The organism is Paenirhizobium selenitireducens ATCC BAA-1503 (assembly GCF_900492185.1).
Taxonomy (GTDB): domain Bacteria; phylum Pseudomonadota; class Alphaproteobacteria; order Rhizobiales; family Rhizobiaceae; genus Allorhizobium; species Allorhizobium selenitireducens_A.
This window is the reverse complement of the sequence record NZ_UEYP01000019.1, coordinates 1-55372: the sequence shown is the minus strand read 5'-3', so window position 1 is coordinate 55372 and position 55372 is coordinate 1. Positions and strand designations below refer to the sequence as shown.

At 63.1% G+C, this 55372-nt stretch carries 55 protein-coding genes, 1 tRNA gene and 3 pseudogenes; 31 read left to right on the top strand and 28 right to left on the bottom strand.

Annotated elements, in window-relative coordinates; translation table 11 throughout:
- Positions 1–95: 95 nt before the first annotated feature.
- Positions 96–1265 (bottom strand): YbfB/YjiJ family MFS transporter, encoded by a 1170-nt coding sequence (locus RHIZ70P_RS20755; protein WP_115672385.1) that lies wholly within the window; start codon positions 1263–1265, stop codon positions 96–98.
- A 180-nt stretch (positions 1266–1445) separates the two neighbouring features.
- On the opposite strand from RHIZ70P_RS20755, the gene RHIZ70P_RS20750 reads away from it, so the two are divergent.
- Positions 1446–1676 (top strand): hypothetical protein, encoded by a 231-nt coding sequence (locus RHIZ70P_RS20750; protein ID WP_115672384.1) that lies wholly within the window; start codon positions 1446–1448, stop codon positions 1674–1676.
- A 32-nt stretch (positions 1677–1708) separates the two neighbouring features.
- Here the strand turns inward: RHIZ70P_RS20750 and map are convergent, their stop codons facing one another.
- Both map and RHIZ70P_RS20740 read right to left on the bottom strand, forming a co-directional pair.
- A complete protein-coding gene (map, locus tag RHIZ70P_RS20745) occupies positions 1709–2458 on the bottom strand; it encodes a type I methionyl aminopeptidase (RefSeq protein ID WP_115672383.1) in 750 nt (249 codons plus the stop codon).
- A gap of 54 nt (positions 2459–2512) precedes the next feature.
- Positions 2513–3559, bottom strand: a pseudogene (locus tag RHIZ70P_RS20740) (LLM class flavin-dependent oxidoreductase).
- 214 nt (positions 3560–3773) lie between these two features.
- On the opposite strand from RHIZ70P_RS20740, the gene RHIZ70P_RS20735 reads away from it, so the two are divergent.
- From RHIZ70P_RS20735 to xdhC, 4 genes are all read left to right on the top strand, one after another.
- Positions 3774–4547: a 3-hydroxybutyrate dehydrogenase gene (locus RHIZ70P_RS20735; protein WP_115672381.1), complete on the top strand. Its 774-nt coding sequence runs from the start codon at positions 3774–3776 to the stop codon at positions 4545–4547.
- A gap of 32 nt (positions 4548–4579) precedes the next feature.
- Positions 4580–6049, top strand: a complete 1470-nt coding sequence (gene xdhA / locus RHIZ70P_RS20730) for a xanthine dehydrogenase small subunit (protein ID WP_115672379.1) — start codon at positions 4580–4582, stop codon at positions 6047–6049.
- Between the two features lie 674 nt (positions 6050–6723).
- Complete coding sequence (gene xdhB / locus RHIZ70P_RS20720) at positions 6724–9060, top strand: xanthine dehydrogenase molybdopterin binding subunit (RefSeq protein ID WP_115672375.1); 2337 nt, start codon at positions 6724–6726, stop codon at positions 9058–9060.
- Between the two features lie 343 nt (positions 9061–9403).
- Positions 9404–10201, top strand: a complete 798-nt coding sequence (gene xdhC / locus RHIZ70P_RS20715; RefSeq protein ID WP_115672374.1) for a xanthine dehydrogenase accessory protein XdhC — start codon at positions 9404–9406, stop codon at positions 10199–10201.
- Positions 10202–10296: 95 nt separating this feature from the next.
- On the opposite strand, the gene RHIZ70P_RS22850 is transcribed toward xdhC, so the two are convergent.
- On the bottom strand, positions 10297–10539 hold the full coding sequence (locus RHIZ70P_RS22850) for a hypothetical protein (protein WP_147294037.1): 243 nt from the start codon (positions 10537–10539) through the stop codon (positions 10297–10299).
- Between the two features lie 109 nt (positions 10540–10648).
- On the opposite strand from RHIZ70P_RS22850, the gene RHIZ70P_RS20705 reads away from it, so the two are divergent.
- The 5 genes from RHIZ70P_RS20705 (at position 10649) to RHIZ70P_RS20685 (ending at position 15926) form a co-directional block, all read left to right on the top strand.
- Positions 10649–11563: a LysR substrate-binding domain-containing protein gene (locus tag RHIZ70P_RS20705; protein ID WP_115672371.1), complete on the top strand. Its 915-nt coding sequence runs from the start codon at positions 10649–10651 to the stop codon at positions 11561–11563.
- Positions 11564–11725: 162 nt separating this feature from the next.
- The gene (gene puuD, locus RHIZ70P_RS20700) at positions 11726–12961 is read left to right on the top strand and encodes a urate hydroxylase PuuD (protein WP_115672369.1); all 1236 of its coding nucleotides are present in this window, start codon (positions 11726–11728) and stop codon (positions 12959–12961) included.
- A complete protein-coding gene (gene guaD / locus RHIZ70P_RS20695; protein WP_115672367.1) occupies positions 12958–14265 on the top strand; it encodes a guanine deaminase in 1308 nt (435 codons plus the stop codon). Before puuD ends, guaD begins: the two co-directional genes overlap by 4 nt.
- Positions 14266–14294: 29 nt before the next feature.
- Positions 14295–14735 (top strand): potassium channel family protein, encoded by a 441-nt coding sequence (locus RHIZ70P_RS20690; protein ID WP_235842301.1) that lies wholly within the window; start codon positions 14295–14297, stop codon positions 14733–14735.
- A gap of 39 nt (positions 14736–14774) precedes the next feature.
- Entirely contained in the window at positions 14775–15926 is a 1152-nt protein-coding gene (locus tag RHIZ70P_RS20685; protein WP_115672365.1) for an alpha-hydroxy acid oxidase, read from the top strand.
- A 274-nt stretch (positions 15927–16200) separates the two neighbouring features.
- Here RHIZ70P_RS20685 and RHIZ70P_RS20680 read toward each other — a convergent pair whose 3' ends face one another.
- From RHIZ70P_RS20680 to RHIZ70P_RS20655, 6 genes are all read right to left on the bottom strand, one after another.
- Positions 16201–16941 (bottom strand): metallophosphoesterase family protein, encoded by a 741-nt coding sequence (locus RHIZ70P_RS20680; protein ID WP_115672363.1) that lies wholly within the window; start codon positions 16939–16941, stop codon positions 16201–16203.
- Complete coding sequence (gene uraH, locus RHIZ70P_RS20675; protein ID WP_115672361.1) at positions 16941–17297, bottom strand: hydroxyisourate hydrolase; 357 nt, start codon at positions 17295–17297, stop codon at positions 16941–16943. Before uraH ends, RHIZ70P_RS20680 begins: the two co-directional genes overlap by 1 nt.
- Positions 17294–17794 carry an ureidoglycolate lyase gene (locus RHIZ70P_RS20670; protein WP_115672360.1) on the bottom strand — a complete coding sequence of 167 codons (501 nt, stop codon included), beginning with the start codon at positions 17792–17794 and terminating at the stop codon, positions 17294–17296. The genes uraH and RHIZ70P_RS20670 overlap by 4 nt, the downstream gene beginning before the upstream one ends.
- A 6-nt stretch (positions 17795–17800) precedes the next feature.
- Complete coding sequence (locus RHIZ70P_RS20665; RefSeq protein ID WP_115672359.1) at positions 17801–18166, bottom strand: DUF86 domain-containing protein; 366 nt, start codon at positions 18164–18166, stop codon at positions 17801–17803.
- Complete coding sequence (locus tag RHIZ70P_RS20660) at positions 18163–18453, bottom strand: nucleotidyltransferase family protein (protein ID WP_115672358.1); 291 nt, start codon at positions 18451–18453, stop codon at positions 18163–18165. Before RHIZ70P_RS20660 ends, RHIZ70P_RS20665 begins: the two co-directional genes overlap by 4 nt.
- 141 nt (positions 18454–18594) lie before the next feature.
- Positions 18595–19635 (bottom strand): glutamine synthetase beta-grasp domain-containing protein, encoded by a 1041-nt coding sequence (locus RHIZ70P_RS20655; RefSeq protein ID WP_115672357.1) that lies wholly within the window; start codon positions 19633–19635, stop codon positions 18595–18597.
- A gap of 428 nt (positions 19636–20063) precedes the next feature.
- Here RHIZ70P_RS20655 and RHIZ70P_RS20650 point away from each other — a divergent pair, with 428 nt between their 5' ends.
- Entirely contained in the window at positions 20064–20216 is a 153-nt protein-coding gene (locus tag RHIZ70P_RS20650) for a DUF2735 domain-containing protein (protein WP_235842300.1), read from the top strand.
- A gap of 36 nt (positions 20217–20252) precedes the next feature.
- Here RHIZ70P_RS20650 and alc read toward each other — a convergent pair whose 3' ends face one another.
- The 7 genes from alc to RHIZ70P_RS20615 form a co-directional block, all read right to left on the bottom strand.
- The gene (alc, locus tag RHIZ70P_RS20645) at positions 20253–21275 is read right to left on the bottom strand and encodes an allantoicase (protein ID WP_115672355.1); all 1023 of its coding nucleotides are present in this window, start codon (positions 21273–21275) and stop codon (positions 20253–20255) included.
- A 1-nt stretch (position 21276) separates the two neighbouring features.
- Complete coding sequence (gene uraD, locus RHIZ70P_RS20640) at positions 21277–21774, bottom strand: 2-oxo-4-hydroxy-4-carboxy-5-ureidoimidazoline decarboxylase (protein ID WP_115672354.1); 498 nt, start codon at positions 21772–21774, stop codon at positions 21277–21279.
- A 138-nt stretch (positions 21775–21912) separates the two neighbouring features.
- Complete coding sequence (locus tag RHIZ70P_RS20635) at positions 21913–22191, bottom strand: helix-turn-helix domain-containing protein (protein WP_115672352.1); 279 nt, start codon at positions 22189–22191, stop codon at positions 21913–21915.
- Positions 22188–22499: a type II toxin-antitoxin system RelE/ParE family toxin gene (locus RHIZ70P_RS20630; RefSeq protein WP_328588201.1), complete on the bottom strand. Its 312-nt coding sequence runs from the start codon at positions 22497–22499 to the stop codon at positions 22188–22190. The genes RHIZ70P_RS20635 and RHIZ70P_RS20630 overlap by 4 nt, the downstream gene beginning before the upstream one ends.
- A gap of 70 nt (positions 22500–22569) precedes the next feature.
- The gene (gene puuE, locus RHIZ70P_RS20625) at positions 22570–23487 is read right to left on the bottom strand and encodes an allantoinase PuuE (RefSeq protein ID WP_115672349.1); all 918 of its coding nucleotides are present in this window, start codon (positions 23485–23487) and stop codon (positions 22570–22572) included.
- Between the two features lie 110 nt (positions 23488–23597).
- Positions 23598–24305, bottom strand: coding sequence for a DUF1045 domain-containing protein (locus RHIZ70P_RS20620; RefSeq protein ID WP_115672347.1), 708 nt, complete (start codon positions 24303–24305; stop codon positions 23598–23600).
- A gap of 104 nt (positions 24306–24409) precedes the next feature.
- A complete protein-coding gene (locus tag RHIZ70P_RS20615) occupies positions 24410–25588 on the bottom strand; it encodes an NAD(P)/FAD-dependent oxidoreductase (protein WP_115672345.1) in 1179 nt (392 codons plus the stop codon).
- Between RHIZ70P_RS20615 and mnmD the strand changes: the two genes are divergently transcribed.
- Positions 25587–26333 (top strand): tRNA (5-methylaminomethyl-2-thiouridine)(34)-methyltransferase MnmD, encoded by a 747-nt coding sequence (mnmD, locus tag RHIZ70P_RS20610; protein ID WP_115672417.1) that lies wholly within the window; start codon positions 25587–25589, stop codon positions 26331–26333. The two genes, RHIZ70P_RS20615 and mnmD, sit on opposite strands and share 2 nt — an antisense overlap.
- On the opposite strand, the gene RHIZ70P_RS20605 is transcribed toward mnmD, so the two are convergent.
- The 3 genes from RHIZ70P_RS20605 to RHIZ70P_RS20595 all read right to left on the bottom strand — a co-directional run bounded on the left by RHIZ70P_RS20605 (position 26307) and on the right by RHIZ70P_RS20595 (position 31584).
- Entirely contained in the window at positions 26307–30452 is a 4146-nt protein-coding gene (locus tag RHIZ70P_RS20605; protein WP_115672344.1) for a PAS-domain containing protein, read from the bottom strand. The two genes, mnmD and RHIZ70P_RS20605, sit on opposite strands and share 27 nt — an antisense overlap.
- Before the next feature lie 284 nt (positions 30453–30736).
- Positions 30737–31288, bottom strand: coding sequence for a cytochrome b/b6 domain-containing protein (locus tag RHIZ70P_RS20600; RefSeq protein ID WP_115672416.1), 552 nt, complete (start codon positions 31286–31288; stop codon positions 30737–30739).
- A gap of 20 nt (positions 31289–31308) precedes the next feature.
- Positions 31309–31584 carry a PepSY domain-containing protein gene (locus RHIZ70P_RS20595; RefSeq protein ID WP_115672342.1) on the bottom strand — a complete coding sequence of 92 codons (276 nt, stop codon included), beginning with the start codon at positions 31582–31584 and terminating at the stop codon, positions 31309–31311.
- Between the two features lie 134 nt (positions 31585–31718).
- Between RHIZ70P_RS20595 and RHIZ70P_RS20590 the strand changes: the two genes are divergently transcribed.
- The 5 genes from RHIZ70P_RS20590 (at position 31719) to RHIZ70P_RS20570 (ending at position 36797) form a co-directional block, all read left to right on the top strand.
- Entirely contained in the window at positions 31719–32084 is a 366-nt protein-coding gene (locus RHIZ70P_RS20590) for a PepSY domain-containing protein (RefSeq protein ID WP_181904091.1), read from the top strand.
- Complete coding sequence (locus RHIZ70P_RS20585; RefSeq protein WP_115672338.1) at positions 32084–32749, top strand: response regulator transcription factor; 666 nt, start codon at positions 32084–32086, stop codon at positions 32747–32749. The genes RHIZ70P_RS20590 and RHIZ70P_RS20585 overlap by 1 nt, the downstream gene beginning before the upstream one ends.
- Positions 32749–34092 (top strand): sensor histidine kinase, encoded by a 1344-nt coding sequence (locus tag RHIZ70P_RS20580; protein WP_235842299.1) that lies wholly within the window; start codon positions 32749–32751, stop codon positions 34090–34092. Before RHIZ70P_RS20585 ends, RHIZ70P_RS20580 begins: the two co-directional genes overlap by 1 nt.
- A gap of 77 nt (positions 34093–34169) precedes the next feature.
- Positions 34170–35090 (top strand): purple acid phosphatase family protein, encoded by a 921-nt coding sequence (locus RHIZ70P_RS20575; RefSeq protein WP_181904090.1) that lies wholly within the window; start codon positions 34170–34172, stop codon positions 35088–35090.
- Between the two features lie 324 nt (positions 35091–35414).
- A complete protein-coding gene (locus RHIZ70P_RS20570; RefSeq protein WP_115672332.1) occupies positions 35415–36797 on the top strand; it encodes a DEAD/DEAH box helicase in 1383 nt (460 codons plus the stop codon).
- A gap of 80 nt (positions 36798–36877) precedes the next feature.
- Here the strand turns inward: RHIZ70P_RS20570 and RHIZ70P_RS20565 are convergent, their stop codons facing one another.
- On the bottom strand, positions 36878–37762 hold the full coding sequence (locus RHIZ70P_RS20565; protein ID WP_115672331.1) for a DMT family transporter: 885 nt from the start codon (positions 37760–37762) through the stop codon (positions 36878–36880).
- Positions 37763–37949: 187 nt separating this feature from the next.
- On the opposite strand from RHIZ70P_RS20565, the gene RHIZ70P_RS22845 reads away from it, so the two are divergent.
- The 5 genes from RHIZ70P_RS22845 to RHIZ70P_RS20545 all read left to right on the top strand — a co-directional run bounded on the left by RHIZ70P_RS22845 (position 37950) and on the right by RHIZ70P_RS20545 (position 41929).
- On the top strand, positions 37950–38159 hold the full coding sequence (locus tag RHIZ70P_RS22845; protein WP_147294036.1) for a hypothetical protein: 210 nt from the start codon (positions 37950–37952) through the stop codon (positions 38157–38159).
- The gene (locus RHIZ70P_RS20560; protein ID WP_115672412.1) at positions 38149–39558 is read left to right on the top strand and encodes a circularly permuted type 2 ATP-grasp protein; all 1410 of its coding nucleotides are present in this window, start codon (positions 38149–38151) and stop codon (positions 39556–39558) included. The genes RHIZ70P_RS22845 and RHIZ70P_RS20560 overlap by 11 nt, the downstream gene beginning before the upstream one ends.
- A gap of 7 nt (positions 39559–39565) precedes the next feature.
- A complete protein-coding gene (locus tag RHIZ70P_RS20555) occupies positions 39566–40507 on the top strand; it encodes an alpha-E domain-containing protein (RefSeq protein WP_115672414.1) in 942 nt (313 codons plus the stop codon).
- 27 nt (positions 40508–40534) lie between these two features.
- Positions 40535–41359, top strand: a complete 825-nt coding sequence (locus RHIZ70P_RS20550) for a transglutaminase family protein (RefSeq protein ID WP_115672329.1) — start codon at positions 40535–40537, stop codon at positions 41357–41359.
- 126 nt (positions 41360–41485) lie between these two features.
- The gene (locus RHIZ70P_RS20545) at positions 41486–41929 is read left to right on the top strand and encodes a hypothetical protein (RefSeq protein WP_115672327.1); all 444 of its coding nucleotides are present in this window, start codon (positions 41486–41488) and stop codon (positions 41927–41929) included.
- A gap of 20 nt (positions 41930–41949) precedes the next feature.
- On the opposite strand, the gene RHIZ70P_RS20540 is transcribed toward RHIZ70P_RS20545, so the two are convergent.
- Complete coding sequence (locus RHIZ70P_RS20540) at positions 41950–42417, bottom strand: MarR family winged helix-turn-helix transcriptional regulator (protein ID WP_115672410.1); 468 nt, start codon at positions 42415–42417, stop codon at positions 41950–41952.
- A 358-nt stretch (positions 42418–42775) separates the two neighbouring features.
- On the opposite strand from RHIZ70P_RS20540, the gene RHIZ70P_RS20535 reads away from it, so the two are divergent.
- Positions 42776–42852, top strand: a tRNA-Arg gene (locus RHIZ70P_RS20535).
- Positions 42853–43692: 840 nt separating this feature from the next.
- On the opposite strand, the pseudogene dnaE2 reads toward RHIZ70P_RS20535, so the two are convergent.
- The 3 genes and pseudogenes from dnaE2 to RHIZ70P_RS23100 all read right to left on the bottom strand — a co-directional run.
- Positions 43693–44073, bottom strand: a pseudogene (gene dnaE2, locus RHIZ70P_RS20530) (error-prone DNA polymerase); the annotation flags it as partial.
- A 185-nt stretch (positions 44074–44258) separates the two neighbouring features.
- A complete protein-coding gene (locus RHIZ70P_RS20525; protein ID WP_115672325.1) occupies positions 44259–44573 on the bottom strand; it encodes a hypothetical protein in 315 nt (104 codons plus the stop codon).
- Between the two features lie 33 nt (positions 44574–44606).
- The gene (locus RHIZ70P_RS23100) at positions 44607–44819 is read right to left on the bottom strand and encodes a hypothetical protein (RefSeq protein WP_181904089.1); all 213 of its coding nucleotides are present in this window, start codon (positions 44817–44819) and stop codon (positions 44607–44609) included.
- A gap of 95 nt (positions 44820–44914) precedes the next feature.
- Here RHIZ70P_RS23100 and RHIZ70P_RS20515 point away from each other — a divergent pair, with 95 nt between their 5' ends.
- The 6 genes and pseudogenes from RHIZ70P_RS20515 to RHIZ70P_RS20490 all read left to right on the top strand — a co-directional run bounded on the left by RHIZ70P_RS20515 (position 44915) and on the right by RHIZ70P_RS20490 (position 49182).
- Positions 44915–46051, top strand: coding sequence for a hypothetical protein (locus tag RHIZ70P_RS20515; RefSeq protein WP_147294035.1), 1137 nt, complete (start codon positions 44915–44917; stop codon positions 46049–46051).
- A 101-nt stretch (positions 46052–46152) separates the two neighbouring features.
- Positions 46153–47220 (top strand): hypothetical protein, encoded by a 1068-nt coding sequence (locus RHIZ70P_RS20510; protein ID WP_147294034.1) that lies wholly within the window; start codon positions 46153–46155, stop codon positions 47218–47220.
- A gap of 57 nt (positions 47221–47277) precedes the next feature.
- A complete protein-coding gene (locus RHIZ70P_RS20505) occupies positions 47278–47532 on the top strand; it encodes a hypothetical protein (RefSeq protein ID WP_115672318.1) in 255 nt (84 codons plus the stop codon).
- A 62-nt stretch (positions 47533–47594) separates the two neighbouring features.
- A pseudogene (locus RHIZ70P_RS20500) lies at positions 47595–47852 on the top strand (SOS response-associated peptidase); the annotation flags it as partial.
- 17 nt (positions 47853–47869) lie between these two features.
- Complete coding sequence (locus RHIZ70P_RS20495; protein ID WP_115672316.1) at positions 47870–48496, top strand: hypothetical protein; 627 nt, start codon at positions 47870–47872, stop codon at positions 48494–48496.
- Complete coding sequence (locus RHIZ70P_RS20490) at positions 48493–49182, top strand: hypothetical protein (RefSeq protein ID WP_115672314.1); 690 nt, start codon at positions 48493–48495, stop codon at positions 49180–49182. The genes RHIZ70P_RS20495 and RHIZ70P_RS20490 overlap by 4 nt, the downstream gene beginning before the upstream one ends.
- A gap of 11 nt (positions 49183–49193) precedes the next feature.
- Here the strand turns inward: RHIZ70P_RS20490 and RHIZ70P_RS20485 are convergent, their stop codons facing one another.
- Together RHIZ70P_RS20485 and RHIZ70P_RS20480 are read right to left on the bottom strand one after the other, a co-directional pair.
- Positions 49194–51107, bottom strand: a complete 1914-nt coding sequence (locus RHIZ70P_RS20485; protein ID WP_115672312.1) for an AAA family ATPase — start codon at positions 51105–51107, stop codon at positions 49194–49196.
- Positions 51108–51161: 54 nt separating this feature from the next.
- Entirely contained in the window at positions 51162–51776 is a 615-nt protein-coding gene (locus RHIZ70P_RS20480) for a hypothetical protein (RefSeq protein WP_115672310.1), read from the bottom strand.
- A 202-nt stretch (positions 51777–51978) separates the two neighbouring features.
- Between RHIZ70P_RS20480 and RHIZ70P_RS20475 the strand changes: the two genes are divergently transcribed.
- Together RHIZ70P_RS20475 and RHIZ70P_RS20470 are read left to right on the top strand one after the other, a co-directional pair.
- Complete coding sequence (locus RHIZ70P_RS20475) at positions 51979–54276, top strand: hypothetical protein (RefSeq protein ID WP_147294033.1); 2298 nt, start codon at positions 51979–51981, stop codon at positions 54274–54276.
- Between the two features lie 131 nt (positions 54277–54407).
- Entirely contained in the window at positions 54408–54851 is a 444-nt protein-coding gene (locus tag RHIZ70P_RS20470) for a hypothetical protein (protein WP_147294032.1), read from the top strand.
- A gap of 65 nt (positions 54852–54916) precedes the next feature.
- Here the strand turns inward: RHIZ70P_RS20470 and RHIZ70P_RS20465 are convergent, their stop codons facing one another.
- Positions 54917–55258: a hypothetical protein gene (locus RHIZ70P_RS20465; RefSeq protein ID WP_115672307.1), complete on the bottom strand. Its 342-nt coding sequence runs from the start codon at positions 55256–55258 to the stop codon at positions 54917–54919.
- Between the last annotated feature and the right edge of the window lie 114 nt (positions 55259–55372).

Genomic DNA, 55372 nt, shown 5'->3' with positions numbered 1-55372 from the left:
AGAAAAAAGTGGCCAGCAATGCCATCAACCGAATGTGACGAATTTGGCCGCCGCCAATTCACAGTTTCGCACCGTCCCGCTGTACCCCTGTCATTTCAGGGTAGCCGCCGCAGCACCGGCAGGATGAGCCCTGCCGAGGCCAGAAGCACCAGCGCCGCCACCAGGCTCGGCGCGGAAAAGCTTCCCTTACGCTCCGCCAGCCAGCCGGCGACCAGCGGGCCGAGGATCTGGCCGATGCCGAAGGCGGCCGTCATGAAGGCGAGCGCCCGGCGCTGGCTTTCTGGCGAAAGCGCCCGCCCGAGCCGGAGGCCATAGGCGGTGATGATCATGAAGGTCGCGCCGAGCAGTGCCCCGCCGATCAGCGGCGCCGCCGGCTGCGGCAGCGCGACGGAGGCGAGCACTCCGATCGCCTCGATCAGCAGGCCGGCGAGATAGGCGCCGCCGAGCCCGATCCTGAGCATCACCGGCCGCCAGGCAAACAGCGAGGCTGCGGCCGCAAGGCCGGTGACGAACCAGGTGAGGAATTCCACCGTCGCGCCGGCATTGCCCATCCGCGCCATGGTGACGATGAAGGTCGCGGTCACCACATAGCCGAAACCGAACAGCCCGTAGGAGAGCGTCGTGAGCACCACGGCCGGGCTCCACACGATCGGCGGCTCGCGCGGGATCTGCGAGGCCTGGATGGGGGAGCGCGGCAGGAGCCGGGCGACGACGACGAAGACAGCGAACGCGATCGCCGCGCCCACCAGCCAGTCGGCCCGCCAGCCGAATCCCGAAAGGCCGACCAGCATGACCATCAGCGACGAGGCGGCGATGCCCAGCCCGACGCCGGAAAAATGCGCTGACTGCACCGCCTCGCTGCCGGCGCGCGCGGCGTGCCCGAGCACGATCGAGGTGATGAAGATCATGGAAAACGCGCTGGCGACGCCCGACAGGAAGCGCAGCACGACGAAGGCGGCGACCGAATGGGTCACGCCCATGCCGGCGAGGAGGACGGCGGTCGCCAACAGCGCCGCAAGCCCGATCAGCCGCTCGCGTCCGGCCGCCCAGCCATAGGCGCCGGCCACCGCACCGGCGAGATAACCGGTGAAATTGGCGGCGGCGACGATCCCGGCCTCGGTCGAGGATAAGCCCAGATCGGCGATCATGCCGGGCAGGATCGGCGTGAAGGAAAACCGCCCGAACCCCATGGCGGCCGCCATGGCAAGAGCCCCTGCAAGGGCGGTGGACACGAGATGGCGGCGGTCGGTCGAGGCTGTCGTCATGCGCACGCTTATTGCATCGCGCAAGACCCTCGACAAACCACAAATTCTGATTGCCGATTCAACGGCAAGCGATCGATTGCCCGCTGTCGCGGGACTTCGCCCGGCGCCGGTTCGCAATCCCCGGCTTGCCCCGGCCGCAAAAATCGCTAGTGGAGGGACAACCAATCCAAGGAGTGCCCCATGAGCGACCTCACCCTGAGCCAGGCTATCGACAATATCTACACCTCGATCAACAACGACAACGAGGACATCGACCTCCACATCGCCGCGCTGAAGGCGGCCATGGCCCGCGAGGGCGTCAAGGAAGCGGTGTTCGAGCCGGCCAAGCTCGCCCAGTCCAACCGCCAGGGCCGCAAGATCATGCAGTCCTACTTCAAGAAAAAGGGCGTCGCCGTCGCCTTCTCCGCCTGAGATCCAGCGGCTGGCGCTCTGCCGTCGGGGCGTCAGTCGGCGAGCGTCAGGACGATTGGGCCGTTCCGGGTGACGACGATGGTGTGCTCGAACTGCACGGTCGGCGCCTTCGGGTCGCTGTAGAGCGTCCAGGGATCGTCGCCGTCCTCGGCCCACAGGCCGCCGAGCGACAGGAAGGGTTCGATGGTGAAGACCAGGCCTTCCTCCATGATCCGCGTTTCGTCCGGATCCGGCCAGGTGGACAGTTCCTTCGGCTCCTCGTGCAGCGAATGGCCGATGCCGTGGCTCGCCAGGTTCTGGATCAGCGTGTAGCGGTTCTTTTTGGCGAAGGTGCCGATGGCATTGCCGATATTGACCATGGGCTGGCCGGTGCGCACCTGGTTGAGGCCGACCCACAGCGCCCGCTTGCCGTCGCGCAAGAGCTTTTCGATCTTCGGCTTGGCCGGCGGCACGATGAAGGACGAGCCGGTATCGCCGAACAAGCCGTTCTTCACCCCCGACACGTCGATATTGACCAGGTCGCCGGCGGCAATCTTGCGGTCGCCGGGAATGCCGTGGGCGATTTCCTCATTGACGCTGATGCAGGTGGCGCCGGGAAACTCATAGCAGAATTCCGGCGCCGACTGCGCGCCCGCATCCTCCAGCACCTTGCGGCCGATCTGGTCGAGCTCGCGGGTGGTGATGCCGGGCTCCAGCGCCGCCCCCATGATCTTCACCGCGCTCGCGCAGATCCGGCCGATGTCTTTGAGGCCGTTGAGGTCGTCTTCGCTGGAAACAATCATCGTGCGTCATCCGGGCCGAACGCCCGCTCTTTGTCATTCTGGGATGGCGGGTGCTTACGCCCCCGCTTCCGACGGGGTCAACGCCTTTCTCACCAGCGGCGCGACTTTTGTGCCGTAGAGTTCGATGCCGCGCATGATCTCGCGGTGCGGCATCGGGCCGATCGCCATCTGCAGCAGGAAGCGGTCGTTGCGGAAGATCCTGTGGTTGGCGACGATCTTTTCCGCCACCGTCTCCGGATCACCGACGAAGAGCGCCCCGCTCGGCCCCCGCGACGCGTCGAAATGCGCCCGGCTGGTCGGTCACCAGCCGCGCTCGCGGCCGATGCGGTTCATCACGACCGCCTGCGGCGCGTAGAAAATGTCGGCGGCGCTCTCGTTGCTGTCGTGGATGAAGCCGTGCACGTTGATCGAGGTCTTCAGCGCCTTTGGATCGACGCCGGCCTTGGCGCCGCTTTGACGGTAGAGGTCGAACAGCGGGGCAAAGCGGTGCGGCTCGCCGCCGATGATGGCGAGCGCCAGCGGCAGGCCGAGATAGCCGGCCCGCGCCGCCGATTGCGGGGTTCCGCCGATGGCGATCCACAGCGGCAGAGGATCCTGCAAGGGCCGCGGATAGACGCCGCGCCCGGCAATCGCCTTGCGGGTCTCGCCTTCCCAGGTGACCACCTCGTTCTCGCGGATCTCCATCAGCAATTGCAGCTTTTCGGCAAACAGCAGGTCGTAGTCCTCGAGGTCGTAGCCGAACAGCGGAAAGCTCTCGATGAAGGAGCCGCGTCCGGCCATGATCTCGACCCGGCCGTTCGACAGCAGATCGACGGTCGCATATTGCTGGAAGACCCGCACCGGATCGTCGGAGGAGAGCACGGTGACCGCGCTCGACAGCCGGATGTTCTTCGTCTTCACCGCCGCGGCGGCGAGGATGGTCGCGGGGGACGAGGCCATGTAGTCGGGACGGTGATGCTCGCCGAGACCGAAGACGTCGAGGCCCACCGCGTCGGCGAGCTGGATTTCCTCGAGCAGGTCGTCGAGGCGGCGCTTGGCCTCCGCACCCTTGTTGGCCGCGTTCGGATCGACATCCGCGAAAGTGTAAAGCCCGAGTTCCATCTGAGTGCGTCTCCTTGAATAGACGAAACAGATAGCGCCGGAACCCGTCCGGGCCAATGCCGCCGGCGAAGACGCACTGTTCGACTAAGAGCACGGACACAGGAATGCTTCTTCCGCATTTAAAAACGCAATTGCCAGCCCGCGCGATTCGGGCATAACCTTTCCTGTCTATTGCGGCGCAACAGAACGCCGAGCTGATCGGGAGAGGCTTTACATGAAGAGAACCGTCGTCGTCACCGGATCGACCAGCGGCATCGGCCTGGCCATCGCGCGCGCGTTTGCCGCCCAGGGCGACAATATCGTCATCAACGGCTTTGGCGATGCCAGCGAGATCGAGGCGATCCGTCAGAGTCTCGAAGTGACGGGCAGCCGCGCGATCTACCACGGCGCCGACATGTCGAAGCCGGAGGAAATCGAGGACCTCATGGCGACGGCCGCCCGCGAATTCGGCATGGTCGACGTTCTCGTCAACAATGCCGGCATCCAGCATGTCTCGGCCGTCGAGGATTTCCCGACCGAGAAATGGGACCAGATCCTCGCCATCAATCTGTCGAGTTCCTTCCATACCATCCGGCTTGCCGTTCCGGCGATGAAGGAAAAGAAGGCCGGCCGCATCATCAACGTCGCCTCCGCCCACGGCCTGATCGCCTCGCCCTTCAAGTCGGCCTATGTGGCCGCCAAGCATGGCATCATGGGGCTGACCAAGAGCGTGGCGCTGGAACTGGCCGAATGCGGCGTGACGGTGAACGCCATCTGCCCCGGCTATGTGCTGACACCGCTCGTCGAAAAGCAGATCCCCGACACGGCCAGGGCACGCGGCATATCCGAGGCGCAAGTGAAATCCGACGTGATGCTGAAATTCCAGCCGACCAAGGAATTCGTCGCCGTGGAGGACGTGGCGGCCGTGGCGATCTTCCTCGCCAGCGACGCGGCCAGACAGATCACCGGCACACATATCTCGATAGACGGCGGCTGGACCGCGCAATAACATCGGCCGATGGGCCCAAGAGAAGACAAAGCATGACTGATTGCATCCGTTTCATCCTGAACGGCGAGGATGTCGCCGTCTCGAACTTCGAGGCGACGGAGACGCTGCTCGACTTCCTCAGGCTGAAACGCCGGCTGACCGGCACCAAGGAAGGCTGCGCCGAGGGCGACTGCGGCGCCTGCACCGTTCTGGTCGGGCGGCTCGACGGCGGACGCCTCGCCTATGAAACGGTCAACGCCTGCATCCGCCTCCTGGGCTCCCTCAATGCCACCCATGTGGTGACGGTCGAGCATCTCGCGGCCGAGAACGGCATGCTGCACCCGGTCCAGCAGGCCATGGTGGACTGTCACGGCTCGCAATGCGGTTTCTGCACACCGGGTTTCGTCATGTCGCTCTACGGCCTGTGGCTGTCGAACGACAAGCCGTCGCGCGCCGAGATCGAGCGCGCACTGCAGGGCAATCTCTGTCGCTGCACCGGCTATGAGCCGATCGTCAAGGCGGCCGAACAGGTCGCGCGCACCCGCCCGAGCGCGCTGTTCGACCCGCTGGAGCGCGACCGCACCAACATCATGGCACGACTGTGGACCCTGCAGGGCAGCGACACGATCACCGTGGTCAAGAACGACCGCCGGCTGATCGTGCCCGGTTCGGTCGCAGCGCTCGCCGACCTGCTGGCCGAGGAGCCCGAAGCCACCATCGTTGCCGGCGCGACCGATGTCGGCTTATGGGTCACCAAGCAGATGCGCGACCTCAATCCGGTGATCTTCATCAACCACCTCACCGACCTGCAGATGATCGCGTCGGACGACCGCGCCATCACCATCGGCGCCGGCGTGAGCTATTCCCGGGCCTTCGACACGCTCAAGGCCGAGATCCCGGCGCTCGGCCGGCTGATCGAGCGGATCGGCGGCCAGCAGGTGCGCAACATGGGCACGATCGGCGGCAACATCGCCAACGGCTCGCCGATCGGCGACACGCCTCCGGCGCTAATCGCGCTCGGCGCCTCCGTCCGTCTGCGCTCGGCCTCGGGTAGCCGCGAACTACCGCTCGAGGACTATTTCATCGACTACGGCAAGCAGGACCGCCGCGCGGGAGAATTCGTCGAGAGCATCCGCGTGCCGCGCCCCGAGGCCGGCAGCCACTATGCCGTGCACAAGATCTCCAAGCGCCGCGACGAGGACATTTCCGCGCTGTGCGGAGCCTTCCACCTGGCGCTTGCCGAGGACGGCACGGTTTCCCACATCCGCATCGCCTTCGGCGGCATGGCCGCCACCCCCAAGCGCGCCCGCGCGGTGGAAGCCGCCCTTTTCGGCAAGCCGTGGAACGAGACGACGATCACGGCCGCCCGCGACGCCTTCGATCAGGACTACAAGCCGCTCACCGACTGGCGCGCGACGGCGGAGTATCGCCAACTGACTGCGAAAAACCTGCTGACGCGATTTTTCCTGGAGACGACTGGCGCGCCGCAGGAGTTGAAGCGGTTTGCAGAGGAGGAGGTGTGATGGGCATTTTCGGCCACCCCCTCGGTTTGACGTCGGGTCTGCCCTTCACTGGGGATCGGAGGTGGGGCCTGTCCCGCACGCTTAACAAGATGTCGCTACTGCTTCCCAACCCCGGCAAGAAGTCGGGGCTTCCCCCCGCTATGGGCAAAACCTGGGGTCTGCCCCTCACCCTAACCCTCTCCCCGCAGGCGGGGAGAGGGGACGTGGCCGCGGCGCTTGCCGCGGGTCTCCTTCTCCCCGCCTGCGGGGAGAAGGTGGCCGGCAGGCCGGATGAGGGGCAGCCAGCGGACGGTGAAGGCACGACAACTGCCGTTCACCGACGGCTACGCGACGTTCCCCCGCCACACAAAGCGGACCCGCGGCACCCCCCTCTGTCGGCTACGCCGACATCTCTCCCTCAAAGGGGGAGATCGCCCGCCACCGCCGGCGCCAGCTTCCACATCAATATCGGAGCTTTGGTGATCAGGAAGGGCGGACCGTTCGCTGAAAACCACAAGACGAATTCTCGACAGCAGGTTTCGGTGGGCATGCCGGCCGCGCACCGATCTCCCCCCTTGAGGGGGAGATGCCCGGCAGGGCAGAGGGGGGTGCGGCCACTCGCCCACAAACTTAAGATAGCGCGCCACCTTCTCCCCGTCGGGGAGAAGAGACGTCCGGCCGCAGGAGCCTGAGTGATGCATAAGCCGACCTTCGAGACCTACAAGCTGATCAACGGCCCGATGCACCAGTCGCTCCGGCATGATTCGGCGCACAAGCATGTCGCCGGAAGTGCCGAATATATCGACGATATTCCGGAACCAGCCGGCCTGTTGCACGGGGCGATCGGCATGGCGGACCGGGCACATGCGGAGATCCTCTCGCTCGACCTGTCCGAGGTGAAGGCCTATCCCGGCGTCGTCTCAGTGCTCACCGCCAAGGACGTGCCGGGCGTCAACGACGTCTCCTCCGGCGGCCGCCATGACGAGCCGCTGCTGGCGACGGACAAGGTGGAATTCCACGGCCAGCCGGTTTTTGCCGTCATCGCCGAAACCCGCGATGCCGCCCGCCGCGCGGCGCGCCTCGCCAGGATCGAATACCGCGACCTGCCCTTCTGGACCGATGTCGATGCCGCCCTCGAAAACGACGCCCCGCTGGTCACCCCCGGCATGGTGCTCAAGCGCGGCGAGCCGGAGGCCGAGCTCGACAAGGCCGAGCATCGCCTGAAAGGCTCGATGCGGATCGGCGGCCAGGAGCATTTCTATCTCGAGAGCCACATCGCGCTCGCCATTCCCGGCGAGGACGACGAGGTGGCGCTGTGGTCCTCGACCCAGCATCCGTCCGAGATCCAGCACATCGTCGGCCATGTGCTCGACATTCCGAGCCATGCGATCACCGTCAACGTGCGGCGCATGGGCGGCGGTTTTGGCGGCAAGGAAACCCAGGGCAACCAGTTTGCCGCGCTGGCAGCCCTCGCCGCCAAGAAGCTCAACCGCGCGATCAAGTTCCGCCCCGACCGCGACGAGGACATGGCGCTGACCGGCAAGCGCCACGACTTCCGCATGGACTTCGACGTCGCCTTCAACGGCGACGGCCGCATCCACGCGCTTACCGCCAACTTCGCGGCCCGCTGCGGCTATTCGGCCGATCTCTCCGGCCCGGTCACCGACCGCGCGCTCTTCCACGCGGATTCGAGTTACTTCTATCCGCACGTCAAGCTGACCTCGCAACCCTTGAAAACCCATACGGTTTCCAACACGGCGTTCCGCGGCTTCGGCGGCCCGCAGGGCATGCTGGGCGGCGAGCGCATCATCGAGGAGATCGCCTACCAGCTGGGCAAGGATCCGCTCGAGATCCGCAAGGCGAATTTCTATGGCGATGTCGGCTCCGGCCGCAATGTCACGCCCTATCACCAGACGGTCGAGGATAACATCATCGCCCGGGTGGTCGAGGAACTGGAGACCTCCTGCGACTACCAGGCGCGGCGCCGGGCGATCATCGAGTTCAATCGGACGAGCCCCGTCATCAAGAAGGGCATCGCGCTCACCCCGGTGAAGTTCGGCATATCCTTCACCATGACCGCCTTCAACCAGGCCGGCGCGCTTGTTCACGTCTATCAGGACGGCTCGATTCATCTCAACCACGGCGGCACCGAAATGGGCCAGGGCCTCTACACGAAGGTCGCCCAGGTCATTGCCGAATGCTTCCAGGTCGATGTCGAGCGGGTGAAGATCACCGCGACGACGACCGGCAAGGTGCCCAACACCTCGGCGACAGCCGCCTCCTCCGGCACCGATTTGAACGGCATGGCGGCCTATGATGCCGCCCGACAGATCAAGGAACGCCTCGTCGCCTTCGCCGTCGAGCATTTCCAGGTTCCGCCCGATGAAGTCGAGTTTCTCCCGAACCGGGTACGCGTCGGATCGAAGGAAATCCCCTTCCCCGACCTCGTCCGCCAGGCCTATTTCGCCCGAGTCCAGCTCTCGGCCGCCGGCTTCTACAAGACTCCGAAAATCCACTGGGACCGCGCCGCCGGCCGCGGCACGCCGTTCTACTATTTCGCCTATGGCGCGGCGTGCTCGGAAGTGTCGATCGACACGCTGACCGGTGAATATCTAATGGACCGCACCGACATCCTGCACGACGTCGGAAAGTCGCTCAATCCGGCGATCGACATCGGCCAGATCGAGGGCGGCTTCGTTCAGGGCATGGGCTGGCTGACGACGGAGGAACTGTGGTGGGACGCCAAGGGAAGGCTTCGCACCCATGCGCCGTCGACCTACAAGATCCCGCTCGCCTCCGACCGGCCAAAAATCTTCAACACGCGGCTGGCCGAATGGTCGGAAAATGCCGAGCCGACCATCGGCCGCTCCAAGGCCGTCGGCGAGCCGCCGCTGATGCTGGCGATCTCGGTGCTGGAAGCGCTTTCCATGGCCGTTGCCTCGGTCGCCGACTACCGCCATTGCCCCCACCTCGATGCCCCCGCCACGCCGGAGCGCGTGCTGATGGCCGTCGAGCGGCTGAAGGGGATGTGATGGAAAAGGTCGCGGACCTCTTCTCCTCCTCGGGGAGAAGGTGGCGCCCAGCGCCGGACGAGGCGCGCGCGAGTGGTCTTGCGCATCGCCCCTCATCCGCCTGCCGGCACCTTCTCCCCGCAGGCGGGGAGAAGGGCGATCCGCGCCGGCTGATCGCCAGGGCCATGCCTCCAGGGAAACCGATCTCCCGACCGCTCCCTCCTGCGAGCTCCTTCGCTCCCGCGACAGCGGTCGGCCAGGCACATCAAGACATCAGCGGCCAAACGCCGAGGTCTCCGGTTCGTCCCTTCTCCCCGTCCAGACGGGGAGAAGGTGCCGGCAGGCGGATGAGGGGCATGCCGCGATGAATGCGCCGTCCCTCCCCGACTTCCTTACCGCCCATCCCGACGCCGTGCTCGTCGACGTCGCCGAGGCCAGGGGCTCGACGCCGCGCGAGGCGGGCGCCTTCATGGTGGTGGCTAACGATGCGCTGTTCGGCACGATCGGCGGCGGGCAGCTCGAATTTCTCGCCATCGACCATGCCCGCACGCTGCTTGCCAGCGGCGACCAGAGCGCCGCGCTCGACGTGCCGCTCGGGCCGGAAATCGGCCAGTGCTGCGGCGGACGCGCAAGGCTCGCCTTTACCCGCCTCGACGCTGCGGCAAGAGCCGCGCTCGTCGCCCGGCAGGGCGCGATCGACAGAACCTTCCCCGACGTCTTCGTCTTCGGCGCCGGCCATGTTGGGCGCGCGCTCGCGACAGCGCTTGGCCCCCTGCCCCTCGCCGTCACGCTCATCGAAACCCGCGACGTGCCCGAAGACGGTCTCCCTCCCGGCACGACGCTGCGCCGCGTGGCCATGCCCGAGGCGGAAGTGGCGACGATCCGTCCGGGTGGTGCCGCCGTCATCCTCACCCACGACCATGCCCTCGATTTCCTGATCGCCCGGGATGCGCTCGCCCGCCCGGACCTGGCCTATGTCGGCATGATCGGCTCGGCCACCAAGCGCGCCACCTTCGCCCGTTTCCTGGCGCGCGAGGGCGCCGAGCCGCATCTGATCGACAGGCTTGTCCTGCCGATCGGTGGAACGGCCCTGCGCGACAAGCGCCCCGCCGTGATCGCCGCCCTGGTCGCCGCCGAACTGCTGACCGGGCTGCTCGGCTGAACACAGCACCGCTGGCCGCGCTGAATCAATGTATGAAGGGCCGGAATCAGCTTGTCAGCCACACCTCTCATCCCATTGTTTCCAAGGAGTAATCCTCACACCGGACCGGAGCGCATCCAGTCGCCGTGACGGCGTCGGTCGAGCCAGTAGGCGTCCGTCCGGTCACGCGGCAGTCCATCCTGGGGCAGGCCGAGATCCCTCTTCACGCTGTCAGGCAGATCGTCGTCAGGCCCGCGGCGTGGCGTGAGCAGCCGCCGGACAAAGCGGCGGAGCGGCGCAAGAGCCTGTTGCGGGGCAAGCCCGGTGAGCAGGCGATAGTGGCGGATCGCTTGGAACATGGTCGTCTCCTTTCCATCCTGCGAAGGGTTGTGATGGAGAGAGACATGCGCCCGATTGTCGCCGTCATCCAATTCGAATACGGTAAGGACTCATAAAGAGAACTTATCCATGAAACTGTCGAAACAGTTCCCGCTCAATGCCCTTCGCGTGTTCGAGGCGGCCGCCCGGCACATGAGTTTCACGCGCGCCGGCGAGGAACTGGGCATGACCCAGACGGCGGTCAGCTACCAGATCAAGCTTCTCGAGGAGAATATCGGCGAGCCGCTGTTCCTGAGGAGCCCCCGACAGATCGCGCTCACCCAGACCGGCGAACGCCTGCTGCCGAAGGTGAGCGAAGGCTTCGGCCTTCTGGCCGAGGCGGTGGCGAATGCGCGCCAGAGCGGCAATGAGGTGCTGGAGATCCACTCCGCCCCCACCTTCGCCTCGCAATGGCTGGCCCGCCATCTCGGCAGCTTCCAGCTGCAGCATCCGCAGATCGCGGTGCGGCTGGTGCGCGGCGGCAAGATGACGGACTTTGCCCGCGACGGCGCCGACATCTCGATCCGCTGGGGCAGCGGGCCCTGGCCGGGGGTCACCTGCGTTCCCCTCCTCCCCGTCGATTTTTCGCCGATGCTGAGCCCGCAGCTCGCCGAAAGCATCGGTGGGATTAGACATCCGGCCGATCTGCTGCGCCTGCCGATCATCGGCTCCAGCGATCCCTGGTGGAAGATCTGGTTTGCCGAGGCCGGCATTGACGATCCGGACCTCGAGACCCACCGCGTCAATGACTTCGGCGAGCAGGACCTCGATGCGAGCGCGGCGCTCTCCGGCCAAGGCGTCGCCATCCTGACGCCGCTTCTCTATCGCGACGAGCTGGCGAGCGGCCGGCTCATCCAGCCGTTTACGCTGCGCGCCCGAGACGGCAAGGGACAATGGCTGATTTATCCTGAGAACCGCCGCAACGTGCCGAAGATCCGCGCCTTCCGCCAGTGGATCCTCAAGGAACTGGAAAGCGAGGGCGCCCGGATCGAGGACGGGGGCTAGCATACGGCGGGCCGCCCATCTCGCCAGCGGGACCGATGCCGGCACGGGCAAGGCACCGGCACGCAATACCCCGGCAAAAGCCTTGGGACACACCGCCCGCCCCTTCCCTCGCCCGCGTTTTTTGCGCAATGTGCGGTGCAAAGACCATAAAGGGAATCCCGCATGTACGAATACGCCATTGCCTGGGAATGGCTCTCCTTTGCCGTGCGCTGGCTGCACGTCATCACCGCGATCGCCTGGATCGGCTCGTCCTTCTATTTCATCGCGCTCGACCTCGGCCTGGTGAAGCGCGCGCATCTGCCGGCCGGTGCCTATGGCGAGGAATGGCAGGTGCATGGCGGCGGTTTCTACCACATCCAGAAGTATCTCGTGGCGCCCGCGACCATGCCGGAGCACCTGACCTGGTTCAAATGGGAAAGCTACGCCACCTGGCTGTCGGGCTTTGCCATGCTCGCCGTCGTCTATTACGGCGGGGCCGACCTCTTCCTGATCGACCGGCACGTGCTCGACCTCACCCAATGGCAGGCGATCGCCCTTTCCGTCGCTTCGCTCGCGGTGGGCTGGGTGATCTACGACCAGCTCTGCAAGTCGCCGCTCGGCCGGAACATCTGGGTACTGATGGGCGTGCTCTACGTGGCGCTGATCGTCATGGCCTGGGGCTATACCCAGATCTTCACCGGCCGCGCCGCCTTCCTGCATCTCGGCGCGTTCACCGCCACCATCATGTCGGCAAACGTCTTCCTGATCATCATCCCGAACCAGAAGATCGTCGTCGCCGACCTGATCGCCGGCCGCACGCCCGACCCGAAATACGGCGTGATCGCCAAACAGCGTTCGCTGCACAACAACTACCTGACGCTCCCCGTCATCTTCTTCATGCTGTCCAACCATTATCCGCTGGCCTTCGGCACCGCCTATAACTGGGTGATCGCAGCACTTGTCTTCCTGATGGGCGTCACCATCCGTCACTGGTTCAACACCACCCATGCCCGCAAGGGCCGGCCGACCTGGACCTGGCTTGCCACCCTCCTGATCTTCATCGCCATCATCTGGCTGTCGACGGTTCAGAAGGCCCCGGTCGAGGAAGAGGTTTCGGTCGCGCCCGTCAATCTGCGCTTCGTCGAGAACGCCCATTACGAGGCTGCCCGCGACGTCGTCATGTCGCGCTGTTCGATGTGCCATGCCGCCGAGCCCGTCTGGGAGGGCATCGTGCGGCCGCCGAAGGACGTGAAGCTGGAGACGGATGCGCAGATCGCCGCCCATGCGCGCGAGATCTACATCCAGGCCGGCCGCAGCCATGCCATGCCGCCGGGCAACATCACCGAAGTCTCGTCCGAGGAGCGCGCCCTGCTGGTCGCCTGGTTCGAGAGTGCCGTGTCTGAGGTGAAGCAGCCATGAGCGCCACCCTCTATCGCGGCCGCACGCTGAGCTTCATCCGCGCGCCGGAACACATCGACGACACCGGCAGCTATCGCTACGAGAGCGAGGGCGCGCTTTTGGTCGAGGACGGCAAGATCGTCGCCATGGGCAACTTTGCCACAGTCAATGCGGCCGCGCCCGAAGCGACGGTCGTGATCGACCACCGCCCGTACCTCATCCTGCCGGGCCTGATCGATACCCATGTGCATTTCCCCCAGATGCAGGTGATCGCGTCTTATGCCGCCAACCTGCTCGAATGGCTGAACACCTATACCTTCCCCGAGGAATGCCGCTTCGTCGAACAGGCCCATGCCGAGCGCATCGCCAGGGCCTTCTTCGACGAGTTCTTCCGCAACGGCACGACCACCGCGGTCGCCTATTGCTCGGTGCACAAGGCCTCGGCCGACGCCTATTTCGCCGAGAGCCTCAGGCGCGGCAGCCTGATGATCGGCGGCAAGGTGATGATGGACCGCAACGCGCCACAGGGCCTGCTCGACACGCCGGAGACCGGCTATGACGAGACGCGCCAGGTGATTGCCGACTGGCACGGCAAGGGTCGAAACCACGTCGCCATCACCCCGCGCTTCGCCATCACCTCGACGCCTGAGCAAATGGAGCGCGTGCAGGCGCTGGCTGAGGAGTTCCCCGACCTGCACATCCAGACGCATCTGTCGGAAAACCACGACGAGATCCGCTACACCTGCGAGCTTTTTCCCGACGCCCGGGATTATACCGACATCTACGCGCATTATGGCCTATTGGGACCCAAGAGCCTGTTCGGCCATGCGATCCACCTGTCGGACCGCGAGGCGGATGCCATGAGCGAGGCAGGTGCTGTCGCCGTCCACTGCCCGACCTCCAACCTCTTCCTCGGCTCCGGCCTGTTCCCCCTGCGCAAGTACCAGCGGCGTGACAAGAAACTGCGGATCGCGGTTGCCACCGATATCGGCGGCGGCTCGAGCTATTCCATGCTGAAGACCATGGACGAGGCCTACAAGATCCAGCAATTGCTCGGCGAGCGGCTCAATCCGCTGGAAAGCTTCCACCTGATGACACTCGGCAATGCCGAGGCGCTGTCGCTCGCAGACCGGATCGGCACGCTGGAGCCCGGCACGGACGCCGATTTCGTCGTGCTCGACGCAGCCGCCACACCCGCCATGCGGCTCAGGATGGAAACGGTCAAATCCCTTGCGGAGGAACTGTTTCTGCTGCAAACCTTGGGCGACGACCGGTCGGTCGTGGAAACCTATGTCGCCGGGCGGGCCGCACGCCCGGTCTCGTGACACTCCAGCGGTGCGGACGCGAATTCATCTTGCTGCAGCTTTTCGCCAATCTCGCCCTCGGCGTCATGATGATCTCACTGACGGTCGTCATCCATACCTTCGGCCTGATCTGGATCACCCATGCCATGAGCTGGATCACCGACCGGATCCGGTTGGCCGGCCATCGGAGCCACTTGCTGGCGATGAACACGGTGGTGATCGGCGTGTTCCTCGTGCTGACGGCGGAAGTCTGGCTCTGGGCGCTGTGCTATCGCCTGCTCGGCTACATCACCGACTTCCCCACCGCGCTCTATTTCGCCACCATCACCTTTTCGACGGTCGGCTATGGCGACGTGGTGCCGGGCCACGAATGGCGCATGCTGGCCGCGCTCGAGGGAGTGAACGGCTTCGTCCTGATCGGCTGGTCGACGGCCTATCTCGTCGCCGCCGGCATGCGCGTCGGCCCCTTCCGCTCCGGAGAGCATTTCTGATGGCCCTCTGTCCTTAACGTCCAAAGAGGTAGTCCCCCCGTGTCCCCCATTCTCGAGATCGCCGACCTGAAGCGGCTGGCGAAACGCCGCGTGCCGAAACTGTTCTTCGACTATGCCGACAGCGGCGCCTATACCGAAAGCACCTACCGCGCCAACGAGAGCGATTTTTACAGGATCAAGCTGCGCCAGCGCGTGCTGGTCGACATGAGCGGCCGTTCGCTCGAAACGACGATGATCGGCGAAAAGGTGAAGATGCCGGTGGCGCTGGCCCCGACAGGCTTGACCGGCATGCAGCATGCCGACGGCGAAATGCTGGCGGCAAGGGCTGCGGAAGAGTTCGGCGTGCCCTTCACCCTGTCGACCATGAGCATATGCTCGATCGAGGACGTCGCCTCGGTCACCACGAAACCCTTCTGGTTCCAGCTCTACGTCATGCGCGACCGCGATTTCGTGCTGAACCTGATCGAGCGTGCCAAGGCGGCGAAATGCTCGGCCCTGGTGCTGACCGCCGACCTGCAGATCCTCGGTCAGCGCCACAAGGACATCCGCAACGGCCTTTCCGCCCCGCCGAAGCTGACGCCCAAGCATCTCTTTCAGATGGCGACCCGCCCGCGCTGGTGCTGGAACATGCTGAAGACCGACAAGCGCACCTTCCGCAACATCCATGGCCACGCCAAGAGCGTCACCGATCTCGCCTCGCTCAATGCCTGGACCACGGAACAGTTCGACCCGCAGCTGTCGTGGAAGGACGTCGCCTGGATCAAGGAGCGCTGGGGCGGCAAGCTGATCATCAAGGGCATTCTCGACGTCGAGGACGCGAAGATGGCGGCCGAGACCGGGGCCGACGCGATCGTCGTCTCCAATCATGGCGGCCGCCAGCTCGACGGCGCCCATTCCTCGATCGCCATGCTGCCGCGCATCGTCGATGCGGTCGGCGACCGGATCGAGGTCCATCTCGACGGCGGCATCCGCTCCGGCCAGGACGTGCTCAAAGCCGTGGCCCTTGGCGCCAAGGGCACCTTCATCGGCCGCCCCTTCCTCTACGGCCTCGGCGCCATGGGCAAGCCGGGCGTCACCAGGGCGCTGGAAATCATCGCCAAGGAGATGGATGTCACCATGGCGCTGTGCGGCAAGCGCAGGATCGCGGAGATCGACGAGAGCATCATCGCCGAGAACCCGTTCAAGGGGTGAAGCCGGAGGGCCTTTGGCAGGAGCCAAAGTCTGCGCCGGAGCCAATCCGGCAGGCCAAAAAAGCCGCCTCCTGCAAGCCGGAGTTGGCGGGAGCCGTCCTTGCTGACGAGCCAAGCGGTGTCGGTCCCTCTCCTCCCCGGCGGGGAGAAGGTGGCGCGTAGCGCCGGATGAGGGGGGCGAAGCCAATTGATGGCGGCGCACTCGGCCCCCTCATCGCCTCGCATGCGCTCGGCACTTCTCCCCGCTGGGGAGAAGAGGGAAATCCGCCGCCGCCTCAGGCCACCCAACCGGTCGACAGCGCGCTGATCCAGTCGGCCATGCCGTGCGCCTTCGCCAATTCGGCGGCAGCCGCATTGTCGTAGCGCACCTGCCGGAAGGTCGGCTGCCAGCCGCGGCCGGTCTTTTCCAGCACGGCATAGGCGGCAAACGGCGTTCCGGCCTGGGCCTTGTGGTAGAACGGCTTGTCATAGTCGAAACCGGGGCAGCCCACACTGCCCGGATTGACGATCAGCCGGCCGTCGGAAAGCTGGGCGGAGCGGGCGATATGGCTGTGGCCGCACAGGATCAGCGGCTGATCGATGCCTTCCGCCAGCGCCTCGATCTCGTCGATCGGCCTCAGGTGGAAGATGCCGGCCTCGTGCAGCGTCTCCATCCAGTAGGTGTTGTCGTCCTTGGGCGTCGCGTGGCAGAGATAGACCTCGTCGCGATAGACGGCGCTGAACGGCAGCGTGCCGATCCAGTCGAGCTGGGCTTGCGAGAGTTGCGCATGGGACGGCCGCTCCCAGTCGCCCATCTCTTCGAACGGCCGGTCGATCAGCGCCCGGTCGTGATTGCCGCGCACCGTCACGGCATTGAGCGGGATCAGCAGGTCGGCGGTCAGCCCGGCTTCGAGCGGTCCGGAAAAGCAGTCGCCGAGATTGACGATCTCGCTGATCCCCTGCCGGCGGATATCCTCGAGCACGGCTTGAAGCGCCAGGTGGTTGCCGTGCACGTCGGCGATGGCGGCAAAGATCATCAGCTGCCCCGGTAGGTCGAATAGCCATAGGGCGAAAGCAGAAGCGGCACGTGATAATGGGCGCTCGTGTCGGATATGCCGAAGCGGATCGGGATCACGTCGAGGAAGGGTGGCTCGGTCAGCGAAACACCGCTCGCCTTCAGATAGTCACCGGCATGGAACAGCAGCTCGTACTGGCCGGCCTGGAACTCGGCGTCCTGGAGCAGCGGCCCGCCGTCGATCCGGCCATCGGCGTTGGTAAAGACCGTGGTGATCAGCTCGGCCTCCTCCCCGTTCATCCGCATCAGCTGGATCTTCAGCCCTTCGGCGGGTTTACCGAGGGCGGTATCGAGGACGTGGGTGGTGAGGCCGGTCATAGATGGGGCTCCAGGATGCGGTATGGCGTTGCGAAGAAATGCTCTTCGAGATTGTTGCCCGGACCGTCGCGATCGACAACCAGAAAATCGGAGACCGCGCCGATCGCCATCAGCGGGTGATGCCAGACGTTGCGACGGTAGTTCACCCCCTGGTCGGGGCGCGCCAGGAAGACCTCAGGCCGGCCGGGCCGACCGCCCTCGTCCGGCGACACGGCCACCAGGAAGGACCGCCCAGACAGTGGCGAAAAACTCTGGCTGCCGAAGGGATGGCGCTCCATCATGCCGATCTCGTAAGGGAAGCTGCGAGGCTGGCCGCGGAAGATGCTGGCGATCACGTGGCCCCCCTCGCCCGCAGCCTCGGGCGCAAACAGCGAGTGGAACCGCTCGGTGGTGCCGCCGTTGATGAGGCGCATGGTGGACGGGTCGGCCTCGATCACCTCGCCGAAGGGGGCAAAGGCTTCGGCGGTGAGCGGCTGGATGGAAAGGAGATCGGTCAAGCGGGGTTATTCTCCCTGGATATGCGGATGGCGCAGCTGATCGAGCTGGGTGATGAGTGCCGGCATGTCGTTCTGGACGGTGTCCCAGACCAGCGGCCAATCAGGATCTCCGTATTGGCGGAGGACCACGTTGCGCAACTCCTCGATCTTCGACCAGGCGATGTCCGGGTGTTCGGACGCCACATCCGGAAAACGGCTGAGTATCCTGGATGCAGCGGCGGCGATCAGCACGAAGGTCATGGCGACCGCGCGCTGGGTCAGGATATCCCGCTCGAATGTCTCCAGTGTCGACCCGCTGATGAAGCTGATCGCCTCCGAGGCTGCCTCCTGCATGTCGAGAAGATTGTCGAGAAGCCGCTGCTCCGGGGTCATATGGCCGCCGCCTCGGCCAGGATCCGCTCTCGCATCCGGGGCTTTAGCCCGCCCGATGTCAGCACATCCACCTTACATGGCAGCAGTTGCTCCATCTCGGACTGCAAACCGCCTAAGTCGAACAATGTCATCCCCGGCAAGGCATCGACCAGTATGTCGAGATCGCTGTCGATCCGGTCCTCGCCACGCGCCACCGAGCCGAAGACGCGAGGGTTCGCCGCGTTGAAGCGCTTCGTCGCCTCGCGGATCGCCTGACGGTTCTTTTCCAACACTTCGGATGGTTTCATCGGCGCTCTCCTCAGTGGCTAATATAGGCGAGCCGCCGCGCCGAGGGAAGCGCGGCGGAGCGCAAGGGGCATAGCCTCCAAACACAGACGACGCCGGCTTTCGCCGGCGTCGCTGGGATTGTCTTGGGAATGCAAATCCGATCAGGCGGCGCTGCGGCCGTAGTCGGCGGTGGCCACTTCCGAGATCGTCTTCAGCACCTGGGAAGCGATCTGGTAGGGGCAGCCCTGGGAGTTCGGACGACGGTCTTCAAGATAGCCCTTGTAGCCGTTGTTGACGAAGGAATGCGGAACGCGGATCGAGGCGCCGCGGTCGGCCACGCCGTAAGAGAACTTGTCCCACGGAGCGGTCTCGTGCTTGCCGGTCAGGCGCATGTGGTTGTCCGGACCGTAGACATCGATGTGCTCTTTCCAGTTCTTGGCGAAAGCGGCCATCAGGGCTTCGAAATATTCCTTTCCGCCGACTTCGCGCATGTACTTGGTCGAGAAGTTGCAGTGCATGCCCGAGCCGTTCCAGTCGGTGTCGCCGAGCGGCTTGCAATGGAACTCGATGTCGATGCCGTAACCTTCGCACAGACGCAGCAGCAGGTAGCGGGCGATCCAGATCTGGTCGGCGGCCTTCTTGGAGCCCTTGCCGAACACCTGGAATTCCCACTGGCCCTTGGCCACTTCGGCATTGATGCCTTCGTGGTTGATGCCGGCTTCGAGGCAGAGGTCGAGATGTTCCTCGACGATCTGGCGGGCGACGTCACCGACATTCTTGTAGCCGACGCCGGTGTAGTACGGGCCCTGCGGCGCAGGGAAACCGTGTTCCGGGAAGCCGAGCGGGCGGCCGTCCTTGTAGAAGAAATATTCCTGCTCGAAACCGAACCAGGCATCCTCGTCGTCGAGGATCGTGGCGCGGGCGTTCGACGGATGCGGGGTGACGCCATCCGGCATCATGACTTCGCACATGACCAGCGCACCGTTGGTGCGGGCCGGATCGGGATAAATGGCGACCGGCTTCAGCACGCAATCGGAGCTGCGACCTTCGGCCTGCAGGGTCGAGGAACCGTCGAAACCCCAGAGCGGAAGCTGGTCCAGCGTCGGGAAGGAATCAAACTCCTTGATCTGCGTCTTGCCGCGAAGGTTCGGAACCGGCGTGTAGCCGTCGAGCCAGATGTACTCGAGCTTAAACTTGGTCATTCTTCGTCTCTCTTCAGTCAGGCGCTCGCCCAAGAGCGCAACAGAGGGCTGATTCTCCGGCACGCCGGCGAGTCCCGATTAAGAAAGCATGAAGCGTGCCAACTTCGCTGAAAGCTGCGCCAATTGCCCGATTTTTTGACGCCCACCCCAGAACAGAGGCGGCCGAGCGGCCGGCAACCGTGAGCATTCTGCCTATTTTGTGGGAACCTCCGCGGCCCTGGCGTGTTTTTCGCCGGCATGGTCGCGCAATCCGAAGTGATGCAATTGCGACCACCGATGAGATGGCCGCATATATGCCTATAGATTAGGCATTTTGCACTTTCCATGTGCATTCAATCGGAAGCTCTGATAGAATTGTTTTAATGAACTGTTCGCGACGAACGTAAAGAGGCAGTGGCATGACAACGAACATGGTTCGGGACTCTGCAATGATCTTGCAGTTCCCGGTTCGCAACCTTCAGAAGCTGAAGGAGATGCAGGAGCGCGAGAGCCGCTCGCGTCCGCCCATCATGGAGAGCGGCTGCGGCGGTTGGTATCACCAGGAGGCCATCCGCGAAGCCGAAGAGGCGCGCAAGCAATAGGCGCGCCCCAGTCTTCAGATCTGGCCTCTGTTCGCGTCAGGCCTTGATGCCGAACAGACGCAGGCGCATGACGCCGCCGTCCGGATGCATGGCGAAACGAACGTGGGTGACGGGCCCGATATCGGCGATGGCCGGGCCGGCAAATTCGTGCTTGCGGTCCATTTCCAGCTTTTGCCGACCGAGAATCGGCTTCCAGCCTTCCGAGGCGGCGATTTCCGCCTCGCTCCAGCTGTCGCCGGCCTCCGGCAGATAGGCACCAAGCAATTCGCAGGTGTCGGGATAATTGCCCTTGAAGAAATGCGTGTCGACGATGACGCGCCGGATCAGGCCGGCATGGCCAAGCCGGATGATCGCCCAGTCGTGTCCGGGCCCGCGCCGGCGCTTGGTCTCCCATCCGTCGCCCATGTTGAGGCCCCGGCCGGGCCCGAGCATCTTGTCGGGATGGCCATAATGGGCGTCCGACCAGGCGAGCGCCTTGGCGCCGTGGAAGACATAAGCCAGGTCGAGTTCCTGCTCCTCGCCGACCGCCGACCAGTCGAAATGCGCCGCCCCATAGACCCGCAGCCGCGCCACGCCGCCATCCGGATAGATGTGCAGCCTCAGATGCGTCCAAACCCTGTCGCGGTCGGCATTCTCGAAGAAATGCTGGGCGCTGGGCCCGAGCGGCGACTTCGGCAGGAGTTCGCTCCACTCGGTCGCCTCCGTCGGATCACCCTCGGCGACGAAAGCCGCCTCGATCGAGCAATGCGGCGGGTAGTTGCCGGTGAAGAAGCGGGTATCGACGTCGAAGCCGAAGATGCGGCCCGGCATGGCGAGCCGAATCACCGACCAGTCGTGGCCGGGCACCCGCTTGCGCCGGCTTTCCCAGCCGTCCATGTACTTGCCGTTGTCGTCGTAGAGATCCGGATCGAATTCGGCCGGCGCGTCGTTCAGCATGCGCGACAGCGGCGCAAAGAACTCGTCGGTCGAGAAGATCCCTTTCGCGCCGAGGCGGGCCGAAGCGAGGTTCACGGCGCCTGCGGCAAAGTCGGGCAGGACCACGGTCGAGATTTCGGGCATGTCAGCTGTTCTCCGGAATGAGGCTTTCGAGGCGAAGCCGGGCAATCTTCTCGACCTGCGCGCAGGCCGTGTCCAATTCCGTCTCGCGACTGTTGTCGATCCGCCTCTCGAAGGCGGCCAGAATGTCGTCCTTGGCCAGCCCCTTCACGGCAATGATGAAGGGAAAGCCGAATTTGGTGGTGTAGGCATCATTGAGCGCGGTGAAGCGGGCATGTTCCTCGGGCGAAAGCCGGTCGAGCCCGGCGCCGGCCTGCTCCTTACGGCTGTCCTCGGTCAATCCGCCGGCAATCGCCAGCTTACCGGCCAGATCCGGATGGGCGCGCAGCACGCCGAGCCGTTCGTCCTGGGAGGCGCTCCGGAATTTTTCGGTGAGCGCCGCATGCACCCCGGATGCCGAAAGCGGCTCGACGACCAGACCGGCGTCATAGGCCCGCTCGGCGATGAACGGCGAGTGTTCGAACGCGCCGCCGAAGCGGGAAATGAAGTCCGCCTTGTCCATGAAGTCTCCCGGCACGCGAAGCAGTTGATTGGAACCGAGGCCAAGGAGTAGCGAAGCCCGGAGGGCTTGTCGAGGCGCCGGCCCGGTCCAATGGGGCTCAAGGTAAGAACAGCCTCCGGCGCTCCGCCACGGAAGGCATCAGGTCTCGACGAGATTGATTTCCAGCCTTGCACCCGTCGCCTCGGCATAGCGCCTAAGCGTCGCAAGCGACGGCGAGACGCCGCCGCCTTCCAGTCGGGCGATCGCCGATTGGGTCGTCCCGATCCGGCGTGCCAGTTCCGCCTGCGACAGCTTGGCCCGGGTGCGCGCGAGCACCAGCGACTCGATCAACCGGAACTCCTCGTCCGCTTTTTGATATTCGGCCCGGAACTCCGGGTTCTCCATCAGCTTCTTCTTGAGATCGGCGATCCTGGTCATGCTTTCACCTCTTTCAGGCGCGCCCGCGCCAACTCCAGCGCCCCTTTCGGGGTCTTCTGCGATTTCTTGACGAAGACATGCAGCACGACAACGCGCCGCCCCGTCACGGTGACATAGATGCCCCGCGCGATACCCTCCGATGCCTTGGCGCGCAGTTCCCAGAGTTTGCCGTCGAGATGCTTGACATGCGGCTCGTGCAACTGCTCGAGCCCGACAGCCTCTATCGTTTCGAGGAGGCGGATCAGACGCGCCTGCAGCCCCGGCGGAAGCGCCAGGATCTCGGCATCAACGGCATCGTGGGTTTCCACAGTCCATCGCATATACGCTATATAGCGTATCCGCTATGATGCTGCAAGATTGAAGTCGGGAACCTCAGCCTCACACCGGCTTGTGGTTCCTGTGCCAGTGCTCGGCGATCTCGATGCGTTTCGGGATCCACACCTTTTCGTGGCTCGTCACGTAGTCGATGAAGCGGGCAAGGGCCGCGGCGCGGCCGGGGCGGCCGACGAGGCGGCAGTGGAGGCCGACCGACATCATCTTGGCGCTGCCCGCCTTGCCTTCCGCGTAGAGCACGTCGAACGTGTCCTTGAGATAGGCGAAGAACTGGTCGCCCGAGTTGAAGCCCTGCGGTGTGGCGAAACGCATGTCGTTGGTTTCAAGCGTATAGGGGATGATGAGGAAGGGCTTGCCGTCCACGCCATTCACCCAATAGGGCAGATCGTCGGCATAACTGTCGGAGGAATAGAGGAAACCGCCCTCCTCCATCACCAGCTTCAGCGTGTTGTTCGACGGCTTGCCCTGGTACATGCCAAGCGGATGGGAACCGGTCAGTTCCTTGTGCAGGCGCACCGCTTCGAGAATGTGCTGACGCTCGACCGCTTCGGGGAAATCCTTGTATTCGAGCCAGCGATAGCCGTGGCTGGCGATCTCCCAGCCGGCCTCCTTCATCGCAGCAACGGCCTCCGGATTGCGCGCCATGGCGAGCGTCACGCCGTAGACGGTGACGGGCACCCGGCGTTCGGTGAACATCCGCCAGAGCCGCCAGAAGCCGGCGCGGGAACCATATTCGTAGATCGATTCCATGTTGAGGTTGCGCTGGCCGGGCCAGGGCTGCGCGCCGACGATCTCCGACAGCAGGTTTTCGGAGGCCGGGTCGCCGTCGAGGATCGAGCTTTCGCCGCCCTCCTCATAGTTGACGACAAACTGCACGGCGATGCGGGCATCGCCCGGCCAGCGCGGATCGGGAGGATTGCGACCATAGCCGACAAGGTCGCGGGGATAGTTGGCGTCGTGCATCAAATCACCCTGAAATCGGACGCCAGACGGTAAGCAGGCCGGCGTCCGATGTCGAGATGAAAACGGCGGCCATCACCCCAGGCGTCCGGCCCCCGGTCGCCCGCTCCGCCTCAGGCGATCTTGCGGGCCGCGACCCGGCCCATCGGGTGCAGGGAATGCACCACGAAGGGCGCGCCCGGTTCCTTCTCGACGAACAGAGCGAGGTTGGCAATCTCCACCGGATCGCCGAGCAAGGGTTCGAAATAGCCGGCCAGAGCGCTTTCCATCCGGCCGAAATCGCGGTGAAGCAACGGCCCGGTCAGCGTCATGTGGAAGCGGAACTCGTCCATGACGTAAGGATGGCCCCAGCGATGCAGGTTGGAAAACTGCGAGGCCGACAGTCCGTCCGGATTGCGCCGCTCGATCTCCGCCTCGCTGAGCGGGGCGCGATAGACGTCGAACTGCTGCACCACGGCGGCGGCCAGATAGTCGAGCGCGGCACAGGGAGCCTCCGGCACGAGACCGTAGAAATCCCCGAGGCGGCCAACCACCAGTCGGGGAATCTCGAACGGTTCGAGCGTCCCGGCAAAACGCATCAATTCGCGCAGCAGGGTGGCCTCCGTGCAGTCGCCACGCAGGTGGAACGGCGCCTTGAGCGTCGCGTGGAAACCATAACGGCGCGGCAGCGCGGTGTGAAAAGCGATCTCGTGCAGGCCGAGCCCGCGCACGGCCGGATGCTCGACGGGATCGCCCGAATAGACGCTGCGCCCGAGCCAGCTGGCCGCCGCAAGCGTCAGCGCGTCGCTCGAAGGCGGGGTAAAGTAAATGGCATACCGCATGCGACACCTCGCTTCCGGGGGACGTCCATTTTAGCAATCGACGTTATAACGGAGGAGTTAGGTGATTTGCGTGACAGTATGACGACGGGAAACGCGCAAGCGCCTCACGCGACGCGTGCAGCGACCGCGATGTGGTTGCTGAGATGGAACCCCTCGGGAATTGCCGGAGGCTGGCCGACAATGGTGGAAAGGGCTGCATCGGCGAGCCGGTGCGCCATGCCGAAGCTGACCTTGAAGCCACCGGTCAGGGCCACCACACGCGGCGCGTCCGGATGCGGCCCCACCATCGGATCGCGATCGATCGCCTTTGGTCGCAGGCCCGCCCAGCGCTCGACCACCTCGGCGGAGTGCAGGACCGGCGCAAGGTAACGCGCACGCGCGATCAGCGCCTCCAGTTGCTCGTCCGTCGTAAAGGGCGAAGCGAAATGGTCCTCGCTGGTACTGCCGATCGCGGCGATGCCGCCCTCGTGCGGTACGATGTAGAGCCCGTCGAGATAGAGCAATGGCAGATCGGGGTCGATGTCGCCCTTGAGCAGGGCCGCCTGTCCCTTGACCGGCTGCCCGAGCGGGCGGGCGAGCGGGGGCCCGAGCGTTTCGAGCAGGGGAAAAGCCTTGTATCCCGCCGCGAGGATGCAATGGCCGAAGGTAACCGTGGTGCCATCCGTCAGACGTGCCGATGCGGCGTCGATCGCCGCTACTCCGCAGCCCTCGATGATCCGCACATGCCGCGACGCGCGCAGCCGTTCGACCAGCATGCCGGTCAGCCCGCGCGGCGAAACCCGCGCCGAAAACGTGTCGTGGACAAGCCCGGCATGGCTGGCATCGGGCGCGGGCCAACCGGGACCGAACGGCGAGGCATCGACGGCATGCCAGTGGAAGGCGCGCTCTCCGGCCCGCCAGTTGTCCTTGGCCTGGCCCTCATGGCGACCGGCAATCGTCCTTAAGTGTGGCTTCGCCAGAGGGATCAGCCGGCCGGAACGACGATATCCGGCGAAGAGGCCCGTTTCCCCCTCGAGGCGCCGCACCTCCTCTTCCAGCGACAGCAGCGCGTCGAACTGGAACTTTTTCTTGTCGTTCCACTTGTCCGGCATGTGCGGCATCAGCGCGCCCAATAGCCCACCGCTCGCGCCTTGCGCGAGCGGTCCTTCGTCGACGATGAGCGTATCGATGCCCAGCCGGTCGGCCTTCAGCGCCGCCCACAGGCCCATGATGCCGCCGCCGACGATCAGCAGGTCGACAGGCGATTGACCGGCAAGCCCGCTGGCATTATCCGCTATGCTCATGGCCCATTCCACCTCGACATCACCGACCGCCCCAGCCGGCCAGGAACTCACCTGGCGCGACGGCGATATGCCCTATTCGACCGCCTTTGACGATCATTTTTATTGCCAGACCGATGGCAGGCTCGAATGCGGTCACGTCTTCCTCGCCGGAAACGGCCTGCCGGAACGCTGGGTCCGGCCCGGCAACTTCCGCATCGGCGAACTGGGTTTCGGCACGGGGCTCAACGCCTGCGAGACCTGGCGGCAATGGAAATCAACGCGACCGGACGGGGCCCACCTGCATTTCGTCTCGTTCGAGCTCTATCCGATGCGCGCCGAGGAACTGTCGCGGGCGCTGACGCGCTGGCCGGAAATCGATGTCGAGCGGGAGGCGCTCGTGGCGCGCTGGCCGGAGCATCCCGCAGGTGAAGTGGATATTGCGCTCGATGAATGGACGCGGCTGACCGTGCTGTGCGGCGACGCGCTGGAAAGCCTCGGCACCTGCCCGCTCGCCTTCGACGCCTGGTATCTGGACGGCTTCGCGCCCTCTCGCAACGCCGCCATGTGGTCGCCCGAACTGATGCGCGCGGTCTTCGACCACACGGTGCCGGGGGGCAGCTTCGCCACCTATGCGGCCGCCGGTTTCGTCCGCCGCAACCTGATCGCCGCGGGCTATGCCCTGGAGCGTCGCAAGGGATTTGCCGGAAAGCGGGAAATGCTGTGCGGCGTCAAGCCCCGATCAATGGCCCAGATCGAGGAGGCCTGATCCGTCGCGCAGCGAATGGCCGAGCCAACGCTCGATTTTCGCCTCGAGCTGCTCGGGACTGACCGGCTTCGACAGATAATCGTCCATGCCGGCGGCGAGGCACGCCTCCCGGTCGCTGTCGAGCGCATGCGCGGTCACGCCGATGATCGGCACATGGCGCCCCTCACCCTCCGCCTTCTCCGCCTCGCGAATGGTGCGCGCCGCCTGGTGCCCGTTCAGCACCGGCATCGAGACGTCCATGATGATCAGCCGCGGATGAAGGGCGCGCCAGGCATCGATGGCCTCGCGCCCGTTGGTCACGACGTTGTGGGAAAGGCCGACCGCCTGGAGGATTTGGCGGAAAACGATCTGGTTCACCTCGTTGTCCTCGGCGACCAGCACGTCGCATTCCGTCCGGGCGTTGCTTGCCGTGCGGACGGGCCCGGCGGCTCCTGCCGCCCCGTCCCGATCGGTCTGAAGCGCAGGCGGTGCAGGCTGCCTCGCGGAACCGATATCCGCCGCGGGCAGGCTTCGCCGGCTGTTTGGATGCGAAGCGACCAGACGCGCCACGTGCTCCGCGCGCTGACGTCCGCCGGCCGCGCTTCCGAGCCGTGCGGCGCGCACAACCTCGACAATCGCATTGCGCAGCAGATTGGCGCGGGCCGGCTTCATCAGGTGCGCCTGGACATTCAACTGCTGGAAGATCCGCTCGTCGCCGACCATGTCCATCGAGGTCAGGAAGACCATGGCGATCGCCTCGAAGCGCTTGTCCGCGCGGATCATCCGGGCCACGTCGATCCCGTTCATCACCGGCATCTGGTAGTCGATGACCAGCGCGTCGATCGTCACGCCGAGGCGATGGGCCTCCTCGAGAACGGCCATCGCCGCGGACCCGCTCTCGACGGCGACACCGTCGAAACCCCAGAGGGCCAGCTGCTCGGTGAGGATGCGGCGATTGATGTCGTTGTCGTCGATCACCAGGACGCGGGCGCCGTCGACATTGACCGGCAGCGGCTGCAGCTTGTGGCGTTCGTGGGCCATCGTGAACGGTATGCGGACGGTGAAGACGGAGCCTTCGCCGACAGTGCTCTCAACGTCGATGGATCCGCCGAACAGGTCGACCAGGCCGGCGGTGATCGCAAGACCCAGCCCTGTCCCTTCATGACGCCGCGTCGACGACGTGTCGACCTGAGAGAATTTTTCGAAGATCGAGGCCCGCTTGTCTTCGGGAATGCCGATGCCGGTATCTTCGATGCGCATCGTCAGCATCGACTGCGATGCGTCGCAGGGTGCGCTGGACAGCTCGATCAGCACATGCCCCTTTTCGGTGAACTTGATGGCGTTGCCGACCAGATTGGTGACGATCTGGCGGAAACGGCCGGGATCGCCGGACACCATGTGGCGCACGGTGGCGTCGCCGCGGACGATCAGTTCGATATCCTTGTCCGCCGCCGATGCCGAAAGAAGCGTCGCCACGTCCTCGATCGCTTCGACGGGATCGAACGGCACCTTGCGCAGCTTCAACTGCCCGGCGTCGATCTTGGAAAAGTCGAGGATGTCGTTGATGATGGTCAGCAGCGCATTGCCGGACTTGACGATGATGTCGACGAAGGTTTTCTGGCGGGTGTCGAGAACCGACCGCGCCAGAAGTTCGGCCATGCCGAGGACACCGTTCATCGGCGTGCGGATCTCGTGGCTCATATTGGCGAGGAATTCGGACTTGGCCTTGTCGGCCGCCTCGCTGCGGGCAAGCAGCACGGTCAGTTCCGCCTCGCGGGTCTTGAGCTCGGTGATGTCGGTGCACACGACCATCCAGTGGCCGCGCCCGCTCGCCGTCGCCTCCATCTGGATCCAGGTCTTGCCGTTGCTGAGGAAGGTCGCCGAAAAACCGTTCTCCGAGTGAACCTTTTCCTGCCAGTCCTTGAGCACCGCCATCGGCTCCGGGCCGAAATCGCCGCGTCGGGCGCAATAGGCAAAGCCGGCATGCCAGCTCTGGCCGGGATCGAGCAGCGCCTGCGGCACGGCGAGCATGCGCACCAGCGACTCATTGCTCTGGATGATGACCCCATCCTCGATGACGGCCAGGCCCTGCGCCATGACGCGGGTCGCGTCCGTCATGAACTGCCCGAGCCGTTCGAGCTGTTCGCGCGCCTCGCTGAACTCCCTCTCCTGGCGGCGAAGCTCGGTGAAGTCGGAATAGGTGACAAGGAACTTGCGGTCGGCGAGTGATGTGGTGGTGATGAGCACCTGCTTGCCATCGGGATAGACCAGCTCACGCTGGATCGTGCCGTCGAGCGTACGCAGTTCGGCGACGCGATCCACAAGCCCGGACTCGAAGTCCTTGCCCCCTTCCCAGACCCAGCCGCGATCCTGGTTGGTCTTGGCATAGTCGCGGAACGTCGTTCCCTCCAGCACGCGGTCGGCAGGCCATTCCCAAATCTCGCGGCTCTTGGAATTGGCGAACTCGATGACGAGGTCCTCGTTGAGGATGATGACGCCGACCGGCATGATCCGCAGGATGTTGACGATGTCGCCATAGAGCTTTTCGGCCCGTGCCTGCGCCTGCATGAGCTCTCGCTCGCGGGCCTTGAGGTCCGACACATCGGTGATCGAGCCGACGAGATAGCGCCGCTGGTCGGGCGTGGTGATGCGATTGAGGCGCGTGATGACGGAGTGGATGCGCCCCTCGGCCAGCGGCAGGTCCTGCGCGCGCTCGATCGGCTCGCCGTTCTCCAGAAGGTGCAGGTTCTCCTCGCGCAATTGCTGTCCCAGTCGCGGGAACATCTCCTCTTCGTTGAGGCCGTAGAACTTGTCCTGCTGCTCTCCCTGCAAGGCCGCATAGGCGGAATTGGCGAAGATCAGCCGGCGTTCGCCATCGCGAATGAAGACCGGAACCGGCAATTGCTCGATCGCTGTGCGGTAGAGAACACTCTCCTGCTCGCGTTGATGCAGCGCGGTGATATCGGAATAGGTAATGAGGATCTTGCCACTGGCGAGCCGCTTGCTGCGGATGGCCAGGATCCGGCCGCTCAGCGTCTCCGCGCGCGACGTCGTGGTGTTCTCCGGATCGTTGAACTGCACCAAACGCCTATTGAAGATCCGCTCGACATCGTCGTCGACATTCGTCGATCCGACCCGGCGGACGGTGTAGGCGATGAAATCCCGATAGTGCCATCCCGCCATGTCGACCGGGGCATCCGTCTCCAGCATGTCGTAGAAGGCGTCGTTGGCATAGTCGATGGCATGGTCGGCCGAAAGGATCAGCACCCCCACCGGCATGGACCGGAGAAGGCTTTCGACGTGGCGGTGCAACCCTTCGGCCTCGTCCTGCGCCTCGACCAACTGAGTTTCGCGGCTCTTCAAGGCCGATATGTCGGTGACCGAACCGACCATATAGCGTGCCCCGTTCGGCATGGTGATCCGGCTCGCGCGCGATATGACCGGAACGACGATGCCGTCCTTGCGCACGAAGCAGTCTTCGACCTCCATCGTCTCCCCGTCTTCCAGGATGCGGCAGTTCTCGGCATGGTAGCGGTCGCCGCGCTCGGGAAAGGCCTCCTGTTCGGTCTTGCCGATCAACTGCTGCAGGGGCTGGCCGACAATCTCGAGAAAGGCACGATTGGCAAACACCATGCGATGCAGTTCATCGCGGACATAGGTCGCAACGGGAAGATCTTCGAGCGTGGCGCGGAACAGGGTATCGGCGCACCCACCGCACGCCTCGGCGCGGGCTGCAGCGCCGGCGGCCTGCCCCGTTTTCGATGGACCGGCACGCTTTGACTTCGACACTCTCGGCGGCGCCTCCTCGAACATGCCGAATACGTAGATGGAATCGTCGTCGCCGAAAAACCGTTCGACACGTAGCGGATAGCGGTCATGGGCAAACGGATCGAAGACCAGCGTCGTCTGCTCGTCGCCGAATACCACGACCTGGCGCTCGCGGTCGTCGCGCACGCCATCCTCGAGCCGGCCGAACAGTTCGCGGTCGGTCTTGCCGGCGAAAGCTTCCGGCGCCTCGCGGAAGAAGCGCGCATAGGCCTCGTTGACGACCACATAGCGCAGTTCGCTGTCCTTGATGAAGGCGGGCACCTCCAGTTCGGCGATCTTCTCGCAGGCCAAGTTGAGCAAATCGCCACCCATGTTCAAGTACAGTACTTCTGCCCAGAAAATGCTCTCGAATGGTAAATGCGAGGTAACCAGGCAGCGGTGGTCACCTTCCCCGGACGCGCAAGGGCTTGGTCCGGTGGTCGATAGTGACGACCCTGGCTTGCCCGAGCCTTTCAGCCGGGCGCCCCTTCGGATCACGGCGGCCGCTTGAGCAGTGGCCGTCCACGAACGGAAAAGACCCCGGACAGGGCCGATCCCGTCCGGGGTCCTTCTTCTCGGCCGCGTTCATCGGGCGGCGGTTCTCCCGGCCTTGAAGGTCAGCGGCGGCGCTTCCAGCCGTTCAGCATGGCGCGCACGAGGTTTTCGCGGTGTTCGAGGCTGGCAAGGGCGACGCCGGCGACGTGCAGCGCAATGAGACCGAGCGTGACATTGACCAGCACCTCATGCGTTTCCCCGACCCACTTGATGCCCCAGAAGGCATCGGTGGTCATCATGTAGCCGGTGGACACTATGCCCGTGATCGCCAGCAGAAGGGCGATCACCATGGCACCGCCCGCCGGGTTGTGGCCGAGATAGCGCTTCGCCCGCAACCGAGCCGTGTCGGCGAGAAAGGCGAGGATCGTCACCGGACTATGAATGAAGTTCGCGAACCGCGCATGCTCGGTGCCGATCAGTCCCCACACGACGCGAAGGGCCAAGAGTGCGGCGATCAGATAGCCCGAGACGATATGGGCCGACTTCCATTCGTCGCCCGTCAGGTAGGAAAAGGCAAAGAGCCCGACCAGCGACCAGTGGAAGATCCGCACGAACGGATCCCAGACCTTGATCCATTCCGTCCGCGTGGAGCGGACGGAATGGGCGCCTTGCATGTCCTGCGCAGCGTCGGACATCAATCGTCTCCCTCGCTGCCGACCTGCACGCCGGTTTCCGGGTTGAACAGGGCCTCGACCTTCTTGCCGTCCTTGATGCCGTAGACCTCGTAGCAACCCTTCTCCATCTTGATCTGGCGCACTTCGAAGCCCATGCTGACGGCCTTGGCTTTCATTGCGTCCTCGGTCATCCACTTTTCCTTCGGCGCATTGCCGCAGGAGGTTTCGCTCTCCGCGAAGGCGGCCGAACCGAAAGCGGTGGTGACGAGAAGCGCGGCGAAAATGGTCTTCTTCATGGGGTTTGTCCTTCGTCCTGGGGCCGGGCACCATTGCCCTCGACCAATGACGCAGACCCTAAACCGTCAGGGCTGAGCGATAACTGACAGGCCCTGTCAGCGAAAAATCAGTTTCGGCATGCTAAGGAACGATGATGAACGTTCGGGCCAGGCACATCTATCGGCAAATGATGACAGCGGCGTGCATGCTGCTGCTGCCGGCACTCTCCGTGCCGGCGATCGCCGACGGCACCGAAGATCGGCCCGGCTTCCCGAGCGTCGAAGCCGATGACGACCACGACGCCGCCCGCCGGGCCGTCGACAGCGGCGAGGCCTTGACGTTGGTGGAGGTCAAGCGGATCGTCAGCGAAAGGGTCCCGGGCGAGATCGTCTCCGTCAAGCTCGATCGTGAGAACCATAAACTCGTCTATGAATTCCGCATCCTCACCGCAAAGGGCCGTCTCGTCGAAGCCGAAGTGGATGCGGCGACCGGCACGATCCTCGAAGTCGAGAATGAATGATGCGGCTATTGCTGATCGAGGATGATCCGCTGATCGCCCGCGATGTCACGCTTCACCTGGAGCGGGCAGGGTTCGTCGTGGTGCATGAAAGCGACGGCGAGGCCGGATGGTTCACCGGTGACGCGGAGAATTTCGCCGCCGTGGTGCTCGATCTCGGCCTGCCGGGCATGGACGGCCTATCCGTCCTCAAGCGCTGGCGCGCCGCGGGACGGCAGATGCCGGTGCTGATCCTCACGGCCCGCGGCAACTGGCAGGAACGGGTCGAAGGCATCGATGCCGGCGCCGACGACTACCTGACCAAGCCGTTCCAGATGGCCGAACTCTTGGCCCGTCTGCGAGCCATCATCCGGCGCAGCGCCGGACAGGCCAATCCCGTCCTGCAGATCGGCGACATCGCCATCGACACCCGCACCAACACCGTCAGCCGCGCCGGCCTGCCCGTCGACCTGACCCCGCTGGAATTCCGTTGCCTCGCCCACCTCGCCCACAATCGCGACCGCAACGTTACCCAGCTCGAACTGACCGAACAACTCTACGCGCAGGATTTCGAGCGTGACAGCAATTCGGTCGAAGTGCTGATCGGCCGGCTGCGCAAGAAGCTGGGCAAGGATGCCATCTCGACGCGGCGCGGCTATGGCTACCGCATCGGTGGGGACGAAGGCTGATGCACTCCATACGCGGCCGCTTCCTGATCGTTTCCGCCGCCAGCGTGTTTCTCGCCATGGTACTGGCCACCATCGTCTTCGTTTCGATCTTCACCCGCAACCTGGAGCGACGCATCGACGAAGAACTGACCGGCCACATCAACCTGTTCGCCGGAACGCTGCGCTTTGCGCCCGACGGCAGTCTCGAACTGCCCGACCGGCCGGCCGACCGCCGCTTCACCGAGCCCTATGGCGGGCTTTACTGGCAGGTGGAGGACGACCGGAACAAACGCCAGCTGCGTTCGCCCTCGCTCTGGGATTATGCCCTGCCGCTGCCCACCGACATGCACGAGCCGGGTGTCGTGCATCGTTACACGCTGCCGGGCCCGGATGGAGGCAATCTGATCGTGCAGGAGCGGCAGATCATCGTCGCCGCCCCCGAGGGCCCGCGCCCCGTGCGGGTTGCGGCGGCGATCGACGACAGCGTGCTCGCCGAGGCGCGCCGCGTCTTCACCCTCGACATCATTCCCTTCATGGTCGTGCTGGCCGCCTTCCTCATCGCCGCCTCGCTGGCGCAACTGACCTTCGGCCTTCGTCCGGTCTCCTCGGTCAGCGAGGGGTTGAACCGCATCCGCGAACGCAAGGCCGAGCGGCTGACGGGCCGTTTTCCCAAGGAGTTGCAGGAGGTGGTCGCTGCGATGAACCGGCTGCTCGATGCGCAGTCGGTGATCATCCAGAAGGCGCGCACCCGCTCGGCCGATCTTGCCCATGGCCTCAAGACGCCGCTGACCGTCGTGGCCAACGACGCGGCAACACTGAAGGAGCGCGGGCAGACGGAGATCGGCGACGAACTCGCCCACCTGGCCGGCGTCATGCAGGCCCACGTCGACCGCGAACTGGCCCGCAGCCGCATTGCCGCCACCGCCGAGCTTCGCGCCTCGGATGCAGACCTCGCCACCGCCGTCGATCGCATCGTGCGGACGCTGAAGCGGACGCCGAGGGGCGGCGACCTCGCCTGGCAGGTGGACGTGCCGCCGGCCGTCACGGTCGAGGTCGATCCCCATGACCTCGAGGAACTGCTGGGCAACATTCTGGACAATGCGGTGAAATGGGCACGCTCGACCATAAGCGTCAGGGTCTGCCGCGACGCGGCCGGCCACCGGCTGGTGATCGAGGATGACGGCCCCGGCGCCGATCCGGCCGGACTGAAGCTGATGATGGAGCGCGGCATCCGCCTCGACAGCCAGAAACCGGGAACCGGCATCGGCCTTTCCATCGTCAAGGACATCGCTTCCGTCTACGATCTGACCATCGAGATCACGAATCGCGACGCCGGCGGACTGCGGGTGTCCGTTTCATTCTGACGCGAACCGGCGACCGGCGACCCGCACCAGTGCCTATCCAGTGCATACTCCAATGCATATCAATGAAGGAAATGTCGATGATTTATACCCGCCGCAGCCTCATCCAGGGGGGCCTCGCCTCGCTGGCGCTCGGCAGCCTCGCCCATGCGGCGGGCAAGCAGGAAGGCCAGCCCGCCAGGGATCTCTCCTTCCTCGTGGTCGGCGACTGGGGAGACGGACAGTCGCGCGCGACGGCCAGCGCGGTTGCCAAGGCGATGGGCGAAATCGGCGCACAGAAAGCGACTTCCTTCGTCATTTCCACCGGCGACAACTTCTATGAGAGTGGCGTCGACAGCACCACCGACACCAAATGGCAGACGAACTTCGAGGAGATCTACAGCGCACCGTCGCTGCAGGTGCCGTGGTATGCGGTGCTCGGCAACCACGATTACGGTGGTAGCGCCAAGGCGCAGATCGACTATTCCAAGAAGAGCCGCCGCTGGAGAATGCCCGGCCACTATTTCGCCGAGAGCAAGGCCTTTGGCGGGTCGAAGGCCGATTTCTTCTTCCTTGATACGCAGCGGATGAAGGGCGACACCCTGATGGAGATCGTGCTCCATCCGGACGCGGAACTGCAGCTCGACTGGCTCGACAGAAAGCTTTCTGCAAGCGTCGCGCCGTGGAAGATCGTCGTCGGCCATCATCCGGTCTTTTCCGGCGGACGGCATGGCGACAGCACCTTCCTCGGCCAGCGCCTGAAGCCTATCCTCGACCGCCACGGCGTTTCGATGTACCTGTGCGGCCACGACCATCACCTGGAGGCCCTGCGCTCGGAGCGGGTGGCCTATTTCGTCTCCGGCAGCGGCAGCCGGAGCCGGCCGCCGCGGCCGCATCCAAAGAGCTTGTTCGCCTCGCCGGTGCCGGGCTTCCTTCTCATCGAACTCTCTTCGACGGGGGGGACCGCATCCTTCTTCGACACGGACGCAGCCCTCGTCTACAGCCAGCCTCTCGCCCTCTGACGCCCGCGGCTTTCAACCTCGCCACCGGCCCCCGACCTTGCCGCAATGCAAAAGATTCCTTGACTTTCCAAGCCGGAAGGCCCATCTGCAACTCAGCTTTCACCTTCCGGCCGCCGCGTGAGCGGCCCGCGATCGACTTCAAGACGCGAAGAAGGATACAAAGCGCACGATAAAATGGCTGCATGTCGCAGCCCAACGCGCTGGAAAGCTTTTTTCCAACTTACAAGTTCCCAATTCACGCGGGGTTCTTGACGCTACGAGACAGGCAAATCGCAAGGTGCGATTTCGCCCGATGTCGCGTGGCGCCCCGAAAAGGTATTAGAATTGACCAACTTTCTTGAGCTTGGCCTGTCGCAGAACATTGCCGCCACGGTTGCCGGCCTCGGCTACGACACCCCGACCCCGATCCAGCTGAAGGCGATCCCGATCGTTCTGGAAGGCCGCGACCTGATCGGTCTGGCCCAGACCGGCACCGGCAAGACGGCCGCCTTCGGCCTGCCGCTGATCGAAATGCTGCTGAAAAACCCCACGCGTCCGGACAACCGGACCACTCGCACCCTGATCCTCGCGCCGACCCGCGAACTGGTGAACCAGATCGCCGACAGCCTGCGCTCCTTCATCAAGAAGACCCCGCTGAGGATCAACCAGGTCGTCGGCGGCGCCTCGATCGGCAAGCAGCAGCTGCAGCTGGAAAAGGGCACCGACATCCTCGTCGCAACCCCCGGCCGCCTGCTCGACCTGATCTCGCGTAACGCCATCTCGCTGCGCGCCGTCACCTATCTGGTGCTCGACGAAGCCGACCAGATGCTCGACCTCGGCTTCATCCACGACCTGCGCAAGATCTCCAAGATGGTCCCGGCCAAGCGCCAGACCCTGCTGTTCTCGGCGACCATGCCGAAGACCATTGCCGATCTCGCCGCGACCTTCCTCCACAACCCGGCCAAGGTCGAGGTCTCGCCTCCGGGCAAGGCCGCCGACAAGGTCGAACAGCACGTACACTTCGTCGCCGGCCAGAACGCCAAGACGGAAATGCTGAAGAAGATCCTCACCGACAATCCGGACGGCCGCTCCATCGTCTTCCTGCGCACCAAGCATGGCGCGGAAAAGCTGATGAAGCACCTGGAGATCGTCGGCTTCTCGGTCGCCTCGATCCACGGCAACAAGAGCCAGGGCCAGCGCGAACGGGCGCTCAAGGGCTTCCGCGACGGCGAGATCCGCACGCTGATCGCCACCGACGTCGCCGCCCGCGGCATCGACATCCCGGCTGTCAGCCACGTGTTCAACTACGACCTGCCGGAAGTGCCGGACGCCTACATCCACCGCATCGGCCGTACAGCCCGTGCCGGACGTGACGGCATCGCGATCGCTTTCTGCGGTCCGGACGAAGGCCGCCTGCTGCGCGACGTCGAACGCCTGATGGGCATCGACATTCCGGTTGCCAGCGGCGAAGCCCCGACCAACCTCAGCCGTCCGGCCCGCCCGCAGCGTCGCGGCGGCGGTGGCGGCGCCCCCGGCGGCAACAACCGCAACCACCAGGGCCAGGGCCGTCCGAAGCATGACGGCGAAGGTCGTCCGGCCGGCAAGCCCGGCCAGCGCAAGGGCGGCAATGGCGGCGCAGGCCGTCCGGCCGCAGCCCATGGCAAGCCGGCCTCCGGTCGCCCGAGCAGCCCCGGCGGCCAGCAGCGCAACCGTCGCCGCGAGGCCTGAGCCTTTTTGACTTGAGACGGATAATTGATTGAAAATCGAATTGGCGCGGCCCCGGCCGCGCCTTTTTCCGTATCGGCCCGTCAGTCGTCCTTCACGGCGGGCTTGCGATTGGTCAGATAGACGCCGATCACCACCACGATCGTCCCGACGATCATCGGCACGGTCAGCCGCTCGCCGAACATCAGCGCCGCTTCCAGCGCCGCGAGCGGTGGCACCAGATAGATCAGCGACGCCGCCTTCGACACATCGCCGCGCCGGATCAGATAAAGCAGCAACGCCACCGCGCCCATCGAAATGCCGAGCACCGACCAGGCAAGTGCGGTGAACAGTTCGATGCCCCATTCGACACGCAGATCCTCGAGCACAAGTGCTGCCGGTACGGTGACGATAAGCGCGCCGACATATTGCAGCGTCGCGACCGCCCTCAGGTCCCCTTCCCGCAGGAAGCGTTTCTGGTAGATCGTACCGACCGTTACGCAGGCCATGGCCAGCACGTTGATCGCCACCGCATAAATCGGGATCGAACCGGAATCGAGCGCCAGCACATTAGGCAGGACGGCGATGGCGATCCCGGCAAAGCCGAGAACGAGGCCCAGGCGCTGGCCGCCGGTGAGGGCCTCGCCGACGAGCAAGGCCGCGGCTATGCCGGTCATCAGCGGCTGCAGCCCGGCGATGATGCCGGACAAGGCGGCGGGTACACCCTGGCCGATCGCCCACCAGACCATGCCGAGATAGAGACCGTGCAGGAACATGCCGGAAACGATCGCATGCCGGATGGCTGCCCGGCTTTTCGGCCAGGCCACCCCGGCGATCCGGCAGACCAGATAGAACAGGACGACGGCGGCACTGTAGCGCAGCACCAGGAAGGTCAGCGGATCGGCGAACAGGCCGGCATATTTCGCCACAACCCATCCCGTCGACCACAGGAGAACGAAGAGCGCTGGGGCAAGGCGACCAAGGGTCATGGGACGTCTCCGAGCAAATCCGGGCTGCCGGAATGCCTCGCGCTTCCCGATCGCCTGGTGACTAGCGGCGACAGGAGGAGGCGTCAAAGGAGTTTTCCTTCCGCAAGCCATCAATTCCGCTGAACCGAGCGGACTTCAGATTTTTTTTCCCGGCAGATGACGGCTATATTTTAGGCAAGATGCGGAAATGCGACAGGTCTCCAAACAGGCATTCGTCAACGCCATCGGCGCAACCGGGCGATACAACCGGGAGATCGCAAGAAAACTGATGGAAAATTGGGCGCCTGCCGATTTTTCGCGCCGGCGAAATTCTTCATGTCCGGCCCACCCGCTCCTTGCATTGGCAAATGGCTTGTATTCAAATGAAAAAAAAGGGGATGGCGCCGTTGGCATTTGACGAAATGATGAATGCGGACAGAAGTCCGCGACCGCCTTACCAGAACTACCATGACTGGTACTCCCAGCAGGATCCGGCCCGACTGATCGCCAAGTCGAGGGATGCCGAGAACATCTTCCGCAAGACCGGCATCACGTTTGCGGTCTACGGCCACGAGGACTCCTCGGAAAAGCTCATCCCCTTCGACATCATCCCGCGCATCATATCCGGCCGCGAATGGCGCAAGCTCGCTCAGGGCATCGAGCAGCGCGTTCTGGCGCTGAACGCCTTCCTCGACGACATCTACCACAAGCAGGAGATCATCAAGGCCGGCCGCATTCCCCGCGAACTGATCGAGAAGAACGTCGCCTTCCTGCCGGAAATGATCGGTTTCCGGCCGCCGGGCGGCGTCTACACCCACATCGTCGGCACCGACATCGTCCGCACCGGCGAGGACCAGTTCTATGTGCTGGAGGACAATGCCCGCACGCCGTCCGGCGTTTCCTACATGCTGGAAAACCGCGAAACCATGATGCAGATGTTCCCGGAACTGTTCCAGGTGAACAAGGTGCAGCGCGTCGAGGACTATCCGCACCTGTTGCGCCAGTCGCTCGCCTCGCTCGCGCCTCCCGGCTGCAAGGGCAAGCCGCGGGTCGCGGTCCTGACCCCCGGCATCTTCAATTCGGCCTATTACGAACATTCCTTCCTCGCCGACATGATGGGCGTGGAACTGGTGGAGGGCTCCGACCTGCGCGTCATCGACGGCAAGGTGAAGATGCGCACCACCCGCGGCTACGAGGCGATCGACGTGCTCTACCGCCGCGTCGATGACGATTACCTCGATCCGATGACCTTCCGCCCCGACAGCTGTCTCGGCGTTCCGGGCATCATGGACGTCTACCGCGCCGGCAATATCACCATCGCCAATGCCCCCGGCACCGGCATTTCCGACGACAAGGCGATCTATTCCTACATGCCGGAGATCGTCGAGTTCTACACCGGCCAGAAGGCGCTCCTGGAAAACGTGCCGACCTGGCGCTGCTCCGAAGCCGACAGCCTGAAATACGTGCTGGAACATCTCGAGGAACTGGTGGTTAAGGAGGTCCACGGCTCAGGCGGCTATGGCATGCTGGTCGGCCCGACCGCGTCGAAGAAGGAGCGCGCCGATTTCGCCGAGAAACTGAAGGCCCGGCCGGCCAACTACATCGCCCAGCCGACGCTGTCGCTGTCGACCGTGCCGGTGCTGGTCAACAAGGGGATCGCCCCCCGCCATGTCGACCTGCGTCCTTACGTACTGGTGTCCGACAAGGTGCGGATCATCCCCGGCGGCCTGACCCGCGTGGCCCTGAAAGCCGGCTCGCTCGTGGTCAATTCCAGCCAGGGCGGCGGCACCAAGGACACCTGGGTACTGGAGGACTGACATGGTCATGCTCGGAAGAACGGCCAACGGCCTCTACTGGATGTTCCGCTACATCGAGCGGGCGGAAAACATCGCCCGCCTGGTCGACGCCGGCCTTAGAATGTCGCTGACCCGCAGCGGTGCCTCCGACGACGACTGGGCCGCCGTGCTCTTGAGCGCCGACGTGCGCGAAGGTTTCGACGCCAGCCATTCCAGGGTGACCGCCGCCGATGCGATCGACTTCCTGCTGCGCGACACGGCCAACCCGTCGAGCGTCATGTCCTGCATCGATTCGGGGCGCAACAATGCCCGCATGGTGCGCACCGCGCTGACCCGCGAGACCTGGGAAGCGACCAACGAGTGCTGGATCGAATTGAAGCAAATGCTCGCCCGCAAGCTGAAATCGGCCGACCTGCCGGAAGTGATCGACACGGTCAAGCGCCGCGCGGGCCTCATCCGCGGTGCCTTCCATGGTTCGATGCTCAGAAACGAGATCTACAATTTCGCCCGCATCGGCACCTTCATCGAGCGCGCCGACAATACCAGCCGCATCCTCGACGTGAAATATTACGTGCTCCTTCCGGCGATCACCCATGTCGGCTCTTCGCTCGACAACATGCAGTGGGAATCGATCCTGCGCTCGGTTTCGGCCCATCGCTCCTATCGCTGGGTCTATGACGGCGAGTACCGGCCGGCCAACATTGCCGACTTCCTGATCCTCAACGGCCAGATGCCGCGGTCGCTCGCCTATTCCTACGAGAAGATCGTCAGCAATCTCGGTTACATCGCCAAGGACTACGGCGAGCGGCTCGCCGCCCACGACACCGCCGAGAAGGTGCGTGAAACGCTGCAATCGACCACCATCGGCGAAATCATGGACCAGGGCCTGCACGAATTCCTCGACCGCTTCATCGCCCGCAACAACCGGCTCGGCCAGGAAATCACCGAGGGCTACCGCTTCTACAGCTGAACCCAGGCCGGCAATGGACAAGAGATCATGCGCTTGAAGATCACCCATACCACGCTCTACCGCTACGAGGCGCCGGTTCTCTATTCGCTGCAGCGGCTGCGGCTGACGCCGCCGACCTGCCCCGGCCAGCACGTGGAAAGCTGGCACATCACCGTCGACGGCGCCAAGGTCGAGGCGGGCTACAACGACCAGTTCGGCAATCACGTGCACCTGGTCTCGACCGACGGCGAGGCCCACGAGGTTCGCATCGAGGCCTGCGGCGAGGTGGTGACCGAGGACCATGCCGGCGTGTTCGGACCGCATGTCGGCTATTGCCCGCTCTGGCTTTTCCAGCGCGACACGCCCCGCACACGGGCCGGAAAACTGACCCGCGACCTGGTGCGGAACCTCTCCGCCAAGGAGCCGCTGGCGATGATGCACGACCTGATGGGGGCGATCCACCAAGCCGTCGCCTATCGCCCCGGGCAAACCGACAGCGAGACGACGGCCGAGCAGGCGCTGGAAGCCGGCCAGGGCGTCTGCCAGGACCATGCGCATGTGATGATCGCCGCGGCGCGCAGCATGGGCATGCCGGCGCGCTATGTCTCGGGCTATCTGAAGATGGACGAGGCGGTCGCCCAGGCTGCGACCCATGCCTGGGCCGAAGTGCACCTTCCAGGCCTCGGCTGGGTCGGCTTCGACGCAGCCAACGATCACTGCCCGGATGCCCGCTATGTGCGGCTGGCGACCGGCCTGTGCTATGCCGATGCCGCACCGGTCTCCGGCATGCGCATCGGCAACGCCGGCGAGGATCTCGACGTCACCGTTCTGGTCGAATCGAAAGGCCAGCACCAAAGCCAGAGCCAGAGCTAAGCTCCGCCCCCATCACCCGCCCCGACCGGCGCGTCGAGCGTCGACGACCGTGATCAATGGCGCTCACAAGCCCGGCGCCACCTTGGCGTGCTTCCCTCGGCGCAATCCATGGGGAGAAGGCGGCCGATGCTGTTTGGAAAATCGCTGTTTCAGTCGGTCGTCGAGCGGCTTGCCGAAGAGGCCGAGGAAGCCGATGGTCCGCCGGCAGACCCGGCCTACCGGATTTCCGGCCTGTCGAGCGGATTTGTCGCCGAAAGCGTCGAAGCCGCACCCACGCAAGCCTTTCGCCTCGACGCCTATCTCGCCCTCATGCCGGACCCCCAGCCAGAAAACACCGAGGCGCCGGCCGTTCCCGCGCATCTTTCGCGGCTGACCATCGCGGAAATCACCGAAGATCTTGGCTTGCGCGCCGACGACGACCGGGACGTGCTGGCCGACAAGCGCCGCGCCTTCGCCCGCCTCAACCATCCGGACCGACAGCCCGCTGCGTTCCGCGACAAGGCCACGACGCGGATGAAGATCGCCAACCTTCTGGTCGACGAGGCGATCCGCAGGCTCGGGCCCGCCTGACTTTCCGATATCCGCTTCGATCAGTCGTAGAGACGCTTCAGGAGCCCGATCAGCTGGTCGCGCGCCGCCTTGCCGCCGAGCTTGGCCAGGAGCCGCTCCTCATGCTCCTGCCAGATCGGCATCAGGTCGTCGAGATAGGCCAGCCCTTGTTCGGTGATGTGAAGCGACTGGACGCGACGATCGACCTCGGACTTGCGCCGCGCGACGAAGCCCTTGTTCTCCAGCCCGTCGACGATGGCGACGAAATTGGCCCGCTGGATGCCCAGCGCCTCGGCCACCTCGCTCTGCTTGGCACCCTGGTTGCGCGTCAAAAGCATGAGCACGGCAAAATCGGTCGGCCGCAGCCCCTTGGCGGAGAAGGCCTCGTTGAAATCCTGGAAGACCGAAAGCTGCGCGCGCCGCAGCCGGTAGCCGACGGCATCCTCGATCATCGAAAAATCTATCACGGAGGCGTTGCGCGCCACCTTGCCGGCCTGATCGTCCCTCATGCGGTCGCCATTCTTGTTCTTGTCCCCCCTTTCCAGACAGAAGGCCTCAGCCGAGCACCCAAGCATCTGGAAAACCAAGAATGATTCTATAGCATTGCATCGTCCGCACAAGGCTTCGCCTTAGCCGCCGGGCAGATGTCGACAGATTTCACCGCCGCCTGTCTCGACCCTGTGAACAGCCCGCGCGGGGCGCGCGCACACGACCCCGCGCGACCGCCCGGCAGCGCAACACCTGTCGCGCCGCGTCGCCGAAACGAAGGACCGCGAATTGCGCATTTTCCGCATTGATGCCGGCGGAAGTCTGGGGTATGACCGCCGAACCGGTTTGACGGCGAGTCACTTGGACCCGCCGACGGATGCACCCGTAGCTCAGCTGGATAGAGTGTTGGATTCCGATTCCAAAGGTCACAGGTTCGAATCCTGTCGGGTGCGCCATTTCATTTAGAGTGACACATATGTCCGGACTAATTACGTTAACTCCGGACGCATGGCACCATGAGAGTGGACTCTTTTTCAATAAAGCCAGCAAATTCATGATGCCTTCTGTCGCGACCGGCCGATAGGTCGCGCCACCGTGCGTCAGCATGAAGCTTTACGTCGCCACATAGATGCGGACTGTGAACGCATAAACTCGGATTAGCCCTGGGGCCTCTCTCCCGAGAGGTGTCTTCGATGCCAAGAAGACCATTCTCATACGGGCGGCTCACTCATGTGACATCCGAGCGTTGTTCGCCATGACAGCCGCCTGCTCAGCCATCTCCCCGCCCATGACGAACCCTTTGTTCAAATTTCGACCATCGATGCCCTGTCGTCTCTCGCCATCGAAGCAGGCGTCTTCCTTCGCGTGCGACGCAGCATCCCCACACGTGCCCGGATTAGGTGCATCAACATTGTTGACAGTAACTCTTGATTGTTGGCCTCTGTAAAAAACGACATGAGGACGGCCGGTTGAGATTCGATGGTTAATTTTTCCAAAATCCTCCATTTTCAGCCGAGATCGGAGAAAATGACCATATTATATCGGCACAATATACATCGACACGCGACCAAAGATCAAAGCCACCTAGTATTTCCTGAGAAAAACCACATCCAAACCGGGACAATATTTTCTCTTTCGAAACAACTTCTGGATTTACTTTCCAAAGCGCCGTTTCGGCCGACTACACAAGATATATGTCGAGTGGGAGCAGGCATCCGCAAAGTTGGGACGGCGAAAAGAATCCTTGGCTGCGAGGATTCATGGCGGCCTACGACCACTTGCCAAGGACACGATCTTCATGGATTCCAATGGAAATTCCGCGCCTTCACCTTCAACGTGTCGATGTGCAGATCCCTGACGTAGATGTCCCGGGCCTGCGGGATTGGTTTCGGCCGATCCCGCGCATCCCCTCCTCCCGCACCGCCGTGAGCGAACTCATCGCCTCGGCCCGTCGGCAACTTGAAGTCGATGTCGCGGTCGGCCGGCCCTGACAGATCTCCCGAAAGATCGAGAAGCTGCTGCGCAACGGGGTGGACGACGCCGCCTCCGCGTTGGACCCCGCCGCTGATGGCCATCATACTGGCGCCGAGCACGACCCTTCTGCGCTTCTCGAACAGCTTCGGCCAGACCACGACGTTCGCCACCCCCGTCTGGTCCTCGATCGTTATGAACCTGACTTGATCGCGGACAGCCGACATCGTTCGCGGAATCCTTCCGGTTCGCGTTGGTTGAGGTTAGGCGACTTCATGCGCCGGAATGCTTTATGTTCCGTATCCGTTCCGTTATCGGAGAGGAGTCAAGCTGGCCTATTTCAGGAAATCGATGATGCCATATGAGCGATTCCGCAGATTTTCTTTTTGAATCAGCCTGCTAGGACGCGCCGGTAAGTGACCGGCTTTGTTGAAGAAATTTCGTAGCCCAGTCGGAGAAAGGCAATCAGGACCTTGAACGAGACACCATCCAGGATATTGTCGGTTCCGCGGATTGTCGGATGTCCGTATCGCACCTTCGTTCCCGGAGACGCATCATGGTCATCGCACTTGCACGCATTGCCGATCTCTTCCGCCGGAGAAAGCCGACGTTCGCGGAAGCTCTCGCAAAATCGGGTTTCCGGCCAGCCAATGCCGCAAGGATCGCAGTGGGAGAGCGGCGCAATCGGGAACGTCTCCTCCGACATCGCGGATGACGAGGCTTGCCGATGAGCCGTCGGTCATCTCCTCTCGATCTGACGACGACGCTGCGTCAAGTGCGCGATCCCGTGATCGCGGTCGAATGCCGGACATGCGGCCGTCAAGGAACTCTCGACCGGGCCGCACTCGTAAAGAAGCACGGAGCCGCCGTCACCTTCGGGAGATTGCGCCGGGCGGCGGCGATGGGCAGCGAGCGGCTGGTCAGTGAGGATGGTGATCAGTGCGGGACGCATTTTCCGTGTCTCACTCAATGAGCGCGCTGGTGATTGTCCTGCCGTATGCTCATAGATAGGGTGAATTCGGGTACGGTGGCATGGGGGTGCCGGGGATGTTCAGGACGAGATTGCTGGCGGCCGCGGCTGCAATGCTTCTTTGTTGTGTCGGTGCCGTGAGCGCGGCCGAAATCGAGAAGTTCGATCTTCCGGGGATCGCGGTGCCGTTCGTGAGCATACGAGGCCCGATCGAGGCGGGTGATGGTGCCAAGTTCGAAACCGTCGTCCGAGGGCTGAACCGGGCATCGGTCATTCTCCAAAGCCCAGGAGGCCTCGTAAAGGAGGCTCTGCATATCGGCGCGACGATCCGGATGGAGGGCTTCGCAACGATGGTGCCCGCCGACAAGGAGTGCTTCTCCGCATGCGGCCTGATCTGGGTGTCAGGCGTACGGCGATACATGTCCGATACGTCGCTCATCGGTTTTCATGCTGCCTATAGAGAAGAGAACGGCGAATACCGGGAGAGCGGTGTCGCAAACGCCGAAATCGGCTCCTACCTCACCCATCTGGGCCTACGCATCGAGGCCATCCGCTACTTCACCATCGCAGGCCCGAACGACTTCCTACTGCTCACGCCCGACAAGGCGCGCGCACTCGGTATCGAGACCTACCAGGTCGATGGCGCAAACATCACCACACCTTCGGCTGCACCTACGGTGGAAATATACGCCGACAGGTTCGTCTCTTATTCGCTGCTGCAATCCCGATGTGCGCCGTTCCTTCAACCGGATCTGACCGCGGTGAAGCGCGCGCACGAGGCCGCTTTCGCCGAAGGCAACAAGCTCGTCGGCTCCGACAAGTGGATAGAACTGTGGACCCCGCTTCTCGATCAGGTGAAGTCCGGATTGAACAAGAAAGGCGCGCTCCTGATCTGCATCGAGACCGAGGCCAGCCTTCGCGGACAAGGGCAGGAGACCGGCATTTATGGGCCGAGCTTTTCGTGCGCCGCTGCCAGGACGCCCACCGAATTGTCGTTGTGCCGCCAGCCGGAACTATGGGCCAAAGATCGCGCCATGAATTCCATTTACATGTGGGTTCGCAACAACGTGGAGAAATCCGTTCGCAAGCGTCTCCTTGAGGTTCAGCGCAGTTGGCTCAAGGATCGCAACGATTGCGGCGGTGACGCGAGATGCCTGAACGCCGTTTACGACCAGCGGCTCAACGAGCTGAGGGCCATTGATCTGCCGAGTTAAGAGGATGTAGGCCGGACCTGCTGCTGTTGCGGCATAGGTTGTCAGGGACTGCCGGGGCATATGCACGTGCATGGTCATCGATTTGAGGGATGCGGGGCGAAATGAAGAGTATCGTTGCAAGGCTGTTGGCGGCGACAGTCGCGATGAGCGCGACATCGGCGGCTGCCGTCGAGATCTCCATGGAACATGGAAACGCGACATCGAAGATCATCGTTACGGGGACGATCGAACGCGGAGATGCCAAGCGCTTCAAGGATTTCTGGGACGAAAACGCCTACGACTCTTTCAGGTTCATCGTGTCGCTGGACAGCCCCGGCGGTAGCTTGATGGACGGTATCGAGATCGGGCAGTTCATACGGAAGAACGGTGCGCATACCGAGGTTCGGCGATATTCTGCGGAGGTCGCAGGCCAATATTACCGAGAGGAGCGACCCGGCGCAGAATGCTATTCAGCTTGTGCTCTTGCTTTCATGGGTGGCGTGGAGCGGGAGGTCGCGGACGATGGCAAAATCGGCTTCCATCAATTCTATGGCGGGAGCAGCACATCGACGACGGAGGTGATGGAAACCACCCAGTACATCTCGGCCTTCCTTGCCGGATATCTGAGGGATATGGGCGCGAAGCCGGAGCTGTTCGAGCGGCTATCCGGGACCTCGCCGGACAACATGTTCGTACCAAGCGCAGCGCAGCTCTCCGCCCTGAACATTGTGCCGCAGCTAGGTTTCCATGAATTCAAGCTGATGCCGAAAGACGGCTTGATTGTCGCAACCGCCGTGAACGAGCAAAATCCCGGCGCGCTCGAGAGGCTGTACGAGATCGAAACCCTGTGCTGGAAGAAGCGTCCTATCATCAATCTCTATGCGGCCGATGATAAACAGGGGCTGTCTCCGGAAATGGCATCCCGTTCGACAACGCACATTGACGGATTTCGGATAGATACGACTGCCGGCAGCTACGAGTACGGCAAAGACAGTATCCGGCTCTATCCGAACCAGAGGCTGTTGGCCTCTCTAGTCATCGATCCCAAAGTCGCCAGAGCTTTGGGCGGTGGAAACGGCATGGTTGTCGTGAACAGTTATACGGCTTCAGGAGTGTTTATCAGCGGACGCATCGAGGCACCGCCCGGTGGAGATGAGGCTATCCTAGCCAGTTTTCGTGATTGTCTTTGATGCCGACGGTGAGGCCGGGCAGTATCTGTAACAACAACAGTGGATAGGGTCAGGCGTATGCAGTGGAAAGACGAGTTCGAGCGAAAGTTCAAATGCAAGGTGCATATGTGGGGGCTGAACATGCAGCGCGTCATGGTTCTCATCGACCGGGAAGATGTGCCTTCGCTATCAGAAATCGACCTGTTCTTTGCTCAAACGCTACCTGATGTGTCGAGCGTAAGGGTCGTCACTGACGGCGACAAATATGTCCATTTCGTCCGGCCTTCGACCGATCAGGCGTGGCGTATCTCCAAGGTTGGAACCAACAGGTAAAGGGTTGCCACTCCACACATCGGGATACGTTCAACCTTGTTTTGCGCGCCCCTTAGGCGATGGGCCGCACGACCGACGATCTCTACGGCTTCCTGACGACCGATCCCGACGAGGTCGTCGCGCCGATCCACAAGGACGCGATGCCCGTCTTGATGCTGGCCGAAGAAGAGGTCGATGTCTTGATGCGTGCCGGATGGGATGAGGCCAAGGCACTCGCCCGCCCGGCACCGGACAACGCGATCATGGTGACCTCCAGGGAGGAGTACGGATCCAGCATTATTTCGAAAGAAGGCGAGCCAGTTCACGTTCGCTTTCTCTGATATTGAGAGGAACACGAATGATTTCGAAGCATCTAATGATTGCCGTCAACTGGTACGGCCCTTACTGGGATCTTGATGAGGTCCGGGCCGAGGCGCGGGCGAATTGGAACCACGGACTTTACATGTGTATCGGCATGCGGCCTTATCAACGGAAGGTGAGCATGCAGTACATCGGCATCGGAGGTGCGGTCCATACGCGGATGACGCACGACCATCACAAGCTTCGCGAGGTCACACGCGAGCGGGCGATATGGCTAGGCGACATTGCCACAGCGGAACCGTCCGGGAAGCGTCTCAAGGCGACAAAGACGACACTCGACTACGCAGAGTGGGTTCATGCGCGTTTCATGCAGCTTCCGCTCAATGAGAAGAAGACGAAGAAGTTGCCTTCGCGGAGCGTCACGGTCCTGAACCGCTGGTTCAAAACCGATTACGAGACGCTACGAAAGAATCGCCCACATCCCGACTGGCCGGATCTAATCGACTATCCCGACCATGACATGCCTGCGCGGATGATCTGGTTCGGCGGCCGCCAGCAGTACTTCCATGCTCCGGATTATGCGCGGCCGGAGCCCGCAGTTCTACCGTCGAAGCGCGTGCGGGTATCCATTGAGGTTGCCGAACAGGAGGCGTCTGAAGATTGAGCGACTGGGTCGACACCACGTCAGATGAGGAAGCTCGCGCCCTGGATCGCGGCATGTGGGAGATTGTGGGCAGCAAGCAGCCCGACGGTACCTTTGTCGCACAGGCCGCGGGGCCTGCTCCCGAGGGCGGTGAATTCTGGTACGACGCGCTCAACCGCATCAAGGACGATCCCGACGAACGGTACGCGATGGCACGTCGCCACCTTCCGCTGCCCGCAGCTTGGCGCGAAATGGCCGTCTCGCTACGGATGAAGATCCGGAAAGCACGGAAGGAGAGGACCGGATACGAAGCCGAGCTGCGGGAGCTTCATCATCTTGCAGCGATGAATAGTTACGCTGGTTACGGCGTAATCCAGCGTGTTCCCTACGCCCGTCTTGCCGCTCTCGACCTCTCATACGACCGTGTCGGATGTGACCACCTATCTCTTCTCGGTGTCACCGATTGCAAATGGATGCGGGAACTCTGGGGTGAGGCCGATAACCAATCCACCGCCTCGGAACTCTACGAGGACATGCTGGCCGCCGACATCAAGAGGATCAGAGCGGATGAGAAGCAGGAACGGGACGAGCTGAGCGAACGCCTAGTCGGCAATCTATACCGCGAGATCGCTGAGGAAAGCTCATCGTCCGCGTCGCCGCCCGAGAGGAGGCGACGCGGAGTATTCGGCTGGCTATTCGGACGCTGACCTGCTTCCTGCTAGCCCGATCGAACCGCCCGTGGCTCGACGCGACCATCGGCATCAAGTGCATCCAGCACTTCCTGCCCCGAGAGTTCGAGTCCGGCCACCAAGGCATCCACTAGCCTCTCGCACGCCGGACGATGCCGCTCCAAGATTTCCGTCGCGCGCAGGAGCTGCTCGTTGAGAACTTTGTCCACCCTGGCGAGGACACTGCGATCCATCCGATTGACGTCGATCATCGGTGCTTCTGAAATGTCGCCCAGCGATGCCAGGCCATCGCCCATGCCGAAAGACCGATCCAATAGAATTGCGGTGCGGGTCGCGTCGTAAAGATCTGAACCCCGGCCTCCCGCTACACCATCATCATGACATCCCAGCAGCAACTGCTCCGCTGCCATACCTCCCAATCCCATGGCGATGGCATCGAGATAGTGCGCCTTCGTCCGACGCGCCCAGGGCCGGCGTCCGAATGTCGCCTTGCCGACGGGCTGGTTCTGCGTCGTCAGAAGGATCCGTGATGAGATCTCGACGCTGACCAGTTCCATGCCGAGAACGACCCCGACGATCGCGTGCCCGATCTCGTGAACAGCATTGACCCTTAACGTCTCGGGAGGGATTTGCGCCGGGATCGGAAGGTACAACAGGACATCCGCCAATTCGACAGGCCTTCGAAGCCTCCTAGCCCGGCGGTGTGCGTTACGGACGATCTTCTGGATGTCAGCGCCGGAGACCCCCTCGGACAGTTCGGCGAGACACCTGCAACGGCCTTCGTCAAGCTCGCCTCGCAAGTGCATTCGGAAGATTGCGGTCCGAGCTTTCAGATCCGGAAGCGGAATTTTGACCTGCTGATCAAGGCGACCGGACCGAAGGATCGCGGCGTCAATCTTATGCGGATTGTTGGTGGCGGCGACGACAATGACCCCTTCGCGCCCTTCAAGGCCATCCAACTGCTCAAGCAAACCGTTGATTGCCTTGGTGTCATAGGATTCATTCTGCGTGCTGCCACAGTCCCTCGATCCGAAAGCGTCGATCTCGTCGATGAACAGGATGCAGGGCGCGTTTTTCCTCGCTTCCTGAAAGCTCCTCTGCATCGCCTTGAGGAAGTCGTTGAGGTAGCCCTTCGCCTGCCATTTCGCATAGGAAGTGACAACGAGACCTGCATTGCAGGTGGCTGCAAGCGCCTTGGCGAAGATCGTCTTCCCGGTTCCCGGAGGTCCGGAAAGCAGAACACCTTTGTCGACGTCGTCCCAGGTGATCTTTCCCGAACGCCAATCATCGAGATCGCGTGCGAGGTCGAGACCCCAGACCTTGGCGTCGCCGTAGCCTTCCATGTCTTCGAGCCTGATATCGGCCAGGACCTCGCCAGTCTGACTGGGTGCGCTTGTTACACTTGGTGCGCCTGCCTGCACCATCTTCTCAACGATGGCAAGAACACGCGGCATAGGTCGGCCCCAGGTCATCGCAAGCTTGAGGCGCCGCCAGTCGCAGTTGATCAAAGCTGCTGCCTGGTCATCGGTGACCTTGGTCTTGTAGCCCCATCTGACGACCCCGCGCACTTGGCGGATGTCGGGTGGCTCGATCTTGACGACGAGATCGAGAGCGAAGCGGAGATCTTCCGGGATCGCATCCTCTGACCGGAAGAAGATAATGGTCTGCTTGTGCTGCAGCATGTCCATCACCGCCTCGATGTGGTGGTCCGAACGGTTCTCATCGAAGATCTTGACGTGATCCTGGAAGCGGTGGTCCGACCGCTTGTCGATGAACATGACCGCCGCCTGGACATAACTTGTCTTCCGTTCCCAGTTTTCGAGAACGATTCCGATCGCGAAATGCGGTACGCGGCGATATGGGCGGATGGCCCGGCTGATGCTTGCATAGGCGAGGAATTCCGGCAGCGAGAAGCCTGCCCGGTCGCGAAGTACGTTTTTCATTGTGTGTGATCCCGAATTTAAGATGATGCGGTCGGCGCTCATGGGCGCGTTGCGTCATCCTCGTATCCGGCGAACCTGGCTCTCCGGACTCAGCAGGTCATCATCGAGATCGACCTCAAGGAATCCTTGAAGGATCAGTGATGCCAGTGTTGGCATCGGCCGCCCTTCCTGGATCGCCGACAGGCATTCCGCAATGGTGAGCGACCCCATCTCCTCGAGGCCGGCCAGCAGACGAATCCTGTCGCCGAGCGGCGGGCGATAGAAACCGTACCGGAGAAGATCCTTCGCGTTCCGGAGACGGACGCTTTCGGCGAAGTCGATCATGGCCACGGATCGGTACCGATGCCCCATGGATTCGATCTCGGCGAACAGCCAGATCGGCGGCACCGGCTCCTCCTGCCCGACGTCGATCAGAAAGGATCCGCCCTCTGTAAGGACGATGAAATCGAGCTGGTACTCGTCGTCTCCGTTCCGGAGCAGCGGCGGTGCCGTGCTCCATCGGGCGACGTCGGGGTCGAGATCCAACAGGCACGCGAAGTCCCTCGCCTGCTGGGATCGGAATTGCGCACGGCCATCGCACTTGATGGTCGCCATCGGTGTGTAAATAGGTGAGAGCGTGACCTTGTGCGGGACGGCATCGTCCCTTCGGTCATCTGAGACTACCTTCATGGCATCCCTCGTAAATGAAACGCAGAACAGGGCGACACCGGACGGAGCCGGAGTGCGTCAGCGTATTCGTATCGAGTGGTGCGCGGAGGTGTTCATGGGCCGGAACGAATACAGAACATTCAGGAGGGCGTCAACGTCGATTTTGCACGGCTAGGGCGAAATAATTGGCGCTGCGATGCCGATTTCGTGGGAGAGTGGCCTATTGGCGATCAACGCGGGGATGACTATGGGAAAACCGTCGAGCAAGCGAACTGAGAGTAAAAAGCTCTCGGCGGCACCTGACTTTGAGGTGTCAAGCTTCGGGATCAGCGAGGAAGACCATCCAGACTTCAAGGCCGCGATGATTGCTGCGGCCGAGGCCAGCATTGCAGAGCTTCCAGAGATAATCGAGCTTTTGAAGCAGCGTTTTCGATCCCACGATCCGCTCGACATCCTTGCCACCTTCACAGCATACGGCTTGACCACGTTTGTCTCGACAAAGGGTGTGGCAGACCGAAACGCTCTGAAAGAAATCCTTCCTCATCATGCGGAACTGCTACAAGCGCTACTGCTCACCATCCCTGCGAAAGAGTGGGGGCATCATCCTCTTACTCCGGATGTCATGCAAACCGTCTTCGACGCTGTCCCCAAGATGGGGCATGCCTTCTTCTTCCAGCGAATCCTTGAGGGGCGACAAGTAGCAGACCCCCAGAAAATGGCGGTGCTGTCGTTACAGCAACGGATAAGGATGCACACGAACGGTATTCGCAACTGGGGCTACATGGGTGACGTGCAACAGATCACGCTCGATCTATATGGACCCCTCGATGCTCAGTTCGCGGCCTATCATGGTTTCACATGTACGGACTTAATCAGCTCGATGGCCGCAGTGCTGGGAGAACTCGAACGACGGTATAGTGAGCACACCAACGTCCTCGCAAAGGTCTTGAAAGGAAAGAAGCCTCAAGAGGTCTTCGACCTTTACTACAAGCACGTCCCAGGGCTCGTGGGCTCATCGAAGAACCTTGCGGACGGACTGCGCGGGATACATCTCGAAGGCGCCAAGGCCCTCGTCATGTCGCACTTCGATCTTCGCCATCAAACCAACGCAACTTTCACCGCGCACGAGGTATCGGCGGTAAGCGGTAAGCCGGAGGAGATCTGCGTTTCCATGCTGAGAGCGATCGCTCTTTCGCCCGCTGCACTGACTGGAACTAAGGAGGAGCACCTATACCTGGGAAACCCAGTCTGGCACGCGCCGGTCATCGATCTCGGACACGAATTCTTCATTCCTATGCCCCAGGCGTTTTTCAGCCACATCCATAGGATTATGGAGAGGCTCGCTACGGAAGCGGGTTTAAAAGAGACGCTGGAGAAGGCTCGGAACGTCTACCTTGAGGGGAAGCTCGACTCCTGCCTGCGAACTGCGCTTCACTCAGCGAACGTGACCCCAGGCGCAAAGTGGAAGATTGGTTCCGAACAGTTCGAGACTGATGCCCTCGTGGTCGTTGACAGAACCGTGCTAATAGCCGAGGCGAAGGCAAATAGGCTGACCCCGGAGGGACTTCGCGGAGCCCCAGACAGGGTGAAGAAGCACGTCCGAGAGATGATCTTGGAGCCTTCAGTTCAGTCGGAAAGATTGAACGGCCTTATCGAGAAGGCCCGGTCTGGCGATGCCGTCTCTCTAGCTACAGTGCAGAAGCTGGGCATCGATCCCGAGAATGTCGATCAGGTTATAAGGATCTCCGTGACGTTGGACGACTTCTCTGTTCTGAGTTCGTCGGTCAGCGAACTCAAGGAGGTCGACTGGGTTCCAAAAGATCATCAGCTTGCTCCGACGATCTCGCTGGCGGACCTCCTGTGCGTGATCGACATTCTCGACAACCCTCTCCTTCTTCTTCACTACCTGAGCGAACGGATGCACTTCCAGGACTCTTACCAGCTCATGGGCGACGAACTGGACTTTCTTGGACTGTATCTGGTCACAGGATTTAACATCGGGAAGCCGGACAAGGAGAACGTGTTCGCTCCTTCGGGTATGTCGGCTCCGATCGATAGATATTACAACAGTCGCGACGCCCAGATCCACATACCGAAGCCACGAGCCTCGCTTTCTCCTCACTTTCGGCAGATCGTTGTCCGTCTATGCGAAAGGCAGCCGACGGGGTGGACTACCGTCGGCCTACATCTGTTGAGTTCAGCCAGCCCGTCGGAGCAACGGGAGATCGAACGACAACTGGTGAAGTTGCGCAAGATCGTTCGAAGAACCTTCAAGGATCCGAAGCACATCAACACCATGTTCATCGCGCCACCGTTGGCAAGGAAAGCGCGCGTCGGATTCTACCTCTTTCCGGAAGAACTCCGCGGCAAGCATCGCGAGATCATGGAGGTCCTCGCCGACGGTGAACTGGGTCAGGAAGGGGTGGAGACCATCACACTTTTCGGCAGATCGACAGAAAACTGGGGCGTTCCATACGAGACCGTTCTGATATCAAAGCGCAAAGACAAACCGCAGCCGTAAACCTCTGCAAACATCTTGAGGATCACATGAAGATCGCATGCTTAGGGTGGGGATCACTCATCTGGAACCCAGGAGACCTTCCGCTCCGATCTCGATGGCATCCCGACGGCCCGCCAATCCGGGTGGAATTCGTGCGCCAGTCCGGAAAGGAAAGCGGCCGTATCACTCTGGTCATCCTTCCATCTGCAGATCAGGTGACATCTCTGTGGGCCGAGATGGATTCCGAAGATCCAGAGGCAGCCAAGGAATCTTTGCGGATCCGAGAAGGAAAGCCGCATCGGCACCACATCGGGGTTTGGCGTGAAGGCCAGTCCGATCCTGCTGCGCTGCCGGGACTGACTGAATGGGCGGCCGTGCGCGAGATTGATGCCGTCATCTGGACAGACCTGCCTCCGAAATTCCAGGGAGAGGACGGGCGCATCCCATCTGCAGAGGAAGTCGTGTCATATCTGCAGGCGCTGCCGGACGACCCTCGGGCGGTGGCTATCGAATATATCCGGAGGGCACCGAGCCAAATCGATACGGCCTATCGGCGAGAGATCGTTCGCCGAGTTCCTGAATGCGCCATAGACTGAACGAGCCTACCTCATAGACTCATCTCTGGTCCGCGGTCGACTTCAGGTTCGTCCTTGCCGCGGGATTACAGGTAGATTTCTCTTTCGAGCCCGAACTCCGCCCTAAGAACTATGCGCCTGACCGCCGGCAGGATTTTGTATTCCACCGATTCCGCATCCATCCCTGCGCCCTGCAACCGGGCAATCTCGATCTCAAACTGTGCAACTTGGCTCATGGTGAGAAGCGGGTCCTTGAGCGCTTCGGAAAGAATGACGCTCATCCTTCTGGTCTCGGACATCATGCTGAGTTCAAGTTCAGCGACGTTCGGATCCTCATCATCATTTTGCTGATCGCCGTCCTCGGCCGCCGCCGACAGGCATTCCGCGATGGTGAGCGCCCCATCTCCTCGAGGCCTGTTGATTTGCACTGAGAGCTGACCCGGGATTTGCGCCGAGAAGTGACCCGCCTTAGGTATCGTCCGTCGTGGTTGGGGTGGTCAAGTTCCTCCGTTTCTCCTTCGTCGCTTTGGGCTCATGGGCCG

Bases quoted from the DNA above. Each gene is read 5' to 3' on its own strand.
- RHIZ70P_RS20755 (WP_115672385.1), bottom strand. From the start codon at position 1,265: ATGACGACAGCCTCGACCGACCGCCGCCATCTCGTGTCCACCGCCCTT.
- RHIZ70P_RS20750 (WP_115672384.1), top strand. From the start codon at position 1,446: ATGAGCGACCTCACCCTGAGCCAGGCTATCGACAATATCTACACCTCG.
- map (WP_115672383.1), bottom strand. From the start codon at position 2,458: ATGATTGTTTCCAGCGAAGACGACCTCAACGGCCTCAAAGACATCGGC.
- RHIZ70P_RS20735 (WP_115672381.1), top strand. From the start codon at position 3,774: ATGAAGAGAACCGTCGTCGTCACCGGATCGACCAGCGGCATCGGCCTG.
- xdhA (WP_115672379.1), top strand. From the start codon at position 4,580: ATGACTGATTGCATCCGTTTCATCCTGAACGGCGAGGATGTCGCCGTC.
- xdhB (WP_115672375.1), top strand. From the start codon at position 6,724: ATGCATAAGCCGACCTTCGAGACCTACAAGCTGATCAACGGCCCGATG.
- xdhC (WP_115672374.1), top strand. From the start codon at position 9,404: ATGAATGCGCCGTCCCTCCCCGACTTCCTTACCGCCCATCCCGACGCC.
- RHIZ70P_RS22850 (WP_147294037.1), bottom strand. From the start codon at position 10,539: ATGTTCCAAGCGATCCGCCACTATCGCCTGCTCACCGGGCTTGCCCCG.
- RHIZ70P_RS20705 (WP_115672371.1), top strand. From the start codon at position 10,649: ATGAAACTGTCGAAACAGTTCCCGCTCAATGCCCTTCGCGTGTTCGAG.
- puuD (WP_115672369.1), top strand. From the start codon at position 11,726: ATGTACGAATACGCCATTGCCTGGGAATGGCTCTCCTTTGCCGTGCGC.
- guaD (WP_115672367.1), top strand. From the start codon at position 12,958: ATGAGCGCCACCCTCTATCGCGGCCGCACGCTGAGCTTCATCCGCGCG.
- RHIZ70P_RS20680 (WP_115672363.1), bottom strand. From the start codon at position 16,941: ATGATCTTTGCCGCCATCGCCGACGTGCACGGCAACCACCTGGCGCTT.
- uraH (WP_115672361.1), bottom strand. From the start codon at position 17,297: ATGACCGGCCTCACCACCCACGTCCTCGATACCGCCCTCGGTAAACCC.
- RHIZ70P_RS20665 (WP_115672359.1), bottom strand. From the start codon at position 18,166: ATGACCCCGGAGCAGCGGCTTCTCGACAATCTTCTCGACATGCAGGAG.
- RHIZ70P_RS20660 (WP_115672358.1), bottom strand. From the start codon at position 18,453: ATGAAACCATCCGAAGTGTTGGAAAAGAACCGTCAGGCGATCCGCGAG.
- RHIZ70P_RS20655 (WP_115672357.1), bottom strand. From the start codon at position 19,635: ATGACCAAGTTTAAGCTCGAGTACATCTGGCTCGACGGCTACACGCCG.
- RHIZ70P_RS20650 (WP_235842300.1), top strand. From the start codon at position 20,064: ATGATCTTGCAGTTCCCGGTTCGCAACCTTCAGAAGCTGAAGGAGATG.
- alc (WP_115672355.1), bottom strand. From the start codon at position 21,275: ATGCCCGAAATCTCGACCGTGGTCCTGCCCGACTTTGCCGCAGGCGCC.
- uraD (WP_115672354.1), bottom strand. From the start codon at position 21,774: ATGGACAAGGCGGACTTCATTTCCCGCTTCGGCGGCGCGTTCGAACAC.
- RHIZ70P_RS20635 (WP_115672352.1), bottom strand. From the start codon at position 22,191: ATGACCAGGATCGCCGATCTCAAGAAGAAGCTGATGGAGAACCCGGAG.
- puuE (WP_115672349.1), bottom strand. From the start codon at position 23,487: ATGCACGACGCCAACTATCCCCGCGACCTTGTCGGCTATGGTCGCAAT.
- RHIZ70P_RS20620 (WP_115672347.1), bottom strand. From the start codon at position 24,305: ATGCGGTATGCCATTTACTTTACCCCGCCTTCGAGCGACGCGCTGACG.
- mnmD (WP_115672417.1), top strand. From the start codon at position 25,587: ATGGCCCATTCCACCTCGACATCACCGACCGCCCCAGCCGGCCAGGAA.
- RHIZ70P_RS20615 (WP_115672345.1), bottom strand. From the start codon at position 25,588: ATGAGCATAGCGGATAATGCCAGCGGGCTTGCCGGTCAATCGCCTGTC.
- RHIZ70P_RS20605 (WP_115672344.1), bottom strand. From the start codon at position 30,452: ATGGGTGGCGATTTGCTCAACTTGGCCTGCGAGAAGATCGCCGAACTG.
- RHIZ70P_RS20600 (WP_115672416.1), bottom strand. From the start codon at position 31,288: ATGCAAGGCGCCCATTCCGTCCGCTCCACGCGGACGGAATGGATCAAG.
- RHIZ70P_RS20595 (WP_115672342.1), bottom strand. From the start codon at position 31,584: ATGAAGAAGACCATTTTCGCCGCGCTTCTCGTCACCACCGCTTTCGGT.
- RHIZ70P_RS20590 (WP_181904091.1), top strand. From the start codon at position 31,719: ATGAACGTTCGGGCCAGGCACATCTATCGGCAAATGATGACAGCGGCG.
- RHIZ70P_RS20585 (WP_115672338.1), top strand. From the start codon at position 32,084: ATGCGGCTATTGCTGATCGAGGATGATCCGCTGATCGCCCGCGATGTC.
- RHIZ70P_RS20580 (WP_235842299.1), top strand. From the start codon at position 32,749: ATGCACTCCATACGCGGCCGCTTCCTGATCGTTTCCGCCGCCAGCGTG.
- RHIZ70P_RS20575 (WP_181904090.1), top strand. From the start codon at position 34,170: ATGATTTATACCCGCCGCAGCCTCATCCAGGGGGGCCTCGCCTCGCTG.
- RHIZ70P_RS20565 (WP_115672331.1), bottom strand. From the start codon at position 37,762: ATGACCCTTGGTCGCCTTGCCCCAGCGCTCTTCGTTCTCCTGTGGTCG.
- RHIZ70P_RS22845 (WP_147294036.1), top strand. From the start codon at position 37,950: ATGCGACAGGTCTCCAAACAGGCATTCGTCAACGCCATCGGCGCAACC.
- RHIZ70P_RS20555 (WP_115672414.1), top strand. From the start codon at position 39,566: ATGCTCGGAAGAACGGCCAACGGCCTCTACTGGATGTTCCGCTACATC.
- RHIZ70P_RS20550 (WP_115672329.1), top strand. From the start codon at position 40,535: ATGCGCTTGAAGATCACCCATACCACGCTCTACCGCTACGAGGCGCCG.
- RHIZ70P_RS20545 (WP_115672327.1), top strand. From the start codon at position 41,486: ATGCTGTTTGGAAAATCGCTGTTTCAGTCGGTCGTCGAGCGGCTTGCC.
- RHIZ70P_RS20540 (WP_115672410.1), bottom strand. From the start codon at position 42,417: ATGAGGGACGATCAGGCCGGCAAGGTGGCGCGCAACGCCTCCGTGATA.
- RHIZ70P_RS20525 (WP_115672325.1), bottom strand. From the start codon at position 44,573: ATGTCGGAGGAGACGTTCCCGATTGCGCCGCTCTCCCACTGCGATCCT.
- RHIZ70P_RS23100 (WP_181904089.1), bottom strand. From the start codon at position 44,819: ATGCGTCCCGCACTGATCACCATCCTCACTGACCAGCCGCTCGCTGCC.
- RHIZ70P_RS20515 (WP_147294035.1), top strand. From the start codon at position 44,915: ATGTTCAGGACGAGATTGCTGGCGGCCGCGGCTGCAATGCTTCTTTGT.
- RHIZ70P_RS20510 (WP_147294034.1), top strand. From the start codon at position 46,153: ATGAAGAGTATCGTTGCAAGGCTGTTGGCGGCGACAGTCGCGATGAGC.
- RHIZ70P_RS20505 (WP_115672318.1), top strand. From the start codon at position 47,278: ATGCAGTGGAAAGACGAGTTCGAGCGAAAGTTCAAATGCAAGGTGCAT.
- RHIZ70P_RS20495 (WP_115672316.1), top strand. From the start codon at position 47,870: ATGATTTCGAAGCATCTAATGATTGCCGTCAACTGGTACGGCCCTTAC.
- RHIZ70P_RS20485 (WP_115672312.1), bottom strand. From the start codon at position 51,107: ATGAAAAACGTACTTCGCGACCGGGCAGGCTTCTCGCTGCCGGAATTC.
- RHIZ70P_RS20480 (WP_115672310.1), bottom strand. From the start codon at position 51,776: ATGAAGGTAGTCTCAGATGACCGAAGGGACGATGCCGTCCCGCACAAG.